We start from the raw sequence: 57,671 nt of genomic DNA, 5'->3' as shown, positions 1-57,671 counted from the left end.
GATCCTGTTATTTTTAATAAAGGTTACAGTAATTGTTTGATCGTCGGTATGAGTTGCCTGATAATCATTTTCAAGTTTTGAGATACCGGCCTTTTTAAAATTATTTTCCATTTCTAAATACTGTCTTCCGGAAATTTTAGAGGTATAAAGGCCATTTTTAGTAGTATAATTAAAGCCGTTATAAATTACACTTCCATTATTGCTAATGCTAATGTTGGTAATAGGGCAGGAACCATAACAGCCGGAAGACGACACAATTATTTTATCGTATCTCTCTTTTGGATCAATCATATAGCGAAGCCTTGCATATTTGGTATAAAGGCTATCTGAAATTTTTAGTACAAGAGTGTCTTTTGTAATGGAATATATTTTATCTGATCGCCATTTCTTTGTTTCAGGATAATATACTTCCAGACTGTCATCTTCAATTTTATATCTGGTTTTCTCACCTCCATAATAACGCAGATTATCCTCTTTTTTATATTTTTTATATATAAAAATCCCTAATTTATTGTTGCACAAGCCATTATTTAAAAACTCAAATCCTTGTGCGCGATGTTCAGGTGGAGGCAATAAAAGTAACATATCTTTTTGCTTTGTGCTATCGCAATATTTAACAAACTTCCATTCGCCTAAAATTTGTTTTTTAAATTCGGTGTCATTGTTTTTCTTGCACAAAAAAAACCAGGTAGCTAAAAGGGGGAGTAAAAATAGGTGGAATCGTTTCATAAGGTTAAAGCTGGTGTATCAAATATACATTTTTTGGCCTTTATCATTATGTCTTTCATCCGTTATCTCCCATCCATCATCCCCTCTTCTCTTTTCTTAATCTAAAATCTGAAATCTAAAATCTGAAATAGTATCTTTGCACGCTGTAAAAGAGAACCATGAAATTTGATTTAGTTACAAAAGACCCGCTTAGTAAAGCAAGGGCAGGCACCCTGACTACCGATCACGGTGTTATACAAACCCCAATATTTATGCCCGTGGGTACCATGGGTACTGTTAAGGGCGTGCACCAGCGCGAACTTAAAGAAGATATTAACCCCGATATTATTTTAGGTAACACTTACCACTTATACCTTCGTCCGCAAACCGAGATACTGGAAAAAGCGGGCGGGCTTCATAAATTTATGAACTGGGACAGGCCTATCCTTACCGATAGTGGCGGCTACCAGGTATATTCGCTTTCGGCTAACCGAAAGATTAAAGAAGAAGGTGTTAAGTTTAAAAGCCATATAGATGGGTCGTACCATTTCTTTTCGCCGGAGAGCGTAATGGAAATTCAGCGTACCATTGGCGCCGATATTATTATGGCGTTTGATGAGTGTACGCCGTACCCATGCGACTACCGTTACGCCAAGCGCTCTATGCACATGACGCACCGTTGGCTGGACCGTTGTATTACGCACCTGGAAAAACTTCCGTTTAAATACGGCTACAGCCAGGCATTCTTTCCTATTGTTCAGGGTAGCACATATACCGACCTTAGGCAGCAAAGTGCCGAATATATTGCCAATGCCGGTGCTGTGGGTAATGCTATTGGCGGCCTTAGCGTTGGCGAGCCTGCCGAAGAAATGTATGCCATGACCGAGGTGGTTACCGCCATTTTACCCGAAGACAAGCCCCGTTACCTTATGGGTGTGGGCACGCCTATAAATATTTTAGAAAATATTGCGTTAGGTATAGATATGTTCGATTGTGTTATGCCTACCCGTAATGCACGTAACGGTATGCTGTTTACGGCAAACGGTACCATTAATATTAAGAACAAAAAGTGGGAAGATGATTTTTCTCCGGTAGATGAGATGGGTATAACCTATGTAGATACCCAGTACACCAAAGCTTATTTAAGGCACCTATTTGCGGCTAACGAATATTTAGGCAAGCAAATTGCTACCATACATAACCTTGGCTTTTATATGTGGCTGGTGCGCGAGGCCCGCGAGCATATAATTGCAGGCGATTTTTATGCCTGGAAAGAAAAAATGGTAAAGCAAATGAGCCAAAGGCTTTAATTATTTATATTTGATTAAGAAAAGCACAACGTGAAGATAATAGACTGGTACATACTTAAGCGCTACCTGGCCACTTTTTTTGTAATGCTCCTTATGTTTATCCCCATCGGGATAGTTATAGACGTATCTGAGAAAATTAATAAGATACTGGCCAAAAATGTGCCCTTTAAAGAGGTTGCCCTGTATTACGGCAACTTTACCATCTATTTTGCTAATTTACTGTTTCCAATATTCCTGTTTTTATCGGTAATATGGTTTACCTCCAAACTGGCTAATAATACAGAGATTATTGCCATACTGGGGTCGGGTATATCGTTCGAGAGGTTTTTAAGGCCTTATATAGTTGGGGCCACGTTTATATCGATACTGGCGTTACTTATGGGCTTTTTCTTTGTGCCAAAGGCCAGTAAGGGCTTTAACGATTTTAGGTACCAATACCTTAAAAATAACCCCGAAATACGGCAAAGTACCGATGTGTATAAGCAAATTAGCGATAACGAATATATTTATGTAAGTAGCTTTAGCTATCAGAATAAAACCGGTTATAACTTTAACCTTGAGAGTTTTAAAGACAACAAACTTGTGTATAAGGTTACGGCTGGTTCTATTAAATGGAACGAGAAAGACAGTACCTACACCCTTACGGGCTACAACAAACGCACCATTGGCATAGATGGCGATAAGCTGGAAGCGGCCCCATCTAAAAACTTTAAATTCAACTTTAAGCCAGACGATCTTACGCCTACCATTTACGCGGCAGAGACCATGACGCTGGGCGAGCTTAACCGCTTTATAGAGAAAGAGCAATCGCGAGGGTCGGGTAATATAAATGCCTACCTGGTAGTAAAGTACAAGAAATACAGTATACCAACATCGGCCTTTATATTAACCATTATTGCCGTGGCGGTATCGAGCATGAAACGCCGTGGCGGTATGGGGGTAAACCTTGCCCTGGGCATAGTGCTGGCGTTTGTGTACATATTTTTTGATAAGGTATTTGGCACCATGGCCGAGAAATCGGCATTTTCTCCGCTCATTGCCGTTTGGATACCCAATATAACCTTTGGCTTACTGGCCATATACCTGCTACGGAATGCAAGGCGATAATCTTAAAAATTACCTGCACCTTCATTTTATAGTATTTGTGTGGGGCTTTACTGCCGTGCTTGGCAAACTTATAACCATTGGGGCGTTTCCGCTCGTGTGGTTCAGGATGTGCATAGGCGTGGCGCTCATGCTGGTTTATGCCGTTGTGGTAAAAACCCCGCTAAAAATTTCGCGTAAAGCCTTTGTGCAATTTACCCTGGCAGGACTTGTAATTGCACTGCACTGGTTTACATTTTTTGAGGCTATAAAGGTTAGCAACATCTCCATCACACTTGCATGCCTGTCAACAGGGGCGTTTTTTGCATCGCTATTGCAATCAGTACTCTACGGAAAAAAGATAGTGGGCTATGAGCTGCTTATGGGCGGCATTGTAATTATCGCGCTAAGCATTATTATTTATGGCGAATACTTATTGGAGGTAGCCTCGCAAATAGCAGCAGGGCCTTTTACGGCAACCGCTATTAGCAATGTTTTTAGCGGGATGCCCGCACAGGCCGATAACCTTTTTTGGGGGATATTGATTGCCCTGCTATCGGCATCATTATCGGCACTCTTCGCTATCATAAACGGCAAATTCGCTAAAGAGCACAACCCGGTAACCATATCGTTTTACGAACTTTTGGGGGGGATATTCTTTTTCTCACTGTACCTGTTATTTACCGGCGAGTTTACAGCCGAATTCTTTACCCTTTCAGGATCCGACTGGCTGTGGCTGTTTATATTAGGCTCGTTTTGCACGGCATACGCGCAAATTGCAGCCGTTAAGGTTATGAAGTACATTACGGCCTACACCATGATGCTTACCATAAACCTGGAGCCCGTTTATGGGATAATTCTTGCATTAATTGTATTTAAAGACAACGAACAAATGGGGTGGACCTTTTATGTGGGCGCTACCATTATACTAATAACTGTGATAATCAACGGTATAATTAAGAACAAAGCCGTGGCGGCAAAGTAAATGGCTTTAGGCGTTGGCATACTCAACTAAAAAGTTTTATCTTTGCGGCTTCACACAAACTATAAAAATCTGCCTATACTATGGAATATTTAGATTTTGAACTTCCTATAAAGGAGCTGGAAGACCAGCTGGATAAATGCACAATAATAGGACAGGAGTCGGACGTGGATGTGTCGAACACCTGCAAGCAGATTGAGAAAAAACTTGAGGAAACCAAGAAAAAAATATACAAGAACCTAACGGCATGGCAAAGGGTTCAGCTGTCAAGGCACCCAAGCCGTCCGTACACTATGGATCACGTAAGGGCACTAACAGGCGATACGTTCCTGGAGCTTTTTGGCGACCGTGGGTTTAAAGATGATAAAGCCATGATTGGCGGCCTTGGCAAAATAGGCGGTCAGTCGTTTATGATAGTAGGCCAGCAAAAAGGCTTTAATACCAAAACAAGGCAGTACCGTAACTTTGGTATGGCAAACCCAGAGGGGTACCGTAAAGCACTAAGGTTAATGAAGATGGCCGAGAAATTTGGCATACCTGTAATTACCCTGGTAGATACCCCGGGCGCATACCCTGGCTTAGAGGCCGAAGAACGCGGACAGGGAGAGGCCATTGCAAGGAATATTTTTGAAATGGTTCGCCTTAAAGTGCCTATCATTACCATAATAGTAGGCGAAGGAGCATCTGGAGGTGCATTGGGCATAGGTGTTGGAGATAAGGTTTACATGCTGGAAAACACCTGGTACTCTGTAATTTCTCCGGAATCGTGTTCGTCTATCTTATGGAGAAGCTGGGAGTTTAAAGAGCAGGCGGCAGAGGCGTTAAAGCTTACGTCGTTTGACATGAAGAAACAAAAATTAATTGACGATATTATACCTGAACCACTGGGCGGTGCCCATTACGACAGGGAAACTACTTTTAAAAACGTAGAAGAATATATACTTAAAGGTTATAACGAACTAAAAGACTTATCAACAGAGGAATTAGTGGCACAAAGGATGGATAAGTACAGTAAAATGGGCGAGTTTAGAGAATAAACACCGTTTTCTGCAAGTTTTATCCGAAGCCTTACCGCTTCGGATTTTTTTTGGGTTATCAACAACAAAAGCTTAGTTATAAACAGGTTATAAACAGCCTGCTCTTAACAATTGCTTAACGTTGCGCCCGCCAATTTAAGTACATTAGCACTATGGAAAATTACAGGAATACTAACGCCGCTACGCGGATAGATAAGACTACCATTATCAGTTTAGAAAAGGGCAAGCTGCCGCCGCAGGCGCTGGACCTTGAGGAGGCCGTATTAGGCGCCATGATGATTGATAAGAAAGGGGTTGATGAGGTTATAGACATCCTGCAGCCCGATGCCTTTTATAAAGAGGGCCACAAACACATTTTTGAGGCCATTGTACAGCTTTTTAACGATACGCAGCCCATTGACCTTTTAACGGTATCTGCACAGCTTAAAAAGACGGCAAAGCTGGAATTGGCAGGAGGCGACTTTTACCTTATCCAGCTTACACAAAAAATATCGTCATCGGCACACATCGAGTTCCACTCGCGTATTATTCTGCAAAAGTTTATACAGCGCAGCCTTATACGCATTTCGGCCGAAATAACCGAAGAGGCGTATGAAGAAACTACCGATGTATTCGACCTGCTTGACAAAGCCGAATCGAAACTGTATGAGGTTACACAGGGCAACATTAAACGTAGCTCTGAAACCGCACAAAGCCTTGTAATACAGGCTAAAAAACGTATTGAAGAGATTGCAGGTAAGGAAGGTTTGAGTGGTATTGCCACCGGTTTTCACGATTTGGATAAGCTAACATCGGGCTGGCAGCCGAGCGACCTTATTATTATTGCGGCAAGGCCGGGTATGGGTAAAACTGCGTTTGTACTTTCTATGGCACGAAACATAGCTATAGACTTTGGGCATGCCGTGGCGCTGTTCTCGCTGGAGATGTCATCAGTACAGTTAATTACCCGTTTGATATCGAGCGAAACCGGACTATCGTCGGAAAAACTGCGTACCGGTAAATTAGAAAAACACGAATGGGAGCAGCTAAGCATCAAGGTAAAAGACCTTGAAAAAGCCCCGCTTTATATAGATGATACTCCATCGCTTTCTATCTTCGACCTTAGGGCGAAGGCAAGGAGGCTGTCGTCTCAATTTGGTATTAAGATGATTATTGTCGATTACCTCCAGCTAATGACGGCCGGCGGAAGCGGCAAGGGCGGCGGTAACCGTGAGCAGGAGATCTCTACCATTTCCCGAAACTTAAAAGCCCTTGCAAAAGAGCTTGCCGTGCCGGTAATTGCACTGTCTCAGCTATCGCGTGCGGTAGAGACCAGGGGATCGAGCAAGAGGCCGCTACTATCGGATTTGAGGGAATCCGGGGCGATTGAGCAGGATGCGGATATCGTGTCGTTCATCTACCGTCCGGAGTACTATAAAATTGAAGAGTGGGATGATGAGGAGCAGTCGCCAACACAGGGCCAGGCCGAGTTTATTGTGGCCAAGCACCGTAACGGTGGTTTGGAAAACATTAGGCTTAAGTTTATTGGTAACCTGGGTAAATTTGATAACCTGGACGATTTTGGCTCTCCGTTCGACGAGCTACCAAGCAGCATGAACAGCAGCAGCGCCGAATTTTTAACCAAAAACCTGCCAAGCGCCAACGATGCTTTTGGCAGCAACATGAACAACGTTGGCCCGGATGATGATGATGTTCCGTTCTAAATAAATAAAAAACCAAACAATTAAAAGATATATGAATACGCTACACAACGATGCCCAGACTTTAGAGCTTACCGAAACAATTCGCCAGATAGATGTACATGGCGCCGAGCATGTTACTTTTGAAAGTTAACATTTACCGGTTTATAACTTACAGAAGCACAACGAAAGTTGTGCTTTTTGTTTAACCGTACACTAATACCAACTACACAGCGTTTTAAATAATTTTGTACATTTGAATAAACCTAAATTGATATGGAAACAATACATTTAAAAATTAATGCCAAAGTTTACGACCATGTTATGTGGCTATTGCAGCAATTTGATACGAATGATGTGGAAATAGTTTCGGATAAATTTTACAGGGATAAAGCAGAGCTTGATGAAACATTACGGCTTATGGATGCAGGCGAAATGAAATATTATACTCTGGATGAATTTAAAAATGAAACAGATGAAATTATAAAGAAATATGAAGATTAAAATTCTTCAGGGATTTAGTTCTAAATTTAATAAGCAGCTTAATTATATTGCGCTTGATAAGCCAGCAGCAGCGAGAAAATTTAGGAATGATGTTCTTTTAGAAATAGAAGACATTATTAAAATGCCCTATAAAAACAGGCGGTCGATATATTTTGCCGATGATAATATCCGAGACCTTATATTCAAAGGATATATTATAATTTACCGTATTAAGTCCGAAGTTTTAGAAATTGAAATTTTTGGTTTCATAAAATATACCGATAATCCATATTGATATAAAGCACAACGAGAGTTGTGCTTTTTGTTTTAATTATAGTATCCCGCACCTTCCTCTTTAGCCCCCGTAGAGCCGGTATCCCCGTAACGCAGTGGAGGGATAAAGGCGAAAAGGGGCGCGCCGTTTAGCAATAAGCGCTTTGCCGGCTGCTCCTAAAAAATAAAATAGCCAAAGGTTAGTTATATATACAGGCATCAATTTTGCTATCTTTGAATAAATCTTTATTACAATGCCGCTTAAAAAATTATATATACTACTGTTGCTTGTGGTGGGTTTTGGGGCTAAGGCCAGCATGATACTGCTGCCAATGGACGAAACCACGCAGCAAAACCATCTTAAGGCTTACGGTATAACCTACTGGGCGTTAGATAAAACGTATAAAGTTAGCTGGCTGCTTAACTACAGGGGCGGCTCTTTTTTACTGCCCGATAGTAACGATATTAGGCGCGAGTGCCAAATTAGGGGCGTTAGCTTTGAGGTACTTAGCGACAGCCAGGCCAACGGCATACTGGACGAAATTAGCAGTCCGTCGCAAAATATGGAGACGGTGGTGCTGGAAAAAGCACCTAAAATTGCGGTGTACACCCCGCCCGGAAAACAACCGTGGGACGACGCCGTTACTATGGTGCTTACTTATGCCGAAATTCCGTTTACGGCCGTGTACGACGAGCAGGTGCTTAACGATGGGTTGCTGTTGTTTGACTGGCTGCACCTTCACCATGAAGATTTTACGGGTCAGTACGGTAAATTTTTTGGCGCCTACCGCAACGCACCCTGGTACATAGAGCAAAAAAAGGCTGCCGAAGCCCTGGCCACTAAGCTGGGCTACGAAAAGGTGTCTGAAGAAAAACTGGCGGTATCGCTTAAAATTAGAAACTTTGTAATTGGCGGCGGCTTTATGTTTGCCATGTGCTCTGCCACCGATAGTTTTGATATTGCCCTTGCGGCCGAAGGTGTTGATATTTGCGAGCCTATGTTTGATGGCGACCCAAGCGATGCCAACTACCAGAGCAAGATAGACTACAACAACTCGTTTGCCTTTAAAGATTATACGCTGGAGCGCAACCCTATTACATACGAATTTTCGGATATTGATACTACCAACAAGCGCGCGGGTATATTGCCCGATAACGACTATTTTACGCTAATGGAATACTCGGCCAAGTGGGACCCTATACCCTCTATGCTGTGCCAAAACCACACGCAGCTGGTTAAAGGCTTTATGGGCCAGACTACTGCTTTTGAGGGTACTATGGTTAAGAGCAATGTACTGGTTATGGGCGAAAACAAAATTAACGGCGAAGCCCGTTACATTCATGGTACTAAGGGCAAGGGCATGTTTACGTTTTATGGCGGCCACGACCCCGAAGATTACCAGCACCGTGTGGGCGATGCGCCTACGGTGTTAGACCTGCACCCCAACTCTCCGGGTTACAGGCTTATACTTAATAATGTATTGTTTCCGGCGGCACGAAAAAAGAAACTTAAAACGTAGGGATTTTATAAGCTAGATTATGAGAATGCATGCATTTTTAAAAGTTATAGAAATTTAATGATTAGGATATATATAATTACCCTATTCCATATCCCAAATTTGACAGCCTGAATGACATTGCTTGAACGCTAACACCAAATTGTTCAGATAAATAACTAATTGCATCTTCAATATGATTTGGTGCATTATTGATTTCATCGATTATTAATTTCTTAGGCATTAATAGAGCAGCTGCAAAAGCATTAGCTTCGCGCTCTTTTAAAATTTCGCCTGTTGACGAAGCAGAATTCCTGAACATCATTGTAGGCTTTTTGTCAATAAAAATAGGTTGGTCTTTTGAATGTAGTATGAAATGACCTAATTCATGCGCTATAGTAAACCTGTATCTATTTTTATTATCTCCTTTTTTATAAGTAATGGCAGGATTTCCGCCAACCATGACAAAAAAGCCTGACACATCGTCGCCTAAATCTTCTTCATTTATAGTTACACCCATTTTTTTTGACAGTTTTTTAATGTCAAAACCGGGTTTAAAGAGGTCGAATTTATACAAAATTTCCTCAGCTTTCTCTTCTATGTAGTTGAAATTTGATTTCATTTTTTATTTTTTTTAAAGACTTCTCTGATTTGCGCCAGTGTTTTTTCATCTAAATTTTGAGTGCTTATATACCTCTCAATTTTTTCATTTTCGGGCGAAAAATTAATCACAGATTCAATTTCTGCATAGGTGGGTAAGATTGATTGGATATCAATATCCAATGCTAGACATATCTCGTAAATAGTAGATAGAGGTGGATATTGGCGTCCTTTTTCAATATTGGATATTGAGGTTCTGCCTAAGCTTGGTATTCTATCAGAAAACTCCATTTGACTCAAACCCTGCTCTACTCTTCTTTCCTTAATTCTTTGACCAAGGACTTGGTATAAGACCGAATTAAAATCTAGCATATTATTGCATTTAAACTCACAATTAAACTTCCGCAAAAGTAGTGCTTTTTTGATTTATTATCAACATTGATTTACAAAATAACAAAACTTTATGTCTTCTTAAAAGCGGCATGATATTTGTCATTATAGAAATTAATGACACTAATGTAAACATTGAAATTTAATGTCATTAAAACAAACATTAATCTGGATTATGGTAATAGGTATTTTCAGAATAATAGGGGGATAAGGTGCTGATTGCAAATCGTTACAAGTTAAAAGCTAAAAACTAGCTTATGGTTAAAAGAGATAGTGTAATAGGGCGTTCTGGATGTAAGAACATCAGGCATAGTCCTTTTTAAGGCATTGTAAATGAAAAATAGTGATCAAACAATGATTAAAAATAACAATTAAATTAAATATTCATGATTAAAGAAGGAGATGTTGTAAAGTTAAAAAGTGGTAGCCCTGCAATGACAGTAAAATTTAAAACTACAATGGATTTATGGTGTTGTAGCTGGTTTGCAAAAGAAGAATTAAAAGAAGCTTCGTTTGCTGATGAACAACTTGTAGTAGAAAGGATTGAAAGTAAGTAATAAGGTTAAGTAATAAGGTTATGAATAAGGTATTCGAAGATATTTCATTAAGTATTTGTGATAAGGATAGATGTATAAATGTGACAGGTGGCTCAGATGTAAGGAAATTCATCTATGCTGCTACGGCAATTATATTAGTGGCAGCTCTGGCAACTTTGTTGAAAAAAGACAACTCAAAGGTTGATATAAATAGTAAATAAATTTTAAATTATGACTTTTAAAGAACATTTCGGGATTCCAAACGACACGGTCGTAGATTTTTTAGACATTCCTCTAGAGGAGGATTTAACGGCATTTATTTGCCCATTTTTAATTGCTAACAATAGAGATATACAGTTAGTTAATGAGATATATGCGCAGATTACGGCATTTCTTCAAAAACTAAACAGAAACTTTATTGTGCCAAATAATAGAATCGGTGGTTTAGAGTTTTTATCACATTTACATGAGCCTAACGAATACCGTTTGGGTTACTCGGGTCGTAACAAAGGTAGTGGTATAGCTGATTTGAAAGCAGAAATTATTTTTGTTTCATTAAGAAATAACAGGTTTGCACAGCAAGGTGTAACTATTACTAATGAAGCGCATAACGTTCTTTTGTTGGTTAAAGGTATTGGGCAAGATATCATGTCTGATACAATTGCTAACGTAAGTAGGGATATATTGGCAGAATTCACTGAACAACAATGTATTCAGTATGGCGTTCAAACATATAACACGGCGATAGAGTATTATGATCCATTAACATCATTATGGAGCACTAGAAATTATGATTTACCATACTATAATGGTAAAGTAATTATATTGTTGCCAAAAAAGATTGCTAGTGGAAATAGGCAGTATACTAATCATTATAATTATTTTCTTGCGGGCAATCATATAGCTAAAGATATTCTTAATGATAAAGTTGATATACCTGATGGTAAATTTATAGCTGAACTAAAAGACGGAACAAAAAAAATTATTGTTAAACAAATTTATAGGACATTTAGAAAGCCTAAGAATAAGTTGATAGACTTTGTGGTAAATTATCAGGGTTCACTATTAGAATTTTTAGATTATGCCAAAACACACTATCCGGAACTTGATATGAGTTCAATAATAGAATAAGTAATTATGGAAATCAGTGTTATTATCAGCCCCCTTTTAATATCACAATGCTAAAGGTGAAGTTAACTATCCAAGTTAATCTTCACCTTTTTATTTTTAAATATTTTATAAAAGAGAATTAGATTGCCGTGGTTGTGCCTCCCTCGCAACGACTCACAACCCGCAACACTCAAAACGCTCAACGCCGAACGGAGATCCTTCGACTCCGCTGCGCTGTGCTCAGGATGACAGGGCGTGCCGACAACCACCAACCATCAACCAGGAACTCAAAACCCAAAACTCCCAACCCAAAACCCGCAACTCAAAATCCAACAACTAACAGCTGTCAACCGAAATAAAAATTCATTAACTTTATGCTGTTCAACTAAATACTAAAACTTATGAAGAATTTATTTTTTGTTGCCGTAGTGTTTTTTATGGCAGTTACGGTTAGTGCGCAAACCCAGGAGCAGCTGCTGGGCAAGTGGCAATTGGTTAAATGGACCAAAAAAGGCAAAGACAAAGACATTGCCGATTATTACAAAACCGACCAGGTGTTTCAGGTTTTTAAAGAGGGCAATAAATTTGAAAGTATTGTGGGCGATAAAACCCATAAGGGTACCTGGAAACTTAATAAAGACAACACGGTGCTTACCATAACATCGGGCATTGTGGTGGCCGATTTTACCATTGACTATTTTGATGCCCAAAAACGCATTATTACCTACGCCACCCTGGGTACCCTGGAATACAAAAAAGTTTCGGAGTAGGTGGGGGCACCCGCTCCGGCAAAACTCACCACGATGTCAAAGACCTGCAACCCGTTGTTTCGAATACTTATCGGCACCCAACCAGAAACTTTAAACCTGAAACCTGAAACTTTTTTCCCAACAACCAACAACCATTTTCCCTGCTGCAAAATTACAACAGCTTTTTAGGTGTAGTACTGAAGTGGTTTCTTCAGTACTATGTGGCTAAAAATTGTGTATGGAGTTTTTTTGGTTCGGAACGAGGTAGAAGAGGGGTGTTTTGGCGGTGTAAAACGCCGGTTTTGCAAAAAGGGGTAAAATAGCGCAAACTCAAAGTCCGAAAGTGAAATATCACTGTTAAAATTTTTTTGGGGTGCAAGTCGGTTTTTTTGACCTTTCGAGGGTCAAAAAGTTGCTTTTCGACCCCCTCAGAAAATGCAAAAATTTTGGTTATAAATGCCCTTGTTTGTGTAGGGTTAATAGCCTATCTTTGCACACTATAAATTTTTAATAATGATAAATATTACATTGCCGGACGGTTCGGTTAAAGAGTTTAACGCCGGGGTTACCCCCCACGACGTTGCCATGAGCATTAGTGAAGGATTAGCAAGAAACGTGATTTCGGCATCTTTTAATGGTACCACGGTAGAAACGAAGACCCCTCTAACCACCGATGGCGCATTAGTACTATTTACCTGGAACGATAAAGAGGGCAAAAAGGCTTTCTGGCACTCGAGCTCGCACGTTTTGGCACAGGCCCTGCAGGAGTTATACCCTGGTATTAAGCTTACTATAGGCCCCGCCATAGAAAATGGCTTTTATTACGATGTTGATTTTGGCGACCATGTGGTTACCGATAAAGACTTTAAAGCCATTGAAGATAAGGTGCTTGCCATTGCCCGCGAAAAGCATGAGTTTACAATGCGATCTGCCACTAAGGATGAGGCACTTGCCATGTACAAGGCCGAAAATAACCCGTACAAAACGGAGCTTATAGAAAACCTTGAGGATGGTACCATTACCTTTTGTGACCATGCCACTTTTACCGATCTTTGCCGCGGTGGGCACATACCTAACACCGGCATTATCAAGGCTATGAAGGTTATGAGCGTTGCCGGAGCTTACTGGCGCGGTGATGAGAAGAACAAGCAGCTTACCCGTGTTTACGGTATTACCTTCCCTAAGCAAAAAGACCTTACAGAGTATCTTGAGCTTTTGGAAGAGGCTAAACGTCGCGATCACCGTAAGTTAGGTAAGGAGTTGGACCTGTTTGCGTTTTCGCAAAAGGTGGGCCAGGGCTTGCCGTTATGGCTGCCAAGGGGTGCCGCGCTTCGCGACCGCCTGGAGCAGTTTCTTAAAAAAGCACAAAAGAAAGCCGGTTATGAGCAGGTGGTTACACCGCACATTGGGCAGAAAGAATTATACGTAACATCCGGACACTACGCTAAATACGGCGCTGACAGCTTTCAGCCCATCCATACCCCTAACGAGGGCGAGGAGTTTTTGCTTAAGCCGATGAACTGTCCGCACCACTGCGAGATATATAACACAAAGCCATGGTCTTACAAAGACCTGCCTAAGCGTTATGCTGAGTTTGGTACTGTGTACCGTTACGAGCAAAGTGGTGAGCTTCATGGTCTTACACGTGTTCGTGGGTTTACTCAGGATGATGCCCACATTTTTTGTACTCCGGATCAGTTAGATGAAGAGTTTAAAAAAGTAATCGACTTGGTGCTTTATGTATTCGGGTCGCTTGGTTTTGAGAACTTTAGTGCACAGGTATCCCTTCGCGACAAAGAAAACCGCGAAAAGTATATTGGGTCTGACGAAAACTGGGAAAAAGCTGAAAATGCGATTATTAACGCAGCTAAAGATAAAGGCCTTAACACTGTGGTAGAATATGGCGAAGCGGCATTTTATGGCCCTAAGCTGGATTTTATGGTTAAGGATGCCCTGGGCCGCCAATGGCAGCTGGGTACCATTCAGGTAGATTACAACCTGCCTGAGCGATTTGAATTAACGTACAAAGGCTCTGATAACGAACTGCACCGCCCGGTAATGATTCACCGTGCACCGTTTGGTTCTATGGAGCGCTTTATAGCGATTTTGCTGGAAAACACAGCCGGAAACTTTCCGCTTTGGCTTATGCCGGAGCAGGCTATCATACTGTCTCTTAGTGAGAAATATGAAAATTATGCTAAAAAAGTTTTACAGTTGCTGGAAAATCACGAAATTCGCGCCACAATTGATAACCGAAACGAGACAATTGGCAGAAAAATTAGAGAGGCAGAAGTACAAAAGCTGCCGTTTATGCTGATTGTTGGTGAGGAAGAAGAGAAAAATGGTACGATTTCTGTACGTCGTCATGGCGATGCAGGTAAGAGTAACCAAAGCATGACTGTTGAAGAATTCGCCGCACTTGTGCAGGAAGAAATAGACAAAACACTAAAACCATTTCAAGTTTAACTTAAATTTTTAAAGCCATAGCAATAAGAAACAACAGAGGCTACCAGCCTCGAGTAGAAAAAAAAGATGCGCACAGGACTAACAATGCCATCCGCGTACCCGAAGTAAGGCTTGTGGGAGAGAATGTAGAGCCCGGAGTTTACAAAACTTCGCAGGCACTGCAAATGGCAGAAGGCTTTGAGCTTGACCTTGTGGAGATTTCTCCCAATGCCGAGCCGCCTGTTTGCAAAATTATGGATTATAAAAAGTTTCTTTACGAGCAAAAGAAACGCGATAAAATGCTTAAGGCCAAATCTACGCAGATTACGGTTAAAGAAATTCGTTTTGGTCCTCAGACAGATGAGCACGATTACGACTTTAAACGTAAAAATGCAGAGAAATTCTTAAAAGAAGGTTCTAAGCTAAAAGCGTTTGTATTCTTTAAAGGGCGTTCTATTATCTATAAAGAACAAGGGCAAATATTGCTGCTTAAACTTGCTACCGATTTAGAGGAGTGGGGTAAAGTAGAAGCTATGCCGGTTCTTGAGGGTAAAAGGATGATCATGTTTATTGCTCCAAAAAAGAAAGCAAAATAAAACAATAGCCGCAAGGTCGAATGTCTTAAAGCAAAAAGTCGCTGTAACTGCACTTTATGACTTTTAAACATTCGACTTTACGGCCATCAAAATAGTAAGTAAGAATAAATTAAATACAGGAAGAAAATGCCTAAAATGAAAACTAAATCCAGCGCCAAGAAACGTTTTAAAGTTACTGGCTCAGGAAAAATTAAAAGAAAACACGCTTTTAAAAGTCACATCCTGACTAAAAAATCTAAAAAGCGTAAATTAGCTCTAACACATTCTACCTTGGTTCACCCAACAGATGAGAAGAGCGTTAAACAGCAATTAAGGTTAATATAACCTGCTGTTTCGGTTAAACAAATTATTATAACCCTGGAGCACGGCCACTAAGCCTTTGCACGTTGCAAAGCGCCTGCTACAAAAAACAAGAAAATTATGCCAAGATCAGTAAATTCAGTAGCTTCAAGAGCCCGAAGAAAAAAGGTAATGAAGCAAGCCAAAGGTTTCTTTGGAAGACGTAAAAACGTTTGGACAGTAGCCAAAAATGCGGTAGAAAAAGCAATGGTTTATGCTTACCGCGATAGAAAACAAAAAAAGAGAAACTTCCGTGCTTTATGGATCATGCGTATCAACGCTGGTGCAAGACAGTATGGTATGAGCTACTCTCAGTTTATGGGTAAAGTTAAAGCTGCAAACATCGAATTGAACCGTAAAGTTCTTGCCGATTTAGCTGCTAACCACCCTGAAACTTTCGAAGCTATCGTAAACCAGGTTAAATAAAAAACGTTCGTCAAACAATATATTTATTTCTTACTTACTAAAAGAACCCGCTTAGCAATAAGCGGGTTTTTTGTTATTATATTTATTAGAAGCTTTGATACTTGGTATATCCGGCAATGGCATTTCCCGCTTTGCGCTCTATCTGCCGTCCTACGGTTGGCAGGATGCCGTTTCAATCGGGGCTAAGAGTGGTGGCTGTTTTGCATTGATAGTTGTCTTGTTGAAGGGTTCAATGCAATGTCGGGGCGACTCTATTTATTTGCTAATAGTTTCTTCTAAAAAATTAAAGTACTTTGGTATTGGCTTTAACGAAATAATAATCCGAAACGCTTAAAGTTTACCTGTTAAAGATTGTTTGCAATCTTGTTAGTATCAAATAATTTGTAATCATCTAATAGTTATATCGTTATAGTTGATTTGTGTAGTGTTTTATATAAAATTACATTTTAAAAAATACTGAAAGTAATTTCTAAAAATGTTGGTGTTGTGTGGCTTTTTATCTTAAAAATTGATGATTGTTAAAAATTTTGCTGATAAAAATCCTACAATCATAAATCGGTAAAGCATAAGAATCCTTTAACCGTATTTTAACATATCTATGTAACTAAGTGGGGTAATTTTATCTTGTTGAACCAAGTAAAGCCTGTACGTTATGGATACTGCATTCGGACTATTCTTTCAAGGTTATCCCTCACTGCTGAAAAAATTCCGCAGCCAGCAACGCGACGTTCTGGAAACCAACCTTTTGCCTTTTTTTAAAACAATAGCTATGCGCGGCGAAGAAGCTGCCCGATTGTTTTATGACGACCGTAAATTTTCGCGTAGGGGTGTTTTGCCCAAACCCGAAAATAAGAGCTTTGTGGCTACAGGCAGCCTGCAAGGCGTTACCCTAAACCCCGAAATGCTACATCCTGCCCCTGTACACGCTATTGATTTAGCGGCTATAGATAGGCTCGAACAAATTTTTGTGCAGCAATGGCACGAATGCCAGGAACAGTGGCAAACACGCAGTAGTATCATACTTTTTAATGAAGTAGAAAAAATGTTGTGCATTAGTGCCTGCCAATGGTTGGGCATACCGTTGCACGAACAGGAGGTTAACCTTCGTTCCGGGCAATTCTCTGTGCTTATCGATGCCGATGGTGCTGTAGGGCCGCGCTATTTTAGAGGCCGCACATGCCGTAAAAAGCTCGAAATGTGGCTTGCTAAGCTTACTGCCGACTTAAGAGGTGGCCGTTTGCGCATATCAGGAGGTTCGGTATTTCAGTCGGTTGCATTTCGAAAAGATGCAATGGGTAATGTGTTAGATCCTTTTACGGTTGCAGCAGAGTTGTTAGGCTTAATAAAGCCTATTGTTGCTGTAGCACGCCATGTAGTGTTCAGCGCAATGGCATTGCACGAAAATCCTAATTATTCGCATAAGCTTAAGGCAAACCCAAATATGTATAGCCATTTTGCGCACGAGGTTAGGCGTTATTACCCATTTTCGCCAATGTTAGCGGCAAAAGTGTTAGATTCGTTTGAATATGAAGGTATTAAGTTTGATAAAGGTGTTGTGGTAATGCTGGATATTTATGCCACTAACCACCATGAAAATGCATGGGACAACCCAAGTGTGTTCTATCCTGAACGTTTTGAAAACTGGGACAGCAGCAGCGCGTTTAACTTTATATCGCACAGCGGCAATAGTACTGATTTTAACCATCAGTATGCCGGCGAGCAAATTACCACAAAGCTAACAACCGCTGCATTGCAATTTTTAAACGAGAACATGCAGTATAGTGTGCCGGAGCAGGACCTTACGGTAGATATAAACCGTTTGCCGGTGGTGCCACAAAGCCGTTTTAAAGTAAAACTAACAGCTGAAGTTAAAGGGCTTAAAGCAATGTAACTACTAAATAAATCATAATGAAAAATCCCGCTCATAGCGGGATTTTTTTATACTGTTTGATGTTGTTTTATATCCTGATGCTGCCTTATAACATTTACCACCTTGGTAATCTGTTCGGTTAGGGCAATTACGAGGTCGCCTTGTTTGGCAAGCGAAAGCGCATGTCGTACTGCATCTTCCTCATCCGGAATTACATCGAAGGTTATTTGTTTACCATCTGCCGCAAGGCCATCTATAAGCAAATGTGTAATGTTTTGCTCGTTGTTGCCTCTTAGGTCGTGCTCCTGTCGGATGATAATATGGTCGAACATTCGGGCAGCAATGGCCGCACAATGGCGGATATCTTCATCGCGCCTGTCGCCAATGCCCGATATAATGCCAATTTTTCTATTAGCCTGATAGTTGTGTACATAATCTTCCACAGCTTCGTAGCCATGTGGGTTGTGCGCATAATCTACCAATACGTTAAAGCTGCCCATATCAAAATGGTTCATACGGCCGGGGGTAAGCTCGTAACCCGGTACAAAACTGGCCAGCGAATCGTGTATTTGCTTGGCGCTAAAGCCATACAAATGAGCAGCAAGTGTTGCGGCAAGCGCATTTGCCACCATAAATTTAATCTTTCCGCCCTGTGTTAGCGGAACTTCGCTAACATGCACCAAATGTAATATTTTCTCGTTCTGTTTTACTGTAAGGTAGCCATCCTGGCATACGGCAATGGTTTTGCCTTCGGCGTAAAGCCTGTGTATGTGCTCATTTTTATTGTCGAGGCTAAAGTAAGCCACATTACAATCCAGCTCATCGGCAATGCTGCGGCAATACTCATCGTCAGCATTTAAAATGGCCCAGCCGTCTTTTTTAACGCTGCGGGCAACTACCGCTTTTACATTGCAAAGATCTTTAAGGGTATGAATATCATTCAGACCCAAATGGTCTTCTTTAATATTGGTAATCACGGCAATGTCGCACTCTTTAAAACAAAGTCCGTTACGCAAAATACCGCCACGTGCCGTTTCTAACACGGCGAATTCTACTGTAGGATCTTTTAAAATATATTGAGCGCTAACCGGGCCGGTGGTGTCGCCGTCAAGCATTTGTTTGTTATTTATGTAAATACCATCGGTTGTGGTAAAACCAGTAGAAAATCCGTTGTTTTGGGCAATATGTGCGAGTAATCGGGTAGTAGTGGTTTTGCCATTGGTGCCTGTAACCGCAATTATAGGGATGCGGCTTGGCACGTCGGGAGGAAAAAGCATATCTACCACCGGGGCGGCCACATTGCGCGGAGTGCCCTCGGTAGGGGCAAGGTGCATCCTGAAGCCCGGTGCAGCATTAACCTCTAATATCTTGCCGCCGTTTTGTTTTATAGGTTCTGATAAGTTGGGCGCCATAATATCAATACCACAAATGTCCAGGCCTATAATTTGCGCTACCCTTTCGGCTAACGCTATGTTATCAGGGTGAATTTCATCAGTAGCATCTATAGCCGACCCACCTGTACTTAAATTGGCGGTGCTTTTTAGGTAGACCACTTCGCCCTTAGCGGGGATGCTGTCTAACGCGTAACCCTGTTTGGTAAGCATGTCTTCGCTATCGGTGTCAATCCTTATTTTGGTAAGTACATTTTCGTGGCCGTTACCGCGACGGGTATCAAAATTTACAATGTCTACCAGCGTAGCAATGGTTTCTGTACCCGTGCCTACTACATGTGCAGGAACGCGTTTTGCAGCAGCCACAAATTTATTATCAATTACCAGTACCCTGTAGTCAAAGCCGGTAACAAATTGCTCTGCAATAACACGGCGACCAAAGTTTTGTGCAATTGCAAGTGCGGCAACGGCCTGATCCCAGGTTGTAATATTTATGGTGGCGCCTTTGCCTTGATTGCCGTCTAAAGGCTTTATAACCAGAGGGTAGCCAATGCTGTCTATAACATCTTTAAGGGTAAGTTCGTCGGTACAAACGCCGCCCTTAGGTACCGGCAGGGCTGCCGCCGAAAGCATTTTCTTAGTCCGGTCTTTATTGGATGCCAATCCCGCTGCCAGTATGTTGGTCTTGCAGGTGGTGGTGGCCTGAAAGCGCATTTGTCGCGACCCATAACCCAACTGTATCATCGAGTCGGTACCCAGGCGCAACCAGGGTATATTGCGTTTAACGGCTTCGTCTACAATGCTTTTGGTGCTGGGTCCAAGGCAGTTATGTTCGCAAATTTGTTTTAGCTGTTTAATATCAGCGTCAAGGTCGTACGGCTCATTGGTAATAAGTGCTTCGGCAAGGGCAACGGCAGCTTTGGCAGCAAAAATACCTGCTTCTTCATCTTCGTAAGAAAATACCACGTTATACACCCCTTTATCGTTAGTGCTGCGTGTACGGCCGTAACCGGTATCCATCCCTGCAAGAGTTTGTATCTCTAACGCAATATGCTCTACCACATGACCCATCCAGGTGCCGCGCTCTACACGCAAAAAGAACCCGCCACGCATACCTTCGCTGCACTCATGCTCTACAAGAGTGGGCAGCACGGTTTGAAGGCGTTCTCTAAAGCCTGGAATCCTGTCGGTTGGGTAATTTTCGAGTTCGCCAATATTAAGGCGCATTTGTATAAGCTTAGTGCGGTAGTTGCTCCAGATGTTGGGCCCGCGAAGTACCTGTATTTTAAGGATGTCCATTTGGTTTGGTAATTTTGGTACACCAAAATAGTCAAGGACTGAATAATACACAATGTGATTAACTAAAATTTGTGATGATTTTTAGTTTCAACTGCCTTAAAATAAGAACTTAACAAAAAATAAACAATAAATTTCAGATGTATTAATGTATGCATAATTTGGAGATGATTTTTTTACCACCAAGGCACAAGGTTTCGGGTAAAATATCAATGCATAAAAAAGGAGCCTTGCGGCTCCTTTAAATAGTTATGATTGTATCGACTCTTCGTTCTCTTTATCAAGGTAGCCCTGTACAATTTGTATGGCATTGGCAATAACATCGCTAAGCGCCGTTATGTGGCTGCCCTCTACAGCGTTGCTAATGGCGTGCTTAATGGCATCGGTTTCTTTAGGGATAACCTCATAGGTAATCTCACGGCCCGAAGCCTTAAAGCCTTCTAAAAGCAGTCCGTTGATCTCTTCTTCGGTACGGCCGCGCAGGTGCTTTTCGTTTCGCATAATAATATGGTCGAACATACGCGCAGCAATGGTAGCACAGTTGCGGATATCTTCATCGCGTCTGTCGCCAACACCCGATATAATTCCGATTTTCTTAGTTGCCTCTACGTTAGCAAGGTAATCTTCTACCGCAAGGTAGCCCGCCGGGTTGTGTGCAAAATCGATCAGGACTTTAAATTTCTTAAAGTCGAAGATATTCATACGGCCCGGTGTTTGTGCCGCGCCCGGAATAAAGGTTTGAAGCGAAAGGCTTATATCTTCGGTCTTAAAGCCCCAAAGGTAAGAGGCCAGGGTAGCGGCAAGCACATTGGCTATCATAAATTTAGCCTTACCGCCTAACGTAAGCGGAATGTGCGATGCCCTTTCGATACGAATTTTCCATTCGCCTTTTTTTATAGTAACAAAGCCGTTTTCGTACACAGCGGTAACGCGGCCGGCTTTGGCTTCTTCTTTAATAAACGGACTGTCTTCGTCAAGGCTAAAATAAGCCACGTTGCAATCCAGCTCTTTACCTATTTTAACGCACTCAGGGTCATCGGCGTTAAGCACTGCCCAACCGTCTTTTTTAACGCTGCGCGGAATTACCCTCTTAACACGCGAAAGGTCGTCCAGGTTATGGATGTCACTCATGCCGAGGTGGTCTTCCTGAATGTTGGTAATGATACCAATATCGCATCGGCTAAAGCCAAGGCCACTTCTAAGTATACCGCCACGGGCTGTTTCCAATACGGCAAACTCAACTGTAGGGTCTTTTAAAATATATTCGGCGCTAAAAGGCCCGGTAGTATCGCCTTTTTCGAGCATGTGGTTTTGCACATAAATACCGTCAGACGTTGTAAAGCCTACTTTAAAGCCATTGTTTTTTACAATGTGGGCCAACAGTCGGGTAGTGGTGGTTTTACCGTTAGTACCCGTAACCGCAAAAATAGGTATGCGACTTGGTTTACCCGGCGGATACAGCATGTCGATTACAGGGGCAGCCACGTTGCGCGGCAAGCCTTCGCTTGGGGCAAGGTGCATCCTGAAACCCGGTGCAGCATTAACCTCTAATATAACGCCGCCATTTTCTTTAAGCGGCTGCGTTAGGTTCTCGGCCATAATATCTATACCGCAAACATCTAATCCTATAACGCGTGAGATTCTTTCTGAAAGGAAAATGTTCTCAGGGTGCATCATATCGGTAACATCTACCGATGTTCCTCCGGTGCTCAGGTTGGCGGTAGATTTTAAATATACTATTTCGCCAATAGACGGAACGGTATCAATCGTGTAGCCTTTTTTTGTCAGCAAATCGGTAGTATCGCGGTCAACGGTAATTTCGGTCAGCACGTTTTCATGGCCATAACCGCGGCGTGGGTCAAGGTTTTCGGTATCAATCAGTTCCTGAATGGTATGTTGACCGTCGCCCTTAACGTGTGCGGGAACGCGCTGTGCAGCTGCAACTACCTTGTTGTCTATTACCAGCACGCGGAAATCGTAGCCGGTTATAAATTTTTCTACAATAACCCTGCTGCCATAGTTTTGCGCAAAGGCAAGCCCGGCAACAGCATCTTCGTAATTAAGTACATTTATAGATGCTCCCTTACCATGATTACCGTCTAACGGTTTAAGCACAATGGGGTAGCCTATTTTTTCTATGGTAGCTTTAAGGCTTTCTTCATCGGTACAAATATCGCCACCGGCAACGGGTATAGAGGCTGCGCTAAGCATACGCTTGGTTTGCTCTTTATTGCAGGCAATATCAACCGCAATGTGGCTGGTTTTGTTGGTAATGGTAGCCTGAAAACGCATTTGGTTAATACCATAACCTAATTGTACAAGCGAATTAGTGCCAAGGCGAATCCACGGTATATCGCGCGCAACGGCTTCTTCTACAATACTGCCGGTACTTGGGCCCAGGCGGTCGCGTTCGCGAATTTTGCGCATCATTTGTATATCGGCATCCAGATCGTACTCGGTACCAGCAATAAGTGCTTCGGCAATGCGCACCGATGCTTCGGCGGCAAAAATGCCCACGTTTTCTTCCAGGTAACTAAACACTACATTATAGGTGCCGGGTGTTTTGGTTTCGCGCGTGCGGCCAAAACCGGTATCCATCCCCGCAAGGGTTTGTATCTCTAAGGCAATATGCTCTATTACATGGCCCATCCACGTGCCCCTTTCTATTCTCGAAAAAAAGCCGCCCCTAACACCTTCAGAACAGCGGTGCGTTATCATAGAGGGTATAAGTGCCTCTATCCTTTCGCGAAAACCGTCTATCTTATTGGTAGGAAATTGCTCCATCTCCTCCAGGTCGAGGCGCATTTGTATTAGTTTTTTTCTTTTTACGCTCCAAATATTGGGTCCGCGAAGTGCCTGTATTTTTTCGATTTTCATAAATTGGTAAAAAAGGGGGTTGTGTTAGCTGTAAGTCTCAATATTTATTCTTGTTTTTGTGTTTTTGATAAAAGTAACGTAAAGCGTTTTAAACGGCAATTCATCGTTAGAAAATTACTTAAAAAAATAATTAAAAAGTATCTTTGCCCTAAATATTTTGCAATTTTTGCCTTTGGTAACAATTTGTAAAGAAATAATTAACCGTAAATTGCGTTTTTTACGTATTTAATTAATTTTGCAGCATGAATAATGTAAAGGGGAAACTCATAATAATAGGTGGCGCGGTAGATAAAGGTAGCTTTACAGAAGCATCTTATGATGCTAATATAGCCAATAACCTGAACTTTTTTGAAACCGGTATTTTGCGTCGCATTATCCGTGAGTCTAAACATGGCGAAGAAAGCCGTATTGAGGTAATAACCACAGCATCGGTAATTCCGCGCGAAGTTGGGCCACAGTATGTTAAGGCATTTGAATATTTACAGGCCAAAAATGTTGGCCTTATGTATATAGAAAAAAGGGAGCAGACTAAAGACCCCGAAATTTTAGCCCGTATACAGGCTGCCGATGTGGTAATGTTTACCGGCGGCGACCAGCTTAGGCTAACATCCATCCTTGGTGGTACCAAACTGCACGATATTATACTGGATAAATTTAAGAACGAAGATTTTATTTATGCAGGTACATCGGCCGGTGCAGCGGCAGCATCCAACAACATGATTTACCAGGGCAGCAGCCAGGAGGCTTTGCTTAAAGGCGAGGTGAAAATTACCAGTGGCCTTAGCCTGATCGAGAATGTTATTATAGATACACACTTTGTGCAGCGTGGCCGAATGGGGCGCCTGTTTCAGGCTGTGGTGGGCAACCCCCGCGTACTGGGTATTGGACTTGGCGAAGATACCGGCCTGCTGATTACCAGCGATGGTAAAATGGAAGCCATTGGCAGCGGACTTGTAATTTTAGTGGATGGCCGCCAGATTATGGATACCAACCTTACACAGGTAGAACTGGGCAAGCCTATTAGCATTAATAATATGATTGTGCATGTAATGAGCATGTATGATACGTACGACCTTAACACCCATGTTATGGAAATACATAACTCGCAATATTCTATACCATTATTTACCCCGGCAGAAACAGATTCTGACCCGGTAAATGATGATAAGGAGTAGGGAAGGAGAACTTCTGCAAAGAAACACGAAGGAGGCACAAAGATTCGCAAAGAAAGCGTTACAATAAGTTTGGATAATTTATTTTAGCTTTGTGAATCTTTGTGCCTTCTTTGCGAAACTTTGTGGTACAAACTAAACATATAGAAATGAAATTAATACTACACGGCGGCTTTTTTAGCGAATCTACAACCGATGCGAAAACCAAAGCAGCCAAACAAGAGGCACTTACTACCATTGTTAAACAGGCATACGATTATTTAAAATCGCATACGGCTACACAAACTGTGGTTTATGCGGTGTCGTTGTTAGAAGATAATGTGCTATTTAATGCGGGTATAGGGTCGCAGATACAAAGCGATGGGCAGATTAGAATGAGCGCTGCCCTTATGGATGGCACTACCCAAAAGCTTAGTGGGGTTATTAATATTCAGAATGTTAAGAACCCTATTTTGGTTGCCGAAAAACTAATGCCGTACGACGACCGCGTTCTTGGTAGCGAAGGTGCGAACCAGTTTGCGACAGCCAATGGTTTTGCTGAATTTAGTACAGAGACTCCTGAGCGCCGCGCCGAATTTGAAAAGAAACTTGCCGCTACCGGTACCGGTACTGTAGGCTGTGTGGCGCTGGATGCTGATGGCAAACTTGCGGTGGCAACATCTACAGGTGGTAAAGGTTTTGAAATGGTAGGAAGGATATCTGACTCTGCAACAGTTGCCGGAAACTACGCCAATGCTTTTTGCGGCGTGAGCTGTACGGGCGTAGGCGAAGACATTGTAAGCAACGCTACCGCCACCAAAATTGTAACCCGCGTTACCGATGGTATGGCTATTGCCGATGCTTTTGCCAAAACGTTTACCGAACTTAAACCTTATGATGGTTTTGCCGGGGCTATTGGCATTGATGCTAAGGGAAATGTTTTTCATCAGGATTCGCATCCAAGCATGGTGTTTGCCAGCTTTGATGGTACTGATGTAGTTGTTTTTGATTAGATAACTATAGCCTTGTAAAGAACTTTATAAGATTAACAAAACCCTATTACATGGCACAACAACCCCAGATACCGGCATCGGCTTTAGATTTTTTACAGCAATTACAACAAAACAATAACCGCGACTGGTTTGCCGACCATAAAGAGGAGTTTGTTAAGCAACAAAGTTCTATAGAAACGTTTGCCGATGGCCTGTTGAACGAACTCAACACTCACGATGTTATAGAGACTGCAAGCGGCAAAAAGAGCCAGCAACGCATTTACCGCGATACCCGTTTTTCCGGCGATAAAACGCCGTACAAAAAATATTGGGGTGGTGGTTTTACAAGGGCTACAGCAAGCCGCAGGGGTGGGTACTACTACCATATTGAGCCGGGAAATACATTTTTGGCTGGTGGTTTCTGGTCGCCCAGTGCACCCGATTTAAAGCGTGTCCGCGATGATATTAGTTATGATTCGGCACCATTGAGAAAAATTCTTACCAGTAAATCTTTTACCCAGACTTTTGGTACGCTTAATGGCGAGCAGCTTAAAACCACACCCAAAGGTTTTGATGCGGCTCACGAAGCTATAGACCTATTGCGTTACAAGCAGTTTTTGCTAATTAAAAGATTTACCGATGCCGAGGTGTTAAGCCCTGATTTTTTGAAAAATGCCAGCCAGGCGTATAAAAATATGCGTCCGTTTTTTGATTACATGAGCGAGGTACTAACCACTAACGCTAACGGAATTAGTTTGTTGGAGGAGTAGGGTGTATCCGGATTAGATTCTTCGGCTCCGTTGCACTTCGCTCAGAATGACATACTGCATCCGACTAACACCTAACAACCAAATACTTACTTCTCAAAAACACTATCCGGACTTTCCAGGGCATCCAGTTTTTTAATGTATTCTTCGGGTAGCAGGCTCAGGCCGTATTGGTAGGATGCATTCATCCATCCAAAACCACTACGGGTAATGTAGGCAAAATCGGTACCTACGTTGCCGTATTCGGCATATACCTTATGGGTGGCGTTAACCACATCATATTTCTCGGGTATGGTACCATTATAATCAACAGCATTTTTGGTAATCGTCCATAGCCAACGGTAAATAAGCTCACGGGCTTCATTGTCGTAACCATAGTTTATAAGGCCTTTCCAGAGCAACATTTGGTGCGGTGCCCAACCGTTAGGATAATCCCACTGGCGCTGTACACCATTAATAGCGTACTTATCTAACGATGCCTTGCTCGATCCTGTAATGCCGCCTTCGGCCTTTAGCTCGTGCATTAGTATGGTAACCAATTTGGCGGCTTCGTCTTTAGTACATAACCCCGCCCAAAGCGGAAAGAAATTGGTAGCCGACATAAAATCGCCGCGCTGCTGTGTTTTTACATTATAATCAAAAAAGCCCTGTAGCTTATCATCCCAAAGGTATTTACGCATTAAAAGCTTTCTGGTCTCAGCCTTTTCATGCCAAAAGTTAGCAGTGTAGGTTGTGCCATCTAAACCTTTAAATCCATCTTTAAAATAAGTGCTTATTAAAAACTCAAAGTCTTTTTCGTATTTGTAAAGCAGTGCGTTAACATCAACCGAATTTAAATCGGCAGCAACGTTATCCAGGCGCCAACTGGTATCGTGCCCGCTTTCGCGAAGCGTACGATCATGTACAAAATAGCGGTCTAACGATGCGCTTTTAATTTCGCCGCTTTTATATTTCGTCTCAAATTCAATTTCAGTTACATGGTGCTTATCAGCATATTCCTGTAGTATCTCTTTAAAATGCCCTGGCTCTGTTTCGGGCGGAATTCCTAATCCATCAGCATAGTAGCGATTAAGGCCGGTTTGGGGCGTATAACGGTTGCCCTGCATCCACACGGTGTTATACTCGTGTATGGCAATGGCAAGGCTTTCGGCAAGCCATTCTTTATCTTTAGCGGGCATGGCATGGTACACCTCGCGTATAGCCGACGACAAAAATGGTGGCTGCGTACGTGTTAGGTAGTACGACCTGTTGGCATTTAATATTTTGCCGTAATGTTTAACCTGATAGCAAAAATTGTCTACCATAGCCTTGGCAAGGTCGTACCTGTGGTCTATCAGCAGGCCAATGTTCTCAAAATAACTATCCCAGCCATACATTTCGTTAAAGCGGCCACCGGGTACCACAAAAGGCACTCCCTTGCCATCTTCAATTTTAAGAGAAAGTATACCCGGCTTCTCGTTTATCGACCTAACATATTCAGCCGTAATATTTTCGGGTAAAACAACCACCTCAAGCTTTGGCTTACGGGTTTGCAACTCTTTAAAATAGGCAATGCCCACGGCATCATCAAACGGAACATACACCCGTTGTTGGGTATCGTGCATTTTATCATCGCCGGCAATGCGGTCAAGGCCGGCCTCGTCTATAGTTCGGGTAAGGTCGTCCCAAAACTGGGTTTTTATACGGCGCGAAATACGCTCTGCAGGCGGCTCCTGAATTTGGCGTAACGATATCAGCAGGTTTTCCTGTGCACTATCGTTAGCAATGGCAAGTTCCTGTAACAGATTGCTTATATAATAGGTGTTGCGCAAAATAACAGTGTCGCCCTTGGTGCTCAGCAAAAAATAATCTTTGTTCGCGGGGGCATCGTCTTTAGTAATACGTTTATCGCCATCGGTATCATAACCGGCCAGTAGGTCGGCCATGGTGTGCTCTACCGGAAGGTTAAAAACAGTTTGGCTCTCTATAAATTTGTGGCTGCAACTCATAAGCATAGTACCTGCAACAACGGTTGAAAACAACAGAAATACAGGTTTTTTTATTTGGGGGTTAACTCTAAACATCTTTTGGAGGTGTGGTAACTTAACCCTAAAAATACTACTTTATGTTTGTTTTGCAGGTAAGCTTTACGGGGGTTAACAATAAATTAGCATGGAATGCGGTTTAGAGTTTTGGGTTTAGAGTTTTGGGTTGATTTTCCGTGTACATGGGGCGTTGCCCTACGCTATTATGTTTGACCCTTTCAGAGCCGAATAGTTAATTTGTGAAATTCGTGAAATTTGTGTCAGCATTATATAAATGTATGGCGCGATGCTTTGTGTAACTTTCGTGTTCCTTTGTGAACCTTTGTAAAAAAGCCTCCTTCCAAATTCATAATTTAAAATTCGTAATTTTATCTTCCCAAAACCCCATTAAATGGAACCCACTTTTTTTGCAAACCAGGACGATTTTAGGCAATGGCTCGATAAAAACCACGAAACAGCACCAGAGCTGCTTGTTGGCTTTTATAAAACCGGCAGCGGTAGAGAGAGTATAACATGGCCGCAATCGGTTGACAAGGCATTGTGCTATGGGTGGATAGACGGTGTACGTAAATCGCGCGATGCCGAAAGTTATACTATACGTTTTACGCCCCGTAGGGCGGGCAGTATATGGAGCGCGGTAAATATTGATAAGATGGAAAACCTTATTGCCCAAAAGCTTGTAAAGCCGGCAGGGCTTGCGGCGTATAAAAAGCGGACAGAGAACAAATCAAGGATCTACTCTCACGAGCAAAAAGATGTGGCTACATTATCATCTGAAATGGAAGCCGAATTTAAAGCAAACAAAACTGCCTGGGAGTTTTTTACCACACAGGCACCATCCTACCAAAAGGTGGTGCTGCATTGGATAACATCGGCCAGGCAGGAAAAAACACGCCAGTCGCGATTTGAAAAACTGTTAAATGCCAGTACCGAAGGCAAAAGGCTGTAGAATAGTTAAAAGTGCGGTAATGCTTACAATTTAATTTGTTACATTTGATAATACCACATAACCCATCTAATAGAAACTAATTAAATAGCCCTGATGGCAAAACAACAGAATTATAAAAACCACATAAGGTTTTACCCGCCCCATCATTTTGTGTTTTATCCGGTAATGCTGCTGTGCATGGCCGGCTGTACCATACATGCCTGGCAAACCGGTTGGAATCCGCTATGGATTGCCCTTGATATTGTTTTTGCCTGTATTACCTGGGTGGCTTATATGCTGCGCCAGCACTATGCACTTACACTGCAAAACCGTATTGTACTTATGGAGCTGCGCTACCGCTATTTTGTAATTACAGGCCAAAGGCTGGAGCCGTTAGAGGCACAGCTTACCGAAGGCCAGTTGTTTGCACTTAGGTTTGCACCCGATGAAGAGCTGCCCGCACTGGCCAGCCGCGCCATTGCCGAAAACCTTACGGCCGATGCCATTAAACGTGCCGTACAAAACTGGAAAGCCGATAACCGAAGAGTGTAGGTTAACCAGATGGTAATAAATACAAAAGAGGGATAGCAAAATGTGCTATCCCTCTTTATTTGGATTAGGTTCTGAACTATAAATAATTCGTACGTCTAACCCTTATTCTTCATCCTGAGGCTCATCCCACCTAAAGCGGTCGTTGCCACGGTTATATTCGCTATGGTCGCTGTTTATGTAATCGCCGGCAGCGGCATCCCTGTGCTCGTCGTACTCATCATACCTTGAAGATGCTTTGTAGTTTTGAGAGTCATCAAAATACCTGCTTGCTGTACCGCGCTGCATGGCATCATTTTCATCCCAGTCGTTATCCTCGGTACCTTTATTAGAGGTAGTAGTTTCGGCATCTTTTCTGTTATCCCACGATTCTTCGTCTTCGTTAAAAGTTTTAGAATCTTTATCGTGGTTCTTATCGGTATTTATAGTTCTGTCGTCGCTGTAACGGTCTTTATCGCGATCTTCGTTACGGTTGGCGCTGCTGGCAGCAACACTTTGGTTAACGTTCCAGTCAGAGTCGGTATCGTCTATATAACGGTCATCTGTAAGGCTTTTAGCACCTAAGTTGCCGGTATTTTGGTTTCTATCTGTTTGCATGATATAGTAATTTAATTTGGATCGTTTAATATTCTCGCTTCTTTTCAGAAGTATCGCCATCCTGAATTTTTTGCGGTGTTTTAGTGGCCGATGTTTTTTTGGCAGCGCCTTTTTCGGCCTCAGGTATCGCTTTTTTCAGCTCAGTCGAATCAGTATCTTTTAAATCTTTTCCGCTTGAAGATTTTGGTGCCGGTGTTTGGTTTCCTGATGCCATAACATTTTGTATTTGGTTATAGTACAAAGTTCGGCAAGCTTGCCTGCTGATTGTTAGCTAATTAACGTTACATTATGTTAAGAAGGTTTTAAATAGGATTAGTTAAGTGGTTAAGTTATTGATAATGTTTGTGTTACCTGTATTGTTGCTCCTTATTTGTGTAAAGTTTAACAAATAATTCACGACCATAACCCTTATAAACACTGCAATACTTACTAAATTAGTGAAGGCTTAATAAGTGTTTACCTATAAAAAAATATACAACACGCCAGGCCGTATTATTTTATCCTTTTATTCAACAATTATGGCAACACGACACTGGGTAATCGATCCCGCTCACTCCGACATTCATTTTAAGATAAAACATTTGGTAATATCCAGCGTAACAGGTTCATTCAACGTGTTTTCAGGGCGTTTTGTAACCCCGCAGCACGATAATTTTGACGAAGCTTATTTTACCATCAACATAGATGTTTACAGCATAGATACCAACAACCGCGACAGGGACGAACACCTTAAATCGCCCGACTTTTTTAATGCTGATGAGTTTCCGCAGATAGAATTTTTATCTACCGAATTTAAACATATAGAAGGCGATAAGCACACGCTTAGAGGCGACCTTACCATTAAAGGTATTACTAAAGAGGTAACCTTAGATGTACTTTTTGGTGGCGAAGCTAAAGACGGTTTTGGTATACAAAGGGCCGGTTTTGAGGTTAGCGGTATTATTAACCGTAACGATTTTGGGGTACATGCCGGCGATGTTACCGATGCCGGTGGCCTTGTATTAGGCGAAGATATTAAGCTGCACGCCAACCTGCAATTTACCAACGAGGTTGATTAAATAACGCTAATAGCTAATAGTTTATAAAAGCAAAAATCCGCTGCGATGGTATGTTCGCAGCGGATTTTTAAAATTAACTAAAAACTATATTTTTAAAACGGGTAGTTGTTTTCGGCAACAATCTTGGCCGCAATAGTTTCCCTTAAGGCTACTACGTTAGGCATATTGTTGTATTTGGTAAAACGCCTTAAACCCATAAGCATCATGCGTTGCTCGTCGCCTTCAGAAAACGATGCTATACCTTCTTTACCTTTAGTATTAACCAGGTCTACCGCGTGGTATAAGTACAATTGCGCCATGGCAATTTGCTCTTTAACAGCATCGGCACCTTTACTTTTGGCAAGCTTCTCAGTTCTTAATATAACCGATTCTGCCATATAAATTTCTATAAGTATATCAGAGGCAGCCATTAGCAATTGCTGGTGCTCGTCTAACGCCGGGCCATATTTTTGAACCGCACTACCGGCAACCATTAAGAAAGCTTTTTTAAGCTTGCCTACAATTTCTTTCTCCTCAGCAAAAAGCTCAGAATAATCAGGTGTATCAAAAGAAGGGATGCCCATTAATTCTTCGGCAACCTTCATGGCAGGGCCAAGCAGGTCCACATGCCCTTTCATAGCTTTTTTAACCAGCATACCAACGCTAAGCATACGGTTAATCTCGTTAGTACCCTCGTAAATACGGGCAATACGGGCATCGCGCCAGGCGCTTTCCATTGGGGTATCTTCGCTAAAGCCCATACCACCAAATATCTGGATACCTTCGTCGGCACAATTCTGAATATCTTCAGATACTGCCACCTTAAGTATAGAGCATTCTATAGCAAATTCTTCAACACCTTTAAGTTCGGCATCCTGATGGCTTTCGCCATTAGCAACGCGGGCATTAATACGGTCTTCTATATTTTTAGCAGCACGGTAGGCAGCACTTTCGCCGGCGTAGCAGTTAGCAGCCATTTCGGCCAGCTTAGCGCGAATAGCACCAAAATTAGCAATAGGTGTATTGAACTGAACCCTCTCGTTAGCATATTTAACCGAGTTGCTTATTGTTCTGCGCTGCGCATCAAGGCAGGCGGCAGCCAGCTTAATACGGCCTACGTTAAGGGCATTCATGGCTATTTTAAAGCCGTTGCCACGCTCGCTCAGCATATTCTCTACCGGTACTTTGGTATCGTTAAAAAATACCTGGCGGGTAGACGAGGCACGTATGCCCAGCTTATGTTCTTCCTCGCCAAGAGAAATTCCGTTAGACGGATCGTTATCTACTATAAAGCCGGTAATATTTTTATCGTCGCCAATACGTGCAAATACTATAAATACACTGCAGAAGCCGGCGTTAGATATCCACATTTTCTGGCCGGTAATTTTGTAATGCGTACCGTCTTCGCTTAAAACCGCTTTGGTTTTGCCCGAGTTAGCATCAGATCCTGCGCCCGGCTCAGTAAGGCAATACGCGCCAAACCATTCGCCACTGGCAAGTTTAGGAACGTATTTGTGTTTTTGCTCCTCGGTACCATAAAGGGTAATTGGCATAGTGCCAATACCGGTGTGTGCGCCAAAAGCGGTAGAGAACGAACCCGTTGCACCACTAATGTAATCGCAAACCAGCATGGTGCTTACAAAGCCCATACCAAGTCCGCCATACTCTTCGGGCACGGCTACACCCAGAAAGCCAAGCTCTCCGGCTTTACGCATGCTCTCTTCAGTAAGGGCATAATCTTTCTTTTCAAAACGGTCTTTGTTCGGCCAGATCTCACGGTCGATAAACTCTTTAACCGAGTCGCGCATCATTTGCTGCTCTTCCGAAAAATCTTCCGGAGTAAACACGTCCTCACTTTGTGTTTCCTTTACAAGGAATTGACCTCCTCGTGCTAATTGTTTTTCTAATGTGTCTGACATGACTATGATATTTTAAATTTTGAATTATAAATTTTAAATGGGCTTCGCGATACCTTCCTGCGATGTCTTAATTATTTTTGTTATTATATTTATTATATGTTCAACCTCAATCAGGTAACTATCTACAGGAGTTTGCGTAAGTGCTGATTTGCTTAAAAGTCGTAACCAATACTTAGTTTCTCTTGCTTCTTTAGATGCAATAGCCATTTTGTGTATAAAATCTTTTTTAGATTGGGCGGCTATTGCTTCTTCTACATTGGCGCCAATACTGGTACCCGATCTCATTAATTGTTTTGAAATGATGAATTCATTCTCCCTTTTCAGGCTGATGTAAAGGCTGATAATACTTAACGAGAAATCGAAAGTTTTAACAGCTATAATATTATCCTTCACGTCATTTAAAATTTAAAATTCATCATTTAAAATAAATTACAAAAGCTCATAAATCCCCGCTGCGCCCTGGCCTGTACCTACGCACATGGTTACCATACCGTATTTACTGCCACGGCGTTTGGCTTCGTCAAAAAGTTGAACCGATAATTTAGCACCGGTACAACCCAGTGGGTGGCCCATAGCAATAGCACCGCCGTTTACGTTTACAATATCTTTGTTGATGCCCAACTCGCGAACCACGGCAAGCGATTGCGATGCAAAGGCCTCGTTAAGTTCTATAAGCTGAATATCTTCCAGTTCTAAACCGGCAAGCTTAAGTGCTTTTGGTATGGCTTTAACGGGACCGATACCCATAATTCTTGGCTCTACACCGGCTGCGGCATAGCTAACCAGGCGGGCAATAGGCTCCAGTTTAAGTTCTTTAACCAGCTCTTCGCTCATTACCAAGACAAACGCAGCACCATCGCTCATTTGAGACGATGTACCTGCGGTTACGCTACCATCGGCAGCAAAAACCGGTTTTAGTTTGGCTAATGCCTCTAACGATGTATCGGCACGCGGACCTTCATCCTTAGTAACCGTATAGCTTTTAGTGGCTTTTTTGCCGTTAGCATCTACATATACCTGTTCTACAGTAATAGGAACTATCTGTTTATCGAATTTACCCTCGGCCTGAGCTTTAAGTGCCTTTTGGTGCGAATGGTAGGCAAATTCGTCCTGATCTTCGCGGCTTACTTTAAACTGTTTTGCAACAGCCTCTGCCGTAAGGCCCATGCCCCAGTAATAATCTTCGTGACCGTTTTTAGCCGCCTGGTAATCAGGTACCGGCTTGTAGCCACCCATCGGGATATAGCTCATGCTTTCAGCACCCCCTGCTATCACGCAATGAGCCATACCACTTTGTATTTTGGCCGTAGCCATAGCGATGGTTTCTAATCCTGATGCGCAATAGCGGTTTACCGTAACACCCGGAACATCGTCTACCTTTAACCCCATAAGCGATATAAGGCGCGCAAAGTTTAACCCCTGCTCAGCCTCGGGCATGGCGTTACCCACCAGTACATCATCAATTCTTGTTTTGTCGAATTCCGGCAGCTCGTTCATCATAAACTGAATTACTTCTGCTGCTAACTCATCCGGACGCTTGAACCTAAAGACTCCCTTAGGTGCTTTACCTACCGCTGTGCGATAAGCCTTAACTATATATGCTGTTTTCATTTTATAGATATTAGATTTTAGTATTGAGAATTGAGACGTCCTGAAGACTCTTTTGGAATGAATAATTCATTTTTTGGATTTCAGTTATCAGTGGCAATAATTCATCAATTTTATATTTTTCAATAAGATTAAGTTCATAGGTTAGTATTAATTGAGTTTGAAGCTCATAGCAAGAACCATTTGCGATACTTAGAAAATGTTTAAACTCTTTATTAATATTTCTTCCAGCTCCTTCTGCAATATTTGATGCAACAGAAACTGCGCATCTCTTAATTTGAGATGATAGGCTATATTTTTCATCAGAAGGCAAGTCTGCAACTATTTTGTAAACTTGTTTAGCTAATACAATCGACTTTTGCCAAACCTTTAAATCTTCTACTTTATGCATACAGTCTCAATTCTCAATGCTAATATCTTTGTACTTAATTATTAGTTACGAAGCGGTTTCCCTTTAGTTAGCATGAATTGAATACGCTCTAATGTTTTACGCTCTCCGGTTAAAGAAAGGAATGCTTCCCTCTCTAAATCCAGTAAGTACTGCTCTGTTACCAAAGTAGCTTCAGATAAATCGCCGCCGGCCATAACGTAGGCCAGTTTGTTGGCAATTTTTTTATCATGTTCAGATATGTAATGCCCTGCTTCCATACTATCGGTGCCCACCATAAACATACCCAGTGCCTGTTTGCCCAGTACTTTTACATCTTTACGTTTTACCGGTTGGGTGTAGCCCGCATCGGCAAGCAGTTTGGCATGCTTTTTAGCTTCGGCAAGTTGCCTGTCTTTGTTTACTACAATAACATCTTTGCCTTTTTGAAGTATGCCGGTATCAAATGCCTCGTATGCCGAAGTAGATACCTTAGCCATAGCCACGGTTAAGAAATACTCCTGCAACACATTAAGTTCCACATCGTTTTTCTTAAAAGTGTCCGATGCCCTTAACGCCATTTCCTTGCTACCGCCACCGCCGGGAATAACCCCAACGCCAAACTCCACAAGGCCAATATAGGTTTCGGCAGCGGCCACAACCTTATCGGCGTGCATGCTCATTTCGCAACCGCCACCCAGTGTCATGCCATGCGGCGCAACCACTACGGGTATCGACGAATAACGAACCCTCATCATCGTATCCTGGAACATTTTAATAGCCATATTAAGCTCATCATATTCCTGCTCAACAGCCATCATAAAGATCATGCCTAAGTTAGCGCCAACCGAAAAGTTTGCCGCCTGGTTGCCAATTACAAGCCCGTCGTATTCTTTTTCGGCAAGGTCGATGGCTTTGTTAATGCCCTGAAGCACACCGCCGCCAATGGTATTCATTTTAGACTGGAACTCAAGGTTTATAATACCATCGCCCAGGTCCTGGATAATGGCATCGCTGTTGCTCCATATTTTTTTGCTTTCGCGAATGTTGTTTAGTATAATAAACGCATCCTGACCCGGAATTTTCTTTTGAGATTTAGAGGCCAGGTCGTAGTAATACGTAGCGCCTTCTTTAATAGTGTAGAAGCTTTTGTTGCCCGATGCTAACATATCGGTAACCCAGGCGGCAGGCTCAAGGCCTTCGGCTTTCATAAACTCGATGCCTTTTTCTACACCCACGGCATCCCAAATTTCGAACGGACCGTTTTCCCAGCCAAAGCCGGCTTTCATGGCGTCGTCTATTTTATAAAGGTCGTCGGTAATTTCAGGTACGCGGTTAGCCACATAGGCAAACATGCCGGTAAAATTCTTGCGGTAAAATTCGCCGGCTTTATCAGTGCCCTTAACAAGCACTTTAAAGCGGTTTATAGGCTTATCTATAGTTTTGGTAAGCTCTAATGTAGCAAACGATGCTTTTTTGGCTGCACGGTACTCCAGCGTGTCCAGATCGAGCGACAGGATATCTTTATCTACTTTTTTATAAAAGCCCTGGCCGGTTTTGCTGCCCAGCCATTTGTTGGTTATCATGGTATTTATAAAATCGGGCACCTTAAACAGGTCGTGCACTTCATCATCAGGGCAGTTTTCATAAATACCTTCGGCAACGTGTACCAGGGTATCAAGGCCCACTACATCTACCGTACGGAAGGTAGCACTCTTAGGGCGCCCAATAACGGGGCCGGTAAGTTTATCAACTTCCTCTATGGTTAAGCCCATATCTTTAGCCTGTTTAAACAAGCTCATAATACCAAAAATACCAATACGGTTACCAATAAAGGCAGGGGTATCTTTAGCTACTACCGATGTTTTGCCAAGAAACTTCTCGCCATAATTATTCAGGAAATCCAGTACCTCTGTTGAGGTTTGCGGACCCGGTATGATTTCGAAAAGTTTAAGGTAACGCGGAGGGTTAAAAAAGTGAGTACCGCAAAAATACTTCTGGAAGTCTTCGCTGCGGCCTTCGCTCATAAATTTTATAGGAATACCCGATGTATTCGAGGTAATAAGTGTGCCCGGCTTGCGGTATTTTTCGATGTTCTCGAAAACTTTCTGTTTAATATCAAGGCGTTCTACAACAACTTCAATAACCCAATCGGCTTCGGCTATCTTATGCATGTCGTCTTCGGTATTACCGGTAGAAATTCGCTCGGCAAATTTTTGGTGGTAAATGGGAGAGGGCTTACTTTTTAGCGAGTTGGCCAAATGGTCGTTCACTATCCTGTTCCTCACAGCCTTATCGGTTAAACTAAGGCCTTTTTTTTGCTCAGCTTCGTTAAGTTCCCTTGGCGGGATGTCCAGCAGGAGCACTTCTACACCTATATTGGCAAAATGGATAGCAATGGCAGACCCCATGATGCCGGAGCCTACAACGGCTGCCTTTTTAATAGTGCGTTTCATTCTGTTTTGTTTTTTAGTTTGGTTTAATGCAATGTGCCAATGGCTTACTGCACTACTTAATATTTTAATTTGCTGATGCAGGGCATCAGTATGTTTGTTTATTTCGAATCGGCTTCATCATTTGTAAAGATCTGCCTTTCAGATATCAGTTCGTTTATCTTTTCGGCCACCTCTATAAAGTGGTCCAGTTTTTCCTGGGGTATGTGCTGCCTTACCACATCGTTAAAGCGCAGTACCCTGTCGCGCGAAAGCTCTCTTTTTTCCTTGCCCAGCTTGGTAAGGTTTATAAGTACCCCACGGCCATCTACCGGATTTTTTTTACGGGCAATTAATCCCTTGTCTTCCATACTTTTTAGCGTACGCGTAAGGCTTGTAGGCTCCATGCCCATTTGCGGGCCAAGGGCTGTACTGGGTATGCCGTTGTCTTTATCTATAGACAGCAGTGCAAACCCTACCGACATACTTGCCCCATACTTAGAGGCCTCTTCATTGTACATTCTGGATACCGCCTGCCATGTTGCCCTCAGTATATAATCTATAGTTTTCTCTTTCATGCTTTATTGGTGTTTCAAATATACAAAATAATTAGTATGCATGCATATTAAATTAAAATTAATTTTTGGTGTTCATAAAAAACTCCCTGTTTTTTTAGGGAGTATGTATATTTTATCCTTACAAGGTAAGGAATATTTTGTAAACGGGCTGTATATTAGTGTTAACGCATTTGTAAAAACTGCCTTATCTAAAAGTAAATTTATGTATCTATTCTGCTTTTTGCAGATAGGTTACAGGCACGCTATCCGTCAATCATACCCCGTTTTTTTGATAAGAGACAATAATATTATCTTATAGAGGTGTCCATTACATATTAGTATTTAAATAAACTTGCTATTATTACTAATTGTCTGTTTAAAGTAAATGTAATAATTTTATGAATAATAAAAAACTCCCCAATAGGGGAGCTGAGCTGTATAAATAATATGTAGTGATCTACTTTTCTTTTTTATCGATATAGTCGTATACAACGCCCGATCCATCTAAATTTTCGCGGCCCCTGTATACCATAGACTTGTTAAAGTTTAGTCCTTTAAATATCTTTCTAACCTCGGCACGTATGGCTACATTTTCGCGTTTTAAGGCAATAGTATCTTCTTTACTAATAGAAGTATGGTAAAATATGGCAGGCACGGTTTCCGGATAAATTACCTGTGCTTTTATCTCCAGCAAGGTAGGCTTGCTAATAATGCTGTTTAACGCAATAGGAAATTTATACGTTTCGTTAACCTGTTCGTCTAATGCTTTATAATAATCTTCTATGGCTGCTTTATTGTTCCAGCTAAGGTTTTGATGCTCCTCCCTAACGCAGTCGTTAGCAGCACTTGCAAATACATAAGCGTCTAATAAATAACCGTCGGCCTCTTTTTTCTTTGCTGTATCATACATGTTTTGTACAGTCTGGTTAAAGTTACCTAAAAACATAAGGTCCATTTGGTACAGTTTCCATTGGTTGTTATCGTTACCGTAAATCAGGGCAATAAGATAATCAAACTGGTGGCTGGATACTTTAAGGAGGCTAACATAGGTTTCAGTTTGATCTGGCACATAAGAAAACGTAAACCCTTCTTTATCTGAGGGGATATCTATTTTTTCTCCCCTTGTAGTGGTAACATGATATTGCTTATATACAGTAAATTCGGGCTTAAAGAAACCATTTCTAAAAGGCATTACCACATTGCGGATGCTGGCTTGCAGGTGTTTAAAAAAATCATCTGATGCTACCGCCTTGTATATCTTTTGGTTACTTGTGGTAACGGCTTCAAATACACTGTCGGTTTTAGTTTTTAAGGTATTTCTAAGTTTTGCATCTATTTTCTCGTCTGTCTCCACTACCGGAGATGAGCAGCTGTATAATGCTGAAAAGGTTAGCAATAGTAAAGCGATTTTTTTCATAGTAAATTATGGGCGTGTAATTAATTGTTATTTAAGGCTTTGTATAACTTTTTCTTCGGCCTCGGTAGGTAATAAGGTGTTGTTGGTTTTCCAGAATTCTTCAGTAAAATGGGTACCTGCCGCAAACAGGCTCTTTTCTTTATATTTAAGTTTTTTGTCGAGGTCAAATTCGCCTTCTTTGTAGTCCATAGCAACAATATCGCTCACAAAATCAAACGTATCATCCAGTTTATTGCCCATTTTTGCATGAAAATTGGCTCTGTGCTTGTTGTACGTCATAATATACTTAGAGCCATCTATCCTAAAGCCGGTTTTTTTAAATTCGTCTAACAAAGTAAACTTCATAATCAATACATTAACTTCAGATATGTATTTTTTATGCGCTTCAGAATATTTAATGTCCATTTCCAAAATAAGCTTGGTGGCAGGATCATATACTACGGTGCCCTCCATTAATAATTTTTGTACTTCGGCTTTAGGGATGATCTTAATTATCTCTACCGATTTGCCATTTTTATCGGTACGCATGCGCAACTCAAAATTATAATTGGGGCTACTCAATACATTGCGTATTCCTTTAAAGCTATAAGCATCAGATATGGCGTCGCGTACATCAAAAAGGTATAGTGCGTCAGTCATTTGCTCTCTTTTTGTGGTACCGGCATCTACCAGGCGAGACGACCTGCTTTGCTTAACCAACAAATCTGAAGCGCCACTTTTACGCTTAACGTAGTAATCCAGTAGCCCGTCGGCAAACTTGGTGTACACATCGTTAACCTTTACAAACTCACGGTAATACGTGTTTAACAGCAGCGATTTTTCCAGCCGCTTGCGCGAATTGCCTACAACCTGCTGCAAAATTTCGCTTACCGGTATATTAGTAACTACAAGCTCTTCCAGCTCTATGCCGCCGGGTTCCAGGAACAGTTCAAGGTCTTCGTTAGACTTATCGGGGGTAAAGTTATAACTCCTGTAACTCAGGTGGCTAATAGTAATACTTTTTGCCGAAGACGGCAGTATTACCCTAAAGCTGCCTTCATCATTAGCAACGGTGTTTATGTTAGTGCCATCAACACTAATAGTAGCCCTGGATATGGGTTCCTGAGTAGTAATGTCTTTTATAACGCCTTTAAGCGTTTTTTGCTGCGCAAAGCTTACAGTGCTTACAAGTAAAAGTAAGAATAGGAGTTGTTTCATGTTTATTATTGGTTGCGGCTAAAATAGCTAATTTTTTAGTTATTTGCCACACTAAATGCTTGCTAATAAGCCATAAAAAAACTCCCCAATTGGGGAGTTTAAATTACTTTTCGGATGTGCCTCCGTATATCTTATCATACAGTTTAATGTATTTTTCTTTGACTGACTTACGCTTTAGTTTAAGGGTAGGGGTCATTTCTCCGCCTTCAACACTCCATGCATCGGGGGTAATTTCAAATTTTTTGATCTGCTCCCAATGGCCGAATTTCTTGTTAATACCCTCAACCTCTTCCTGTATGCGGTCGTGTACCTCTTTGCTGTCGGCAATTTCCTGGTTAGAACCCAGATTAATGCCCTTGCGTGATGCCCACTGCTTAACAAACGCAAAATCAGGCTGAATAAAGGCCGCCGGCATCTTCTCGCCATCGCCAATAACCATTATCTGTTCTATAAAGCGCGACTGCTTCATAGCGTTTTCAATTAGCTGAGGTGCAATGTATTTACCTCCGGATGTCTTGAACATTTCCTTTTTACGGTCGGTAATTTTTAAGAACCCGTCTTTATCTATAAGGCCAATATCGCCTGTATGAAAGTAACCGTCCGTCATTACCTCTTTAGTCTTTTCTTCATCATTATAGTAGCCCATCATAACGTTGGGGCCTTTGCATAAAATTTCGCCGTCTTCGGCAATCATAACTTCCACACCTTTAAGGGGTTTGCCCACGGTGCCAATTTTAAAGCCACCGTTGCGCTGGTCGTTAACGGCAATAACCGGAGAGGTCTCCGTAAGTCCGTAACCCTCCATAACCGGAATTTCCGCTGCTGCAAACACACGTGCAAGCCTTGGCTGTATGGCCGCGCTACCGCTAACCATAAGGCCTAATTTACCGCCAAGCCCAGCCTTCCATTTGCTAAAGATAAGCTTACGTGCAAGCCATAGTTTAGCGCTGTACCACAGGCCGTTAACACCGTAAGGCTCGTATGCCAGGCCAACATCTACCGCCCAGAAAAATAGCTTTTTCTTGATGCCTGTAAGCGCCGAACCCTTAGCTATAATAGCGTCGTACACCTTTTCTAACAACCTTGGAACCGCCGTAATAACATCGGGAGAGGTCTCTTTAATGTTATCGGTCAGTTTTTCAATGCTTTCTGCAAAATATATCGATACACCACAGTATTGGTAGATGTACAAAATCATGCGCTCATAGATATGGCAAACCGGCAAAAAGCTCAGTGCTACACTCTGTCCGAGTTCAAAAGGTACACGTTCTGAGCTCATTAGCACATCTGATACTATGTTTTTATGCGACAGCATTACGCCTTTTGGCCTGCCGGTAGTACCCGATGTGTAGATGATGGTAGCCAGTTCGTCTTCCTTAATACTGTCTTTAATAGCCTCTACATCAGCCTGATTGCCAGTGTCTTTGCCCAACTCCAGTATCTCTGTCCAGTTTTTACAGCCCGCCACCTCGTTAAAAGAGTACACTTCTTTTAGCCTGGGTACATTAGGTTTAACCGACATAATTTTCTGGTACAGCTCTTCGTCAGAAACGATACAGTACTGACTTTCAGAGTGTGTAAGTATGTATTCGTAGTCTTCGGTAGATATAGTTGGGTACACAGGTACGTTTTGTGCGCCGGTTTGCAGTATGCCAATATCAACAATATTCCACTCAGTGCGGTTGTTGGACGATATCACCGCGATCTTATCGTTTTTCCTGATACCCAAACGTAAAAGCCCTCGAGAGAAGGCGTTAGCCTTATCCAGGTACTCCTGTGTTGAGGTTTTTACCCACTCATTTCCGTATTTGGTAACCAATGCCGCAGGCAGGTTGTACTTTTTTAGCTGATAGTACGGAAAATCGAACAAACGGGTTATATTATCCATAAATTTTTGTAAAGGTTTATCTATGCAAATTATGAAATTATATTTTATAAACCAATTAATTTAGGATGTGATAATTTTTTAATACTGCAATTATAGAGTTCGTCAAATTATCGAAATTAGGCCAAAAAGGGCTTAATATTTCACTTTCGGACTTTGAGATTGCGTATCTGGCCCCATAGTCGATCACAAAATTGAAAATCCCAGAAAATGGTGGTTGGGAATTCTAAAAAACTCCCGAAAAATTTTCGGTTAAATCGAATTGTCTTTTTTACTAAATTTAATAAACCAATCCTCAAATTTAAAACCATGAAAAATTTGTTCCTGCTTATTTCTCTTTTTTGTTTTGCAACTATAAATGCGCAATCAGCCAGGGTAAAAAAAGACAGCCTCTCTAATTCCGGGTGTATAATTTGAGAAGTCCTATATTTACGCACATTAAACCAAACCACACCATGAAACCATGCACCCGATGCGGCACTATGCTTGCCGATGACGCTACTTATTGCACTAACTGTAACACAGAGCAGCCAAAAAGATTTGAAGAATTTGAACTTCCGGCACCTCAAAATACTACTTTTTTAAAAGTATTATGTATATTAACTATTGTAGGGGTTGTATTTACTATGATAAGTACAGCAGTATCTCTTAGTATGGGTGCAGCATTGCCAATTAAAGGTTTTGAATCTTTAACCTATGTAAATTTTGGGGTCGCCACCTGCAAACTTATAGCTGCAATTTTAATGTTACGAAAAAAGCTAAGCGGCCTGTACCTCTATACGGCAGCGGCTGTTGGTAATATTGCTGTTCAAATATATTCTGCTACTCTAACAGCAGATTATATGAATAGTATATTGGGCGGCAATGGCAGTACCATTGCTATTGCAGGCACAGCAGTTACAGTGGTAATAGCACTTGCGTTCTTAATATTATACTGGCTTCCGGTAAACAGAAAACTTTTATCGTAGCCCGTCTATATAGTTTAAACAACAAACGCCCTGCATAATGTGGGGCGCTTGGTTTTGTTGATGTGAGTGCGAGTGTTACGCCCCAAGAGCAAGAGCATGAGCGAAAGGGCATGTTTGTTTCTTATGCTAATACAAATAGTAAATATATTAATTTAGAATAACAATTTTATTTACCGCTTGGTCAGCTTTAGCCTTAATAAAAACATTATTAGTTTCAATTTCAAGTTTCTTTTCTAAAATAGCCTTTTCAGTTAAAAGGACTAGATCAATAAAATCAAGGGAAATTATATCAGCGTTTTCACATAATGTTGTGGCTGGAGGGGAAAAGAAATATGAAGTAACAAATATGCCCTCAATTGGCGTAAATGACTTCATTATTAGTTTTTCATAAACTTTTTTAGATTGACTAAATTCTTTGCTTCTCAATAAAATAACTGCACCAGCAAATCCTCTAACTTCATTGACATTTACTAGAACATTATATTTTTTTGCTTGACCAATCAAATAACTCTCTCTTTTTGAATCAAATAGTTGAAATCTTTTCACTCCCACAAAGTCGATACCTTGATCATGTGAGATTTTAGTTGCGTACGTAATTTCGTAACCAAAAAATTTTATTATTAAAGCTGCAAATTTTTCAAATCGAATAGCACTTAAATTGTCTACATAGGATGCAATTCCAATAATATTTTTTGACTTAAAAATTCTCGAAGTGTTATAATCAATTTTTAATCCGCAATTTTTATATTTAGAGATGTAAGATTCAAGTTGTATTTTGATATCTTCAATATCATCCTCTTCAATATCTTTTAACGCATATAAGTCAACAACATTATCTTTTGATGTTAGTATAAAAATCAGATAATTTCGCCTTTTGTCTGCTTTGGTCTTAGCTTTCATCTGCTAAAATTCTATTAACAATTTTCTTAATGTTATTCAATGAAAATCTATCATTTTCTTCTAGAAGAAGAGAGGGGCCAAACTTTATATTTCTTAAAATTTTTTCTGCTTGTGCAATTTCTTTAGAAAATTTCTTTTTAGTAAAACCTTCATTTTGCTCAATAGCCTCTGTAATACTTCTAGTTTCTTCCAATCTTATAAGTGATTCTTCATCATCTATAATTTCATTTAAAAGACGTATTTCTTTGTGATTGATTATAATTGGGTCTAAAAGATCGCTATCATTAAATCCATCCTCCTCATCATCTGAAATACTAAAGGATGGAGTTATCCATGAATAAAATCTTTGGAGATTATTTTTGTCTAGAAATTCTTTTCTGAGTGGATCCCACTTCAACCAGTTTTTTACTTTAGTTTTAAGTAAAACCTCTATAAAAATCATAAACTTATCAAATGGATTGAATGAGGTATCATTGTCATAAGCCATATCATCATTTATAAATGCCTCAATTGCAAAAAATGCATCAAGTTGTTGCTGAATGACACTTTTGTTTGAAACGCCTAATTTATTTGCAATCTGAACAACTGATAGACCTTTATTATAAAGTTCAGCTATAAGTTTTGCTTGATTATATCGATCCCATTTTTTATTTCCACTAACATGTCTTAACCCCATTAAAATTAAATATTCTTCAGGATTTTGATAGCTATATTTGACAACTTCAACACCATCAAAAACAGTTGGAGCTAGAAGCCCAATATCAAAGTCTTCGTTGTATGACTTTTGTAAAACTTTTAGTGCTGCTAATCGCCTATTCCCTTCAATCACAACATAGCCTTTGTCATTATCTAATTCTCTTACAAGAATATTGTCAACTTTAAGAAATCCATTTGATCTGAGGCTATCTACTAAGTCTTTGATCTCTATATTATTTTTTCCTGCTACAAGGTTGAAAGTTCTTTGCTGCAAAGCTGTTCCTATAACTTTGTCATCAGTCAAATCAGGCATCTGTACATATTGTGGTTTACTACGGAGACGATAATTATCTGGATCTAAGAAAAGTTTGTCTAAAGGAATATTGATTGTGTTCATGATGCGGCTTTAAAGCGTAAATATAATAAAACTAAACATATGCTTACACAAAAAAACGCCCCCATTCCTGGAGGCGTCTATCATCTATTATCTTCTGTCTAAGCTGTCAACCAATAACTGTCAACTGTCAACTATCTTTTCTCAATCCACTCACGGGCGTTAACAAACGCCTCGTGCCACGGCGAAACCTCGTCGGTACGGCCGGCTGGGTAGTTAGCCCAGTTCCACTGGAACATAGAGCGCTCAATGTGCGGCATCATAACCAGGTGGCGGCCATTGTTGCTTGCCATCATGGCAATATCAAAGTGGCTGCCGTTAGGGTTGGCAGGGTAGCCGTTGTAGGCGTATTTAGCTACAACGTCGTATTTATCTTCGGTATACGGTAAGTCGAATTTACCTTCGCCATGCGAAATCCAAACACCAAGGGTGCTGCCCGCAAGGCTGCTAAGCATAATCGACGAGTTTTCCTGCACCGTAACCGATGTAAAGCCACTTTCGTGTTTTTTACTGTCGTTGTGCAGCATGCGCGGTTTAACCTCGTGCTCAGGGTTTATAAGGCCCAGCTCTATAAACAGCTGGCAACCGTTACAAATACCTACCGACAGGGTGTCTTCCCTGGCAAAAAATTTCTCTAAAGCTATCTTGGCTTTTTCGTTGTATAAAAAGGCACCGGCCCATCCTTTAGCCGAACCCAGTACATCTGAATTAGAGAAACCACCCACAGCACCAATAAACTGGATATCTTCAAGGGTTTCGCGGCCCGATATAAGGTCGGTCATGTGTACATCTTTAACATCAAAACCGGCAAGGTACATGGCGTTTGCCATTTCACGTTCCGAGTTACTACCCTTTTCGCGAATAATAGCGGCTTTTGGCCTTGGCCTACCGCCATCTAACGTTACTTTCCTGCCCGTAAAATGGGTTGGGAAGGTAAACTGCAACGGCTGGTTTTTATAGTTGTTGTAACGCTCCTGTGCTTTTTGTTTGCCACTTTGCTTTTGGTCTAACAGGTACGATGTTTTAAACCACGTATCGCGTGTTTCGGTTACATCAAAAGTAAGGTTAGTGTCGCCGTTTTTAACGGTAACGGTGTTGCCTTCTTTAGGCGTACCAATAAGGGTAAAGGCTACATTATTTTTAGCAAGCTCTGCCTCTACAGCAGCATCGGCCTGAATAACAATGGCAATATTTTCTGCAAACAGGGTTTTAACCGTATCGGCCTCGTTAAGGTTAGTAAGGTCGTATTCGGCACCAAGGTTAACCTCGGCAAAGCTCATTTCAAGCAGGGTAGTAATTAAACCGCCGCTGCCAATATCGTGGCCTGCAGCAATTTTACCCGCTTTAATAAGATCCTGAATTACGTTAAAGGTGTTTTTAAACGCCGCAGCATCTGTAATTGTCGGAACTTCGTTGCCCACTTTATTAAGCACCTGCGCAAACGATGATCCGCCCAGTTTAAAGGTATCGCCACTTAGGTTAATGTGGTAAATGTTACCGCCATCTTTTTTAAGTACCGGCTCTACTACCTTACGAATGTCGCTACAGTTACCTGCAGCTGATATTATAACGGTACCCGGGGCAATAACATCGCCGTCAGGATATTTTTGTTTCATAGAAAGCGAATCCTTTCCTGTTGGGATGTTGATGCCAAGTTCGATAGCAAAATCGCTACAGCCCTTTACAGCATCGTATAAACGGGCATCTTCGCCTTCGTTTTTACAAGCCCACATCCAGTTAGCCGAAAGCGAAACACTTTTAAGCCCGTCTTTTAGCGGAGCAAAAACAATGTTAGACAACGCCTCGCCAATAGAGTTACGGCTACCCGCAACAGGGTCTACCAGGGCAGAAACAGGCGAGTGGCCAATGGTGGTTGCTATACCTTCTTTACCGGCATAGTCTAATGCCATTACGCCCACGTTGTTAAGCGGTAACTGAATAGGCCCTGCAGTTTGCTGCTTGGCTACCTTACCACCCACACAACGGTCTACCTTGTTGGTTAACCAGTCTTTACAGGCAACAGCTTCAAGCTGAAGCACCTGGTTTAGGTACTCGTGTACTTTTTCCTGAGAATATTCCGGGTTGGCATATTTAGCCTCCACGGCAATATCGCTCATTATGGTTTTTGGCGATGAGCCAAACATATCTTCCAGCGCAAAATCCATTGGTTTAGCACCGGTGGTAGCGCTCTCGAATGTAAATCGGTGGTTGCCTGTAACATCGCCCACGGCATACATAGGGCTACGCTCGCGGTCGGCAATGCGTTGCAGGGTATCAATATCTTTTTGTCCGATAACAAGGCCCATACGTTCCTGGCTCTCGTTACCAATTATTTCTTTAGCCGATAGGGTAGGGTCGCCCACCGGTAATTTGTCAAGGTCTATTTTACCGCCGGTTTCTTCTACAAGTTCAGACAGGCAGTTTAAGTGGCCACCTGCACCGTGATCGTGAATAGAAACTATTGGGTTGTTTTCGCTCTCTACCAAGCCACGAACGGCATTGGCAGCACGTTTTTGCATCTCGGGGTTAGAACGCTGTATGGCGTTAAGCTCTATGCCTGAATTAAAAGCCCCGGTATCGGCAGATGATACTGCTGCACCACCCATACCAATACGGTAGTTTTCGCCACCAAGTATAACAATCTTGTCGCCAACCTGTGGTTTTTGTTTCGCCGCCTGGCTTGCTTTACCGTAACCAATACCACCGGCAAGCATTATAACTTTATCAAAGCCCAGTTTGCGGGCATCCTCAGTATGTTCAAACGTTAGTACAGACCCTGTAATAAGCGGCTGGCCGAATTTGTTACCAAAGTCTGATGCTCCGTTAGAAGCTTTTATAAGTATGTCCATTGGGGTTTGGTACAGCCATTTGCGCTCGTCCATACCGTTTTCCCAAGGGCGGTTCTCTTCAAGGCGAGAATACGATGTCATGTACACCGCCGTACCTGCAAGAGGTAACGACCCCTGACCACCGGCAAGCCTGTCGCGAATTTCGCCACCGCTACCTGTTGCAGCACCGTTAAAAGGCTCTACAGTTGTAGGAAAGTTGTGTGTTTCTGCTTTTATCGAGATAACCGAATCAAATTCTGTTACCTGATAAAAATCGGGTTTATCGGCCGTTTTAGGGGCAAACTGCTCCACACGTGGGCCTTTAACAAAGGCCACGTTATCTTTATAAGCCGATACAATATCGTTAGGGTTCTCGGCCGCTGTTTTCTTAATAAGCTTAAATAGCGATGAAGGTTTCTCTTCGCCATCTATAACAAACGTACCGTTAAATATTTTGTGGCGGCAGTGCTCAGAGTTTACCTGGCTAAAGCCAAAAACTTCAGAGTCGGTTAATTTTCTGCCCAGTTTAGTGGCAAGGTTATTAAGGTAGTCTACCTCTTCTGCGTTAAGCGCAAGGCCCTCCTGTTGGTTATAAGCGGCAATATCCTCAATTTCCAGGATAGGCTCCGGCTTAATGTTTATGGTGTAAATGTCCTGGTTAAGGCCGTTGTACTTTTGAGAAAGCATAGGGTCGAAACTTGCAGTAGCCTCATCGGCCTTTTCAAACTCCTCGATACGAAGAATACCTGTAATACCCATGTTCTGGGTAATTTCTACAGCATTGGTACTCCATGGCGTAATCATGGTAGCGCGGGGTCCAACAAAAAAATCCGTAAGCACGGATTTTTCTATCTTATGAGCGTTGCCAAAAAGCCAGTTTAATTTTGAAATATCCTCTGCCGAAAGTTCGGTTTGTGCCTGTACTGCAAAAACCGTATTGGTCTGGTTTCCGAAGAAATGGATCATTTTTATGTGTGTTGTTGTTTGAAGCTGCGAAATTAATCAAAAAACCGGAAATGGGCAAACATTATAGGTTAGTTAAAATGCATAATTAACACCGTAATAATTAGCCTTTTAAAATTTTACCTGCTGCGTTGCATGTAAATATTAAAATGCGTTCTAAAAACTAATAATACCTTTAAAAGGTTGTTAGAAAGGTATATATTTGAATAGTAATTTAACGATATCAATAAAAATGGACAAGAGGCACGTAAAACTTTCATCGCTGTTTAAACTGACTTTTAGTAAAAGCCCATTTTCGAGACTGGGAATTGTATTTACATTGTTAGCCGTTTTTGTGATCCTCCCCATTATGATAGTGGTTACCGGTTCTATACAGGAGCCTTATCAAAAGTATAATTTTGATGCGATTAACCAGCACGGCACTGCTGTACAAGCCCGTATTACAAATATTGATGCACTTACCAATGTATCGATAAACGGAGAAAATCCACGCATTATTAGCTACTCTTATACCATGAACGGCAGAGATAAGCAGGACAAATTCCAGACTATGGAGATTGACGAGGCTTCCCGCCTTAACGTTGGCGATAAAATCACGGTAAAGGAATACGAAGGCGAATCGGCTATTCAGGATATGGAACCCTTTTCTTTTCCTGTTGCGTTGTTTTTTATATTGCCCGCTATCTTTTTTACAATTGGCGCAGTATTCACACTGATAGGATTGTTACCCGCCCTAAGAGATTTTAATTTGTATAAAAACGGCATTGTAAAAGAGGCTACCATACTATCAATGGTGCCCAACCCTGGCATGCCGGTTTCGGGCGTTGGTAAGAGTATTACGGTATATTATGACTATATTGGTAGAGGCGGGAACAAAATTTTTGGCGAATCGCGCGTACATGATTTTTCGATACTTAGCACCCACAAGGTTGGTGGAACTATTAAGATATTTGCATCAGAAGATGAAAGCAGGTCGTGCGTAATTCCCACTGCTGAAATAGTAAAGAATAACTGGAGGTTATAAAAGATTTAACCACAAATTACACGAATTACACCAATTTAACCTCTGCAATTGTAGCAGTTTTTAATTAGTGAAATTTGTGTAATTTGTGGCTGTATTATTCTTTCTAATTCCTCTTTAATACAATCTCCATGCTCTTGTATTCTTTGCCGTCTTTAGTATCGTAGGCAACCAGTTTGCGGGTATTGGCATCTACAATAGTATAAATTTCTCTGTACTTAACTGCTTTGCCGGTAAGCGGGTCGGTCATTTCGCCTTTAAAGGTTATGGTTTTAGTGGCAGGGTTATACGTACCAACAGCAACCATCATACCGGTACCGCTGTTGTCTATAAAGGTAGAGGTAAACTCTTTAGATTTGTTGTTGTAAGCAATAGTGTTCTTAGCCTCCCAGTCCATGCCCATAAGGTTGCCCTTGTAGGTTACCTCCTGATAGCGGCCACCCAAAATCATTTTAGATTCAGATACCGACTTGCTGGTTTCAGGCTTTGCATTGGCATCCATCCAAAAAGTCATATCCACATTCCAGGTTCCGGTCTCGTCGGCCAGGAGCTTGTGCATATCGCCGGGGGCAGCATAGGCTTCCCAGGCTTTTTGCATGGCTGCTTCATCTTTAGTTTGTGCGGTTGCGCTGCCCAGGGTAAAGCACAGCGCAAGTACGGCTACTGTTGTTACTACATTTTTCATAATTGTTGGTTTTTAGTTTGTTAGCTAAAATTATGAAAAATAATAACACGATTTCAGGAAAAATTATTCAGCCGGTTCGGGCCTGCTTTCGTAAGCGCCAATATCGGCACCACCCGATGGCCTCGAAGCCCCTGTAATATCAAACGGAACCTGTGCCGCTATCGTAGCATCGGCCGTATTTTCCGGGCCAGGGTATTGCGCATCAATACTGGTATTGGTAAAAAGGTTGAGCTTATTATTTTGCGGATCTTGATAAGCAGGCTTGTTGCGGGTAGATGTTCTTGCCAACTGGCAGTTGTTGTAGGCCACAAGGGTAGGGTTGTTGCCAGTGCCGCTATCGCCAGGATACAGCTCGTTGGTTTTAAGCTGGTTGGTGGTGTCTATAAGTTTTAAAAGGCTGTTGGTAAAAGTAATAGTGTAGGTGTAAGCAGGGTCGTTAAATCGGTCTAACGACATACCCACGTTGCCCGAACCATATACAATACAGTTGCCAAAGCTGGCATTAAGATGGTAAGCATATTTACCGTCGGCATCTTCTATATAGTTGTTTATAAGCAGTGGCACCTGGTTGTAGCTATTAAAGTAGTTGGCAAACGTACAGTGCTTAAAATCGTACTGGCCTCCGTATACAAGTGCAACCGAAGCCTGACCTGAATTGTTTACCACCGTATTTTCTCCGGATATGTTAGAGGTGTACGACAGCAAACCGTAGTTGGTGCAGTTGTAAATTTGCGAGTTATTAATTTGCAGCTTAGGCGTTGTGGCAGCATTAATGCGCTGCGATATAATGCCTACTGTAGCATTTTTAAGGGTGAGGTGGTTAATTACATTATCTTTATCAGACATTAATAAAATAGCACCCCACTGGCCCGAAGTCTCAGCAAAATCGGGCTCCAGCCTGTCGCCTTCAAAAACAACTTCGTTCTCGTTATCCGGGGTTACAGAGGCTGCCCCATTTATATTTAACGTAGCACCCGGCCTAACCATAAGTCCGGAATCAGCATGAAAATGCACTCGTGCACCCGGGTCTACCACCAGCGTTTTACCATCGGGCACGGTAGCATAACCGTATATTACATAGGGCTTAGTGTTGTTAAAATGCAGTTCGTTATCATTTTCGGCTTCGTTTAAGTTAAAGCCGTATATATACACTTCTTCGCCATCATCAGTAAGTTCGTCGTCGTACCTAACGGCTTCGTACTGTCCAAGTTCGTTACGCTGTGGGTATAAAAAATACGCATCCTGAATAAGGGTAACCAGGTTAACATCCTGAGTGCCGGCACTGCCTACAAAATCTATTTCATCGGTATATAAAAAATCGGTGGCGTTGGCATCGGCAATGTTGGCTGTGGTTTCTATAAACACATACATGCTGTCTTTTGCCAGCAACTCCACATTGCTGAATGATTTGCCGGGAACACCGTCTACCATTAGTCGGTATTTAGAGGCATCGCCTTTTCTTAAACGTATGCTGGGTATGCTAATGTCTTTATTGCTACGGTTGTATACCTTTAAAGTATAGGTGCTGGAACCAATGTTGCTAAACACGGTGTCCAGGTATACGGTATCGCGCGAAAACTCAAGCCCTGTGCCAGAACTGGTCTCAAACTCAAAATCGTCGCGGCAAGATGTAAACGTAAACGCAAAACCCAATAATAGTAAAAGTAAAATGTGGCGCATATAAAAAACAATTTTTGGTAAAAGTAGCTATTAATTCTAAATTTTTAAAAGCATTTGTAGTGTTAACGAAGGTTTATGATTTTTAGTGTTAAAGTCATAGAGGTGTAAAGTCGAAAGTTATCAGGTCATCAAGTCAGGTGCTCGCTTTCGACCCTTAACTTTTTTCTATCAGACTTCCCAACCACGGACTTTCGACTTTATAACTTTCGACCTTCTGACTTTAGACTTTACGACCTTATGACTTTATGACTTTCGACTTTCAGACTTGCTCCTTCTTTTGTACTTTTACATTTCTTAAAACAACACTAAATGGCCTTTGATAAAGAAGCAGCACTTATAATGTGCAACAACTACTGTAAAAACACCCTTATGGAAACGCTTGATATTGTATTTACCGATGCTGGCGAAGATTTTTTGCAAGCAACAATGCCGGTAAACCCAAGGGTACACCAGCCAATGGGCCTGTTGCATGGCGGTGCAAGCGTTGCCCTGGCCGAAAGCGTGGGCAGTGCAGCCTCTATAATGTTTATTAACCCCGAAATACAGGAAGTACGGGGTATCGAAATATCGGCTAACCACCTTCGCGCCAAGCGCGATGGCGTAGTTACTGCCACGGCACGCATAGTGCACCAGGGCAGGAGCCTGCATTTATGGGAAATTAAAATAACCGACGAAGCCGGTAAACTAATATCGCTTTGCAAAATTACAAATATGGTAATGCCGAGGAGAAGATAGTTTACAGTTTTTAGTTTACAGCAACTTCTCAACATCAATTTAAAATTGGTGAAATTGGTGTAATTCGTGGCAAAAAAATTATATATGACCCATTTATTTTCCAGATTAAAACAACAATTACAAAACAACCTGCCTTTTGCGGTATACAGCAAGCCGGGCAGTACTACAATTACAGGTACATTTCAGAATGATGGGCAAACCCACCCTGTAGACTTCGAAAAACCGGGCTTTGTTTTTGCACCATTTGCGCAAGGCACCACTATTTTTATACCCGCTGATATTGCAGAGGTGCTTTCGGATGAGTTGGATGCAGGTTTCGAAACGCCTTCCCATCAGGATAAACCTGTAATAGACCCAACTGCAAAAAGCAATTTTGAAGCCTTGGTAACTCAGAGTGTAGCAGCTATTAAGGGTGGCAACTTCCAGAAGCTCGTATTATCACGTACGGAGGGTGTCGATTTACATGATGCCGATGTTGTGTCGATATTTAAAAAAATGCTGTCGGCTTATCCTGCTGCTTTCAGGTATTGCTTTTATCATCCTGAAGCCGGCTTGTGGATGGGTGCAACGCCAGAGCAGCTTTTAAAAGTTGAAAACAATACCCTGCATACCGTTGCCCTTGCCGGTACACAATTATATAAGGAGAGAGAAGTTGCGGTTTGGGAAGATAAAGAACAGCAGGAACAGCGTTTTGTTACGGATTATATTCTTACCGAACTTAAAGAGTATGTAAGCAACATTAACACTACCGAGCCGTATACTTTTAGGGCCGGCAACATTGTACATATAAAGACCGATATTTCTGCCGAGTTAAAGAGTGCAGATAGTTTACAGTCGGTAATAAACACTTTACACCCAACACCAGCCGTTTGCGGACTCCCTAAAAAAGAGGCGCAGCAGTATTTATTAGAGCACGAAGGGTATAACAGGGAGTATTATTCGGGATTCCTCGGAGAAATCAACCATGATTTTAATACGGGTCAAACCGCAACCGACCTTTTTGTAAACCTGCGTTGCATGAAGGTAGGGCATCAGCAGGCCCATTTATATATAGGGTGTGGCATTACTAAAGACAGTAACCCCGAAAAAGAATTTTTTGAAACGGTAAACAAGAGCATGACGATGAGGAAGGTGTTATAATAATGTGCCAGATCTGCAACTTTGCAACTTTGTTACTTTGCCACTTTGCAACTCCTTCTTATAAAATCTTCGTAACTTTGCAGCTTTAAACTTTGCAACTAAATAATGAAATTAGATATACTTGTTTTTGGCGCACACCCCGATGATATAGAACTGAGCTGTGGCGCTACAATAGCCAAAGAAATTTCTCTTGGTAAAAAAGTAGGAATTGTAGATTTAACCCGAGGCGAGCTTGGTACCCGCGGATCGGCAGAAATTAGAGACCGCGAAGCTGCCGATGCTGCTAAAATACTTGGTGTTAGCGTAAGAGAAAACCTTAGCTTTAGAGATGGCTTTTTTATTAATGATGAAGCACACCAGCTTGAGGTTATAAAAATGATACGCAAATACCAACCCGAAATTGTAATTGCCAACGCTGTTGATGACAGGCATATAGACCATGCAAAAGGCAGTAAATTAGTGTCAGATGCTTCGTTCCTTTCAGGGCTTCGCAAAATAGTAACCACTGTAGATGGCGTTAGCCAGCAGGCCTGGAGGCCAAAACTGGTGTATCATTACATACAGTGGAAAAACCTGGAGCCCGATTTTGTGGTAGATGTTACCGGTTTTATAGATGTAAAAGTGGCATCGTTAATGGCGTATAAGTCGCAATTTTACGACCCAAACAGTACCGAGCCGGTTACACCAATTGCCACAAAAAACTTTAAAGACAGCATACTTTACCGTGCCGCCGACCTTGGCAGGCTTATAAATACCGAATATGCCGAAGGTTTTACAGTAGAGAGGCATTTGGCAGTGAACAGTTTAGCAGATTTGATATAAAAAAGTGTAAATTTTATTTGCAAAAACCGTAAAACAGTTATAGATTTGCACTCGCAAAATAAATGGTGATTGTAGCTCAGTTGGTTAGAGCGTCGGATTGTGGTTCCGAAGGTCGGGGGTTCGAGACCCCTCATTCACCCTGATTTATGAGTCCTTTGATTAATTTCAAAGGACTTTTTTTTGTTTAAGCGTATTTTAAGAAAACCTTTGTTAAATTAGTCTGTAAAAATTGTAAATTAGCTTTATAATAAAATGTAATTAATTAATAGTAATAATGATGCCTGTGGATTATTCTGTTTTAGAAAAAGATTTTGATTGCGCCTGCGATGACGTAATAAAAGACCTTACTGGTAAATACAAGTCTACCTACCAAGCGGGCGGTGCCGATATGCTTAATGCCTTTTTTGATTTAATTAAAACAGAATTTGATAACGCTGCGCAATTATTTATTACCAACAACAAACTAAGTAATGATGCAGAAGGGCTTAGGCTTATAACTGCTATTGCTAAAAAGCACGCTAAGAAGTGTATAGACTTTTACGGTCAGGTAAGGTAAGGGTGGTATGCTTAAAATAGAACGAAAAATTTTACTAATTTTAAGTTAAATTTTATAACTTTTGTAAGGCAGCAATTTGTTTATTTTGTCCTCCAAATTAAAATACATAGAATAATGGATTTCAATTATAAGGAGTTAGAACACCAGTTAGAACGCGCCTGCACAGATTTGCACAAAGATTTTCATAAAAAATACCATAGCGAGGTGTATTTATCGGCTGGAGGTTCTAAGCTTGAAACATTTATAAACGACCTGCAAAAAGAATTCGAAAATACTGCTGTAAACTTTCTCTCAAAACACAACCTCGAAAAAGATACCGAAGCCAAACGTAGGGTATTTAATATTACAAAACTCTATGCAAAAAAGTGTATAGAAGATTTTAGTAAAATATAACGTACTCTATATAGAATATAGCAAGGCCGGATTATTCCGGCCTTTGCTGTTTTAATACCTCAGGCTATCCATTAATTAGCACTCCTTATATATAAGATTAGGCATTACGATATCCATACAGTACCCGTTCTCGGCTCTCCTTTCCCTTGGAGAGGGGTTAGGGGTGAGGTCTTCTCGTTTATATGAGAGTTATTCACACTGTACCCGTTCCTGGCTCCCCTCTCCTTTGCTGCGCCAGTTCGCTGCGCTCGTGTGGAGAGGGGTTGGGGGAGAGGACTTCTTATATATAAGAGTAAATCTTTGCGCAACTTTGTGTCTTCTTTGAGAATCTTTGCGAAATAGCCTTTACTTATATTACCAAATCGACAAAACTGCCCCAATCTAACCTCTGAAACCCTTAAAACCCCACCCAGATCCACCTCCCAACAAAAAATAACAAAAAACTTTCGTATTCAAGCTTCACATTAACAAAGAGTTAAGAAAAACATTTAAAAAAGGTTTAGATAAAGCTTTGAAAAGCGAAAAGAAGTGGTACTTTTGCACCCGCATTAGAGAGCAAGTTCTTACACAAACTGAAAACGCAAACAAGGCATTAACCGATAGCAATAAAGGTTAAAAAAAAAGTAAAATAAAGCTTGGATGATAAAGGGAAAAGATAGTATCTTTGCCCTCCCTAACCGAAAGGAAAGGTGCTCATTGTAAAGCTGAAATACCAAGCCTGGCTTACCGCACCGAGAGGGACGGGTTCAAAAAAAAGGTTAAATTTTTTTTTGAAAAAGCTTGCGGG

Annotated in this window: 52 protein-coding genes and 1 tRNA gene (1 of these 53 running past the window's edge); 31 read left to right on the top strand and 22 right to left on the bottom strand. The window is 41.6% G+C overall.

The window, feature by feature from the left end; translation table 11 throughout:
• Window positions 1-729, bottom strand: the 5' portion of a protein-coding gene (locus G509_RS0102915) for a DUF6438 domain-containing protein (protein ID WP_026990152.1). Its footprint begins 423 nt before the window's first position; only the first 729 of its 1,152 coding nucleotides appear in the window; its start codon is at window positions 727-729; the stop codon falls past the left edge of the window.
• A 158-nt stretch (window positions 730-887) separates the two neighbouring features.
• Between G509_RS0102915 and tgt the strand changes: the two genes are divergently transcribed.
• The 8 genes from tgt to G509_RS0102870 all read left to right on the top strand — a co-directional run bounded on the left by tgt (window position 888) and on the right by G509_RS0102870 (window position 9,075).
• Entirely contained in the window at window positions 888-2,018 is a 1,131-nt protein-coding gene (gene tgt, locus G509_RS0102910) for a tRNA guanosine(34) transglycosylase Tgt (protein ID WP_026990151.1), read from the top strand.
• Between the two features lie 30 nt (window positions 2,019-2,048).
• Entirely contained in the window at window positions 2,049-3,125 is a 1,077-nt protein-coding gene (locus tag G509_RS0102905; protein WP_026990150.1) for an LptF/LptG family permease, read from the top strand.
• Entirely contained in the window at window positions 3,112-4,086 is a 975-nt protein-coding gene (locus tag G509_RS0102900; RefSeq protein ID WP_026990149.1) for a DMT family transporter, read from the top strand. The genes G509_RS0102905 and G509_RS0102900 overlap by 14 nt, the downstream gene beginning before the upstream one ends.
• An 80-nt stretch (window positions 4,087-4,166) precedes the next feature.
• Window positions 4,167-5,120, top strand: a complete 954-nt coding sequence (locus G509_RS0102895; RefSeq protein WP_026990148.1) for an acetyl-CoA carboxylase carboxyltransferase subunit alpha — start codon at window positions 4,167-4,169, stop codon at window positions 5,118-5,120.
• A 152-nt stretch (window positions 5,121-5,272) separates the two neighbouring features.
• The gene (dnaB, locus tag G509_RS0102890) at window positions 5,273-6,823 is read left to right on the top strand and encodes a replicative DNA helicase (RefSeq protein WP_026990147.1); all 1,551 of its coding nucleotides are present in this window, start codon (window positions 5,273-5,275) and stop codon (window positions 6,821-6,823) included.
• A 252-nt stretch (window positions 6,824-7,075) separates the two neighbouring features.
• Complete coding sequence (locus G509_RS0102880) at window positions 7,076-7,303, top strand: hypothetical protein (RefSeq protein ID WP_026990146.1); 228 nt, start codon at window positions 7,076-7,078, stop codon at window positions 7,301-7,303.
• Entirely contained in the window at window positions 7,293-7,577 is a 285-nt protein-coding gene (locus tag G509_RS0102875) for a type II toxin-antitoxin system RelE/ParE family toxin (RefSeq protein ID WP_026990145.1), read from the top strand. The genes G509_RS0102880 and G509_RS0102875 overlap by 11 nt, the downstream gene beginning before the upstream one ends.
• Before the next feature lie 232 nt (window positions 7,578-7,809).
• Window positions 7,810-9,075, top strand: a complete 1,266-nt coding sequence (locus G509_RS0102870) for a hypothetical protein (RefSeq protein ID WP_026990144.1) — start codon at window positions 7,810-7,812, stop codon at window positions 9,073-9,075.
• Window positions 9,076-9,151: 76 nt separating this feature from the next.
• Here the strand turns inward: G509_RS0102870 and G509_RS22725 are convergent, their stop codons facing one another.
• Both G509_RS22725 and G509_RS22720 read right to left on the bottom strand, forming a co-directional pair.
• Window positions 9,152-9,673 (bottom strand): ImmA/IrrE family metallo-endopeptidase, encoded by a 522-nt coding sequence (locus tag G509_RS22725; RefSeq protein ID WP_051199920.1) that lies wholly within the window; start codon window positions 9,671-9,673, stop codon window positions 9,152-9,154.
• The gene (locus G509_RS22720) at window positions 9,670-10,023 is read right to left on the bottom strand and encodes a helix-turn-helix domain-containing protein (RefSeq protein WP_026990143.1); all 354 of its coding nucleotides are present in this window, start codon (window positions 10,021-10,023) and stop codon (window positions 9,670-9,672) included. The genes G509_RS22725 and G509_RS22720 overlap by 4 nt, the downstream gene beginning before the upstream one ends.
• Window positions 10,024-10,427: 404 nt before the next feature.
• On the opposite strand from G509_RS22720, the gene G509_RS23070 reads away from it, so the two are divergent.
• From G509_RS23070 to G509_RS0102820, 9 genes are all read left to right on the top strand, one after another.
• Window positions 10,428-10,598 carry a DUF2158 domain-containing protein gene (locus G509_RS23070; RefSeq protein ID WP_081663230.1) on the top strand — a complete coding sequence of 57 codons (171 nt, stop codon included), beginning with the start codon at window positions 10,428-10,430 and terminating at the stop codon, window positions 10,596-10,598.
• Between the two features lie 20 nt (window positions 10,599-10,618).
• On the top strand, window positions 10,619-10,798 hold the full coding sequence (locus tag G509_RS0102850) for a hypothetical protein (protein WP_026990142.1): 180 nt from the start codon (window positions 10,619-10,621) through the stop codon (window positions 10,796-10,798).
• Between the two features lie 10 nt (window positions 10,799-10,808).
• Window positions 10,809-11,708, top strand: coding sequence for a hypothetical protein (locus tag G509_RS0102845; protein ID WP_117590892.1), 900 nt, complete (start codon window positions 10,809-10,811; stop codon window positions 11,706-11,708).
• A 380-nt stretch (window positions 11,709-12,088) separates the two neighbouring features.
• Window positions 12,089-12,457, top strand: coding sequence for a lipocalin family protein (locus tag G509_RS0102840; protein ID WP_026990140.1), 369 nt, complete (start codon window positions 12,089-12,091; stop codon window positions 12,455-12,457).
• A 492-nt stretch (window positions 12,458-12,949) separates the two neighbouring features.
• Entirely contained in the window at window positions 12,950-14,902 is a 1,953-nt protein-coding gene (gene thrS, locus G509_RS0102835) for a threonine--tRNA ligase (protein WP_026990139.1), read from the top strand.
• 23 nt (window positions 14,903-14,925) lie between these two features.
• Window positions 14,926-15,477: a translation initiation factor IF-3 gene (gene infC, locus G509_RS0102830; RefSeq protein WP_081663229.1), complete on the top strand. Its 552-nt coding sequence runs from the start codon at window positions 14,926-14,928 to the stop codon at window positions 15,475-15,477.
• Between the two features lie 126 nt (window positions 15,478-15,603).
• On the top strand, window positions 15,604-15,801 hold the full coding sequence (gene rpmI, locus G509_RS21360) for a 50S ribosomal protein L35 (protein WP_035738430.1): 198 nt from the start codon (window positions 15,604-15,606) through the stop codon (window positions 15,799-15,801).
• A gap of 96 nt (window positions 15,802-15,897) precedes the next feature.
• Complete coding sequence (gene rplT, locus G509_RS0102825) at window positions 15,898-16,242, top strand: 50S ribosomal protein L20 (protein ID WP_026990137.1); 345 nt, start codon at window positions 15,898-15,900, stop codon at window positions 16,240-16,242.
• Between the two features lie 652 nt (window positions 16,243-16,894).
• On the top strand, window positions 16,895-18,133 hold the full coding sequence (locus G509_RS0102820; RefSeq protein WP_026990136.1) for a cytochrome P450: 1,239 nt from the start codon (window positions 16,895-16,897) through the stop codon (window positions 18,131-18,133).
• A gap of 47 nt (window positions 18,134-18,180) precedes the next feature.
• Here the strand turns inward: G509_RS0102820 and cphA (G509_RS0102815) are convergent, their stop codons facing one another.
• Window positions 18,181-20,802 (bottom strand): cyanophycin synthetase, encoded by a 2,622-nt coding sequence (cphA, locus tag G509_RS0102815; RefSeq protein WP_026990135.1) that lies wholly within the window; start codon window positions 20,800-20,802, stop codon window positions 18,181-18,183.
• A 246-nt stretch (window positions 20,803-21,048) separates the two neighbouring features.
• Entirely contained in the window at window positions 21,049-23,676 is a 2,628-nt protein-coding gene (gene cphA / locus G509_RS0102810) for a cyanophycin synthetase (protein WP_026990134.1), read from the bottom strand.
• A gap of 242 nt (window positions 23,677-23,918) precedes the next feature.
• Here cphA (G509_RS0102810) and G509_RS0102805 point away from each other — a divergent pair, with 242 nt between their 5' ends.
• The 3 genes from G509_RS0102805 (at window position 23,919) to G509_RS0102795 (ending at window position 26,589) form a co-directional block, all read left to right on the top strand.
• Window positions 23,919-24,851 (top strand): cyanophycinase, encoded by a 933-nt coding sequence (locus G509_RS0102805; RefSeq protein ID WP_026990133.1) that lies wholly within the window; start codon window positions 23,919-23,921, stop codon window positions 24,849-24,851.
• 146 nt (window positions 24,852-24,997) lie between these two features.
• Window positions 24,998-25,840 (top strand): isoaspartyl peptidase/L-asparaginase, encoded by an 843-nt coding sequence (locus G509_RS0102800; RefSeq protein ID WP_026990132.1) that lies wholly within the window; start codon window positions 24,998-25,000, stop codon window positions 25,838-25,840.
• A 50-nt stretch (window positions 25,841-25,890) separates the two neighbouring features.
• Window positions 25,891-26,589 carry a DUF2461 domain-containing protein gene (locus G509_RS0102795; RefSeq protein ID WP_026990131.1) on the top strand — a complete coding sequence of 233 codons (699 nt, stop codon included), beginning with the start codon at window positions 25,891-25,893 and terminating at the stop codon, window positions 26,587-26,589.
• An 86-nt stretch (window positions 26,590-26,675) separates the two neighbouring features.
• On the opposite strand, the gene G509_RS0102790 is transcribed toward G509_RS0102795, so the two are convergent.
• Window positions 26,676-28,649 carry a trehalase family glycosidase gene (locus G509_RS0102790; RefSeq protein WP_081663228.1) on the bottom strand — a complete coding sequence of 658 codons (1,974 nt, stop codon included), beginning with the start codon at window positions 28,647-28,649 and terminating at the stop codon, window positions 26,676-26,678.
• Window positions 28,650-29,001: 352 nt separating this feature from the next.
• On the opposite strand from G509_RS0102790, the gene G509_RS0102785 reads away from it, so the two are divergent.
• Together G509_RS0102785 and G509_RS0102780 are read left to right on the top strand one after the other, a co-directional pair.
• Entirely contained in the window at window positions 29,002-29,559 is a 558-nt protein-coding gene (locus G509_RS0102785; protein WP_026990129.1) for a YdeI/OmpD-associated family protein, read from the top strand.
• A gap of 93 nt (window positions 29,560-29,652) precedes the next feature.
• Window positions 29,653-30,090, top strand: coding sequence for a DUF6526 family protein (locus tag G509_RS0102780; protein WP_035738428.1), 438 nt, complete (start codon window positions 29,653-29,655; stop codon window positions 30,088-30,090).
• Window positions 30,091-30,192: 102 nt separating this feature from the next.
• Here the strand turns inward: G509_RS0102780 and G509_RS0102775 are convergent, their stop codons facing one another.
• Window positions 30,193-30,684, bottom strand: a complete 492-nt coding sequence (locus tag G509_RS0102775) for a hypothetical protein (RefSeq protein ID WP_026990127.1) — start codon at window positions 30,682-30,684, stop codon at window positions 30,193-30,195.
• A 25-nt stretch (window positions 30,685-30,709) separates the two neighbouring features.
• Window positions 30,710-30,898: a hypothetical protein gene (locus G509_RS0102770; protein ID WP_026990126.1), complete on the bottom strand. Its 189-nt coding sequence runs from the start codon at window positions 30,896-30,898 to the stop codon at window positions 30,710-30,712.
• Between the two features lie 304 nt (window positions 30,899-31,202).
• Between G509_RS0102770 and G509_RS0102765 the strand changes: the two genes are divergently transcribed.
• Window positions 31,203-31,742 carry a YceI family protein gene (locus tag G509_RS0102765; protein WP_026990125.1) on the top strand — a complete coding sequence of 180 codons (540 nt, stop codon included), beginning with the start codon at window positions 31,203-31,205 and terminating at the stop codon, window positions 31,740-31,742.
• Between the two features lie 92 nt (window positions 31,743-31,834).
• On the opposite strand, the gene G509_RS0102760 is transcribed toward G509_RS0102765, so the two are convergent.
• The 9 genes from G509_RS0102760 to G509_RS0102715 all read right to left on the bottom strand — a co-directional run bounded on the left by G509_RS0102760 (window position 31,835) and on the right by G509_RS0102715 (window position 43,106).
• A complete protein-coding gene (locus tag G509_RS0102760) occupies window positions 31,835-33,640 on the bottom strand; it encodes an acyl-CoA dehydrogenase family protein (protein WP_026990124.1) in 1,806 nt (601 codons plus the stop codon).
• Between the two features lie 33 nt (window positions 33,641-33,673).
• Entirely contained in the window at window positions 33,674-34,033 is a 360-nt protein-coding gene (locus G509_RS0102755; protein WP_026990123.1) for a four helix bundle protein, read from the bottom strand.
• 36 nt (window positions 34,034-34,069) lie between these two features.
• Window positions 34,070-35,251, bottom strand: coding sequence for an acetyl-CoA C-acyltransferase (locus G509_RS0102750; RefSeq protein ID WP_026990122.1), 1,182 nt, complete (start codon window positions 35,249-35,251; stop codon window positions 34,070-34,072).
• A 10-nt stretch (window positions 35,252-35,261) separates the two neighbouring features.
• Window positions 35,262-35,639, bottom strand: coding sequence for a four helix bundle protein (locus G509_RS0102745; RefSeq protein ID WP_026990121.1), 378 nt, complete (start codon window positions 35,637-35,639; stop codon window positions 35,262-35,264).
• A 41-nt stretch (window positions 35,640-35,680) separates the two neighbouring features.
• Window positions 35,681-38,071 carry a 3-hydroxyacyl-CoA dehydrogenase/enoyl-CoA hydratase family protein gene (locus G509_RS0102740; protein WP_026990120.1) on the bottom strand — a complete coding sequence of 797 codons (2,391 nt, stop codon included), beginning with the start codon at window positions 38,069-38,071 and terminating at the stop codon, window positions 35,681-35,683.
• A gap of 98 nt (window positions 38,072-38,169) precedes the next feature.
• Window positions 38,170-38,625: a MarR family winged helix-turn-helix transcriptional regulator gene (locus G509_RS0102735; RefSeq protein WP_026990119.1), complete on the bottom strand. Its 456-nt coding sequence runs from the start codon at window positions 38,623-38,625 to the stop codon at window positions 38,170-38,172.
• Between the two features lie 436 nt (window positions 38,626-39,061).
• A complete protein-coding gene (locus G509_RS0102725; RefSeq protein ID WP_026990117.1) occupies window positions 39,062-40,021 on the bottom strand; it encodes a hypothetical protein in 960 nt (319 codons plus the stop codon).
• A gap of 27 nt (window positions 40,022-40,048) precedes the next feature.
• Window positions 40,049-41,218 carry a carboxypeptidase-like regulatory domain-containing protein gene (locus tag G509_RS0102720; protein WP_026990116.1) on the bottom strand — a complete coding sequence of 390 codons (1,170 nt, stop codon included), beginning with the start codon at window positions 41,216-41,218 and terminating at the stop codon, window positions 40,049-40,051.
• A gap of 103 nt (window positions 41,219-41,321) precedes the next feature.
• On the bottom strand, window positions 41,322-43,106 hold the full coding sequence (locus G509_RS0102715) for an AMP-dependent synthetase/ligase (protein ID WP_026990115.1): 1,785 nt from the start codon (window positions 43,104-43,106) through the stop codon (window positions 41,322-41,324).
• A 452-nt stretch (window positions 43,107-43,558) separates the two neighbouring features.
• On the opposite strand from G509_RS0102715, the gene G509_RS0102710 reads away from it, so the two are divergent.
• Window positions 43,559-44,071 carry a zinc ribbon domain-containing protein gene (locus G509_RS0102710; protein WP_026990114.1) on the top strand — a complete coding sequence of 171 codons (513 nt, stop codon included), beginning with the start codon at window positions 43,559-43,561 and terminating at the stop codon, window positions 44,069-44,071.
• A gap of 147 nt (window positions 44,072-44,218) precedes the next feature.
• On the opposite strand, the gene G509_RS0102705 is transcribed toward G509_RS0102710, so the two are convergent.
• From G509_RS0102705 to purL, 3 genes are all read right to left on the bottom strand, one after another.
• The gene (locus G509_RS0102705; protein ID WP_026990113.1) at window positions 44,219-44,971 is read right to left on the bottom strand and encodes a restriction endonuclease; all 753 of its coding nucleotides are present in this window, start codon (window positions 44,969-44,971) and stop codon (window positions 44,219-44,221) included.
• On the bottom strand, window positions 44,961-46,064 hold the full coding sequence (locus tag G509_RS0102700) for a ParB/RepB/Spo0J family partition protein (protein WP_026990112.1): 1,104 nt from the start codon (window positions 46,062-46,064) through the stop codon (window positions 44,961-44,963). Before G509_RS0102700 ends, G509_RS0102705 begins: the two co-directional genes overlap by 11 nt.
• Before the next feature lie 131 nt (window positions 46,065-46,195).
• Window positions 46,196-49,855, bottom strand: coding sequence for a phosphoribosylformylglycinamidine synthase (gene purL, locus G509_RS0102695; protein ID WP_026990111.1), 3,660 nt, complete (start codon window positions 49,853-49,855; stop codon window positions 46,196-46,198).
• Between the two features lie 229 nt (window positions 49,856-50,084).
• Here purL and G509_RS0102690 point away from each other — a divergent pair, with 229 nt between their 5' ends.
• Window positions 50,085-50,876, top strand: a complete 792-nt coding sequence (locus G509_RS0102690; protein ID WP_026990110.1) for a DUF3592 domain-containing protein — start codon at window positions 50,085-50,087, stop codon at window positions 50,874-50,876.
• Between the two features lie 103 nt (window positions 50,877-50,979).
• Here G509_RS0102690 and G509_RS0102685 read toward each other — a convergent pair whose 3' ends face one another.
• Window positions 50,980-51,558, bottom strand: coding sequence for a DUF1579 domain-containing protein (locus G509_RS0102685; protein ID WP_026990109.1), 579 nt, complete (start codon window positions 51,556-51,558; stop codon window positions 50,980-50,982).
• Between the two features lie 63 nt (window positions 51,559-51,621).
• Window positions 51,622-53,238 (bottom strand): hypothetical protein, encoded by a 1,617-nt coding sequence (locus tag G509_RS0102680; protein WP_026990108.1) that lies wholly within the window; start codon window positions 53,236-53,238, stop codon window positions 51,622-51,624.
• Between the two features lie 309 nt (window positions 53,239-53,547).
• On the opposite strand from G509_RS0102680, the gene G509_RS0102675 reads away from it, so the two are divergent.
• The 6 genes from G509_RS0102675 to G509_RS0102650 all read left to right on the top strand — a co-directional run bounded on the left by G509_RS0102675 (window position 53,548) and on the right by G509_RS0102650 (window position 56,884).
• Window positions 53,548-53,973 (top strand): PaaI family thioesterase, encoded by a 426-nt coding sequence (locus G509_RS0102675; protein ID WP_026990107.1) that lies wholly within the window; start codon window positions 53,548-53,550, stop codon window positions 53,971-53,973.
• Between the two features lie 84 nt (window positions 53,974-54,057).
• Window positions 54,058-55,113 (top strand): isochorismate synthase, encoded by a 1,056-nt coding sequence (locus tag G509_RS0102670; protein ID WP_026990106.1) that lies wholly within the window; start codon window positions 54,058-54,060, stop codon window positions 55,111-55,113.
• Between the two features lie 105 nt (window positions 55,114-55,218).
• The gene (gene bshB1, locus G509_RS0102665; RefSeq protein ID WP_026990105.1) at window positions 55,219-55,935 is read left to right on the top strand and encodes a bacillithiol biosynthesis deacetylase BshB1; all 717 of its coding nucleotides are present in this window, start codon (window positions 55,219-55,221) and stop codon (window positions 55,933-55,935) included.
• Between the two features lie 64 nt (window positions 55,936-55,999).
• Window positions 56,000-56,075 (top strand) — tRNA-His (locus G509_RS0102660).
• Window positions 56,076-56,218: 143 nt separating this feature from the next.
• A complete protein-coding gene (locus tag G509_RS0102655; protein ID WP_131450739.1) occupies window positions 56,219-56,491 on the top strand; it encodes a hypothetical protein in 273 nt (90 codons plus the stop codon).
• A gap of 114 nt (window positions 56,492-56,605) precedes the next feature.
• Complete coding sequence (locus G509_RS0102650; RefSeq protein WP_026990103.1) at window positions 56,606-56,884, top strand: hypothetical protein; 279 nt, start codon at window positions 56,606-56,608, stop codon at window positions 56,882-56,884.
• Window positions 56,885-57,671 lie beyond the last annotated feature (787 nt).

It is taken from the genome of Flavobacterium subsaxonicum WB 4.1-42 = DSM 21790 (assembly GCF_000422725.1).
GTDB classification, from domain to species: domain Bacteria; phylum Bacteroidota; class Bacteroidia; order Flavobacteriales; family Flavobacteriaceae; genus Flavobacterium; species Flavobacterium subsaxonicum.
The sequence above is the reverse complement of the archived record's forward strand: the minus strand, read 5'-3'. Positions and strand labels throughout refer to the sequence as shown.

What these genes read in the sequence shown, in the direction of transcription:
- G509_RS0102870 (WP_026990144.1), top strand. Translation starts at nt 7,810, where the DNA reads ATGCCGCTTAAAAAATTATATATACTACTGTTGCTTGTGGTGGGTTTT.
- G509_RS0102900 (WP_026990149.1), top strand. Translation starts at nt 3,112, where the DNA reads ATGCAAGGCGATAATCTTAAAAATTACCTGCACCTTCATTTTATAGTA.
- G509_RS0102650 (WP_026990103.1), top strand. Translation starts at nt 56,606, where the DNA reads ATGGATTTCAATTATAAGGAGTTAGAACACCAGTTAGAACGCGCCTGC.
- G509_RS0102800 (WP_026990132.1), top strand. Translation starts at nt 24,998, where the DNA reads ATGAAATTAATACTACACGGCGGCTTTTTTAGCGAATCTACAACCGAT.
- G509_RS0102720 (WP_026990116.1), bottom strand. Translation starts at nt 41,218, where the DNA reads ATGAAACAACTCCTATTCTTACTTTTACTTGTAAGCACTGTAAGCTTT.
- G509_RS0102750 (WP_026990122.1), bottom strand. Translation starts at nt 35,251, where the DNA reads ATGAAAACAGCATATATAGTTAAGGCTTATCGCACAGCGGTAGGTAAA.
- G509_RS0102850 (WP_026990142.1), top strand. Translation starts at nt 10,619, where the DNA reads ATGAATAAGGTATTCGAAGATATTTCATTAAGTATTTGTGATAAGGAT.
- G509_RS0102765 (WP_026990125.1), top strand. Translation starts at nt 31,203, where the DNA reads ATGGCAACACGACACTGGGTAATCGATCCCGCTCACTCCGACATTCAT.
- G509_RS23070 (WP_081663230.1), top strand. Translation starts at nt 10,428, where the DNA reads ATGATTAAAGAAGGAGATGTTGTAAAGTTAAAAAGTGGTAGCCCTGCA.
- G509_RS0102775 (WP_026990127.1), bottom strand. Translation starts at nt 30,684, where the DNA reads ATGCAAACAGATAGAAACCAAAATACCGGCAACTTAGGTGCTAAAAGC.
- G509_RS0102705 (WP_026990113.1), bottom strand. Translation starts at nt 44,971, where the DNA reads ATGAAAGCTAAGACCAAAGCAGACAAAAGGCGAAATTATCTGATTTTT.
- thrS (WP_026990139.1), top strand. Translation starts at nt 12,950, where the DNA reads ATGATAAATATTACATTGCCGGACGGTTCGGTTAAAGAGTTTAACGCC.
- G509_RS0102715 (WP_026990115.1), bottom strand. Translation starts at nt 43,106, where the DNA reads ATGGATAATATAACCCGTTTGTTCGATTTTCCGTACTATCAGCTAAAA.
- G509_RS0102845 (WP_117590892.1), top strand. Translation starts at nt 10,809, where the DNA reads ATGACTTTTAAAGAACATTTCGGGATTCCAAACGACACGGTCGTAGAT.
- G509_RS0102795 (WP_026990131.1), top strand. Translation starts at nt 25,891, where the DNA reads ATGGCACAACAACCCCAGATACCGGCATCGGCTTTAGATTTTTTACAG.
- G509_RS0102790 (WP_081663228.1), bottom strand. Translation starts at nt 28,649, where the DNA reads ATGTTTAGAGTTAACCCCCAAATAAAAAAACCTGTATTTCTGTTGTTT.
- G509_RS0102760 (WP_026990124.1), bottom strand. Translation starts at nt 33,640, where the DNA reads ATGTCAGACACATTAGAAAAACAATTAGCACGAGGAGGTCAATTCCTT.
- tgt (WP_026990151.1), top strand. Translation starts at nt 888, where the DNA reads ATGAAATTTGATTTAGTTACAAAAGACCCGCTTAGTAAAGCAAGGGCA.
- rpmI (WP_035738430.1), top strand. Translation starts at nt 15,604, where the DNA reads ATGCCTAAAATGAAAACTAAATCCAGCGCCAAGAAACGTTTTAAAGTT.
- G509_RS0102785 (WP_026990129.1), top strand. Translation starts at nt 29,002, where the DNA reads ATGGAACCCACTTTTTTTGCAAACCAGGACGATTTTAGGCAATGGCTC.
- G509_RS22720 (WP_026990143.1), bottom strand. Translation starts at nt 10,023, where the DNA reads ATGCTAGATTTTAATTCGGTCTTATACCAAGTCCTTGGTCAAAGAATT.
- G509_RS0102740 (WP_026990120.1), bottom strand. Translation starts at nt 38,071, where the DNA reads ATGAAACGCACTATTAAAAAGGCAGCCGTTGTAGGCTCCGGCATCATG.
- rplT (WP_026990137.1), top strand. Translation starts at nt 15,898, where the DNA reads ATGCCAAGATCAGTAAATTCAGTAGCTTCAAGAGCCCGAAGAAAAAAG.
- G509_RS0102895 (WP_026990148.1), top strand. Translation starts at nt 4,167, where the DNA reads ATGGAATATTTAGATTTTGAACTTCCTATAAAGGAGCTGGAAGACCAG.
- G509_RS0102710 (WP_026990114.1), top strand. Translation starts at nt 43,559, where the DNA reads ATGAAACCATGCACCCGATGCGGCACTATGCTTGCCGATGACGCTACT.
- G509_RS0102770 (WP_026990126.1), bottom strand. Translation starts at nt 30,898, where the DNA reads ATGGCATCAGGAAACCAAACACCGGCACCAAAATCTTCAAGCGGAAAA.
- G509_RS0102685 (WP_026990109.1), bottom strand. Translation starts at nt 51,558, where the DNA reads ATGAAAAATGTAGTAACAACAGTAGCCGTACTTGCGCTGTGCTTTACC.
- G509_RS0102670 (WP_026990106.1), top strand. Translation starts at nt 54,058, where the DNA reads ATGACCCATTTATTTTCCAGATTAAAACAACAATTACAAAACAACCTG.
- G509_RS0102780 (WP_035738428.1), top strand. Translation starts at nt 29,653, where the DNA reads ATGGCAAAACAACAGAATTATAAAAACCACATAAGGTTTTACCCGCCC.
- G509_RS0102875 (WP_026990145.1), top strand. Translation starts at nt 7,293, where the DNA reads ATGAAGATTAAAATTCTTCAGGGATTTAGTTCTAAATTTAATAAGCAG.
- G509_RS22725 (WP_051199920.1), bottom strand. Translation starts at nt 9,673, where the DNA reads ATGAAATCAAATTTCAACTACATAGAAGAGAAAGCTGAGGAAATTTTG.
- purL (WP_026990111.1), bottom strand. Translation starts at nt 49,855, where the DNA reads ATGATCCATTTCTTCGGAAACCAGACCAATACGGTTTTTGCAGTACAG.
- G509_RS0102820 (WP_026990136.1), top strand. Translation starts at nt 16,895, where the DNA reads ATGGATACTGCATTCGGACTATTCTTTCAAGGTTATCCCTCACTGCTG.
- G509_RS0102735 (WP_026990119.1), bottom strand. Translation starts at nt 38,625, where the DNA reads ATGAAAGAGAAAACTATAGATTATATACTGAGGGCAACATGGCAGGCG.
- G509_RS0102745 (WP_026990121.1), bottom strand. Translation starts at nt 35,639, where the DNA reads ATGCATAAAGTAGAAGATTTAAAGGTTTGGCAAAAGTCGATTGTATTA.
- G509_RS0102675 (WP_026990107.1), top strand. Translation starts at nt 53,548, where the DNA reads ATGGCCTTTGATAAAGAAGCAGCACTTATAATGTGCAACAACTACTGT.
- G509_RS0102690 (WP_026990110.1), top strand. Translation starts at nt 50,085, where the DNA reads ATGGACAAGAGGCACGTAAAACTTTCATCGCTGTTTAAACTGACTTTT.
- G509_RS0102880 (WP_026990146.1), top strand. Translation starts at nt 7,076, where the DNA reads ATGGAAACAATACATTTAAAAATTAATGCCAAAGTTTACGACCATGTT.
- bshB1 (WP_026990105.1), top strand. Translation starts at nt 55,219, where the DNA reads ATGAAATTAGATATACTTGTTTTTGGCGCACACCCCGATGATATAGAA.
- cphA (WP_026990134.1), bottom strand. Translation starts at nt 23,676, where the DNA reads ATGAAAATCGAAAAAATACAGGCACTTCGCGGACCCAATATTTGGAGC.
- G509_RS0102725 (WP_026990117.1), bottom strand. Translation starts at nt 40,021, where the DNA reads ATGAAAAAAATCGCTTTACTATTGCTAACCTTTTCAGCATTATACAGC.
- G509_RS0102680 (WP_026990108.1), bottom strand. Translation starts at nt 53,238, where the DNA reads ATGCGCCACATTTTACTTTTACTATTATTGGGTTTTGCGTTTACGTTT.
- dnaB (WP_026990147.1), top strand. Translation starts at nt 5,273, where the DNA reads ATGGAAAATTACAGGAATACTAACGCCGCTACGCGGATAGATAAGACT.
- cphA (WP_026990135.1), bottom strand. Translation starts at nt 20,802, where the DNA reads ATGGACATCCTTAAAATACAGGTACTTCGCGGGCCCAACATCTGGAGC.
- G509_RS0102700 (WP_026990112.1), bottom strand. Translation starts at nt 46,064, where the DNA reads ATGAACACAATCAATATTCCTTTAGACAAACTTTTCTTAGATCCAGAT.
- G509_RS0102840 (WP_026990140.1), top strand. Translation starts at nt 12,089, where the DNA reads ATGAAGAATTTATTTTTTGTTGCCGTAGTGTTTTTTATGGCAGTTACG.
- G509_RS0102805 (WP_026990133.1), top strand. Translation starts at nt 23,919, where the DNA reads ATGAATAATGTAAAGGGGAAACTCATAATAATAGGTGGCGCGGTAGAT.